This is a genomic window from Bradyrhizobium sp. SZCCHNS3016, assembly GCF_032484535.1.
Taxonomy (GTDB): domain Bacteria; phylum Pseudomonadota; class Alphaproteobacteria; order Rhizobiales; family Xanthobacteraceae; genus Bradyrhizobium.
This window is the reverse complement of the sequence record NZ_JAUETE010000001.1, coordinates 790421-848091: the sequence shown is the minus strand read 5'-3', so window position 1 is coordinate 848091 and position 57671 is coordinate 790421. Positions and strand designations below refer to the sequence as shown.

Here is a 57671-nt window from a genome sequence, read left to right as displayed (position 1 = left end):
CCGGTCATCCCTTCATCCGAAGGGCATGCATACAACGCTTGCTCGGTCTGCGCCTCTCCCGCTTGCGGGGGAGGTCGGATCGCATCGGAACGATGTGATCCGGGTGGGGGAAATCTCTCCACGACGCGTGTGCCGTGGGGTGCCCCCACCCCAGCCCTCCCCCGCAGGCGGGGGAGGGAGCGCACGGTCCGTGCGCGCTTGAGATGACGCCTATCGCGTCACTTCTTGGCCTTGCCCGGATCCTTGACGGCGTCGAAGGTCTGGAACTCGACGTTGTAGAGCTCGCCGTCGACCTTCTCGACCTTGCGGATGTAGACGTTCTGAACGATGTCGCGCGTCTCCGGATCGATCGAGATGGGACCGCGCGGGCTCTCCCAGGCCATGCCCTTCATCGCAGCAATCAGGGAATCGCCGTCGGTCTTGCCACCGGTCTTCTTCAGCGCCTCGTAGATCAGATGGATGCCGTCGTAGCCACCGACCGCCATGAAGCCTGGACGGCTGTTGAACGCCTTCTTGTAGGCCGCGACGAACTCCTTGTTCTTCGCCGACGGATGCGCCGCCGAATAGATGTGCGCGGTGACGGCGCCGAGCACGGCGTCGCCCATGTCGTTGAGCAGGTCGTCGTCGGTGACATCACCCGGTCCGATCACCTTGATGCCGCTCTTGTCGAGGCCGCGCTCGGCATATTGTTTCATGAAGTTGCCGCCCTGGCCGGCCGGCACGAACACGAACATGGCGTCCGGCTTGGCGTCCTTCATGCGCTGCAGGAAGGGAGCGAAGTCGGGGTTCGCCAGCGGAACCTTGATCTCCTCGACGATCTCGCCGCCGCCGGCGGTGAAATGCTCCTTGAACGAGGCAAGCGCGTCGTTGCCGGGCGCATAGTCCGAGGTCAGGGTGGCGACCTTCTTGATGCCGTTCTTGACCGCCCAGTCGCCGATGATGGTGGAGGACTGCGGCAGGGTGAAGCTGGTGCGGACGATGTACGGCGACTTCTCGGTGATGATGGAGGTGCCGGCGGCCATGACGACTTCCGGAATCTTGCCCTGGGTGGCAAGCGGCGCGGCGGCGAAGGCCGCCGGCGTCACGCCGAAGCCGGCGATCACGTTGACCTTGTCGTTGACGATCAGCTCCTGCGCCAGACGCTTGGTGTTGTCGGGCAGCGCGGCGTCGTCCTTGAGGATGACCTGGATCTTCTTGCCGGCGACGGTGTCGCCGTTCTGCTGCATGTAGAGCTTGATGGCATTGTCGATCTGCTTGCCGGTCGACGCCTGGCCGCCGGTCATCGGCACGATCAGGCCGATCTTGAACGCGTCTTCGGCCCGCGCCGCACCGGACGCGAGCGCAGCCGCGGCAAGAGCCGCACTGGCGAGCGTCAGTGTCTTGCTTCGCACGAACATTGAAACTACCTCCCTGGTCGGATCAGGACCGCAGCCCCCGGCCATTGTTGTCTTAACCGTGCGATCTCGTTCACGATATCGCGGGCGCATCGCTGCGGACTCGGGACCCCGTTGTCAATGGCGATCATGGGAGGCTTCGTGAACGGTAGGTTTCCGCAACGAACCACCAATCCGTGATTGGTATATTAATACCGACATCATCGAACGGCCAAATTTTACCAATTGATGGCAAATCGTTAGGGTCCGGGCCGCGGGTCGCCCGCAGCACGAAAGGTCCCACGTCAATGCCGGCCAGACGCCACCCCCGGACCAGGCTCTTTCCGGCCGCAACGATGCTTCTGGCCGTGGCCGGGCCGATCCTCGCCGGCTGCTCGTCGATCAATGAGAAGGTCGGCGCGGGGATGGGCGATCTGATGCCGCAATGGGCCGGCGGCCTGCCGGCCGGCGCGCCGCCCCGTCCAGGAACCCCGGAATACGACCGTTTCATGCAGGAGCGCGAGCGGCAGCGGCAGATGCCGGCCGCCGAACGCGACAAGGAGACGCAGTCGAACGCCAACGCGCAGGCGACCGTCCCCGGCCGCTGACGGGCGGTCGCGACATCAATCCATGAAGACGACGGTCTTGCGCCCGTTGAGGATGACGCGATCCTCGAGGTGATAGCGGATCGCCCGCGCCAGCACGCGCCGCTCGATGTCGCGGCCCTTGCGCACGAGGTCCTCCGGCGTGTCGCGATGGCTGATGCGCTCGACATCCTGGTCGATGATCGGACCCTCGTCGAGATCCCGGGTCACGTAATGAGCTGTGGCGCCGATCAGCTTGACGCCGCGCTCATAGGCCTGGTGATAGGGTTTTGCGCCCTTGAAGCCCGGCAGGAACGAATGATGGATGTTGATGCAGCGGCCCGACAGGCTCGCCGACATCTCGTCCGACAGGATCTGCATGTAGCGCGCCAGCACGACGAGATCGGTCTTCGTCTCATCGACCAGCTTCAGGATCGCCTGTTCCTGGTCGCGCTTGGTGTCCTTGGTCACCGGCATGTGGTGGAACGGGATGTCGCCGAAATCGAGCCCGGCATAGGTCTCGCGCGGATGGTTGGAGACGATGGCGGTCGGAATCATCGCGAGGTCGCGGGTGCGCCAGCGATAGAGGATGTCGACCAGACAATGGTCGAACTTCGACACCAGCAGCATCACCCGGCGCTGCCCGGCGCGGTCGCGCATCTGCCAGTCCATCGCAAAGCGCTCGGCGATCGCGGCGAAGCCGGTCTGCAGCGCCGGCAGGTTGACGGCGAGATCGGCGGCCGTGAACACCACCCGCATGAAGAAGTGACCCGTCTCGAAGTCGCCGAACTGCTGGGCATCGAGAATGTTCTGGCCATTGTGGGCGAGGAAGGTCGAAACGGCCGAGACGATCCCGGGACGATCCGGGCAGGACAGGGTCAGGACATATTGGTGGTCGGACATGGCGATGACGTACCGGGCGGATGATTATGAGGGGAATGATGCGGCAGGCTTGGCGCCCGTTCGGGCCCTGCTCTACCACCCTCCGCGCCCTTGCGCCAACGCTCGGCGCGGGGGCAGGATGAACAAAACATCAACTCTCAAACTTCGAGCATCGCCATGGCTGACAGGCTGACCGGCAACCGCATCCTGATCCTGGAAACCCGCGAGGAGGCGCAGTTCTCGCGGCTGCTCGCCGAGCAAGGCGCCGACGTGCTGCAATGTCCGATGTTCACGATCCAGGATGCGCCGGACCCCGCGCCGATCGAGGCCTGGATCCGCCGCTGCATCGAGCGGCCGTTGGATGATCTCGTGCTGATGACCGGCGAGGGTCTCAGGCGGCTGATGACCGTGGTGCGCCGGATCGGCGTCGAGGCCGAGTTCATCGCCGCGCTCGGCAAGGCCCGGAAGTTCACCCGCGGCCCCAAGCCAGGGCGTGCCTTGCGCGAGTTCGGCTTGGAGGCGCAGGTCACCACGGAGAAGCCGACCTCGGAAGGTGTTGCCGAACTACTGGCAAGCTACGACCTCAAGGGCCATCGGCTCGGCCTGCAGCTCTATCCCGACAAAGATCATTCCGCGCTGATCGGTGCAATCAAGGCTGGTGGCGCCGAGGTCGATCCGGTGCTGCCCTACGTCTACGACGCCAAGGCGGCGGATGCGAACATCCTCATCGCGATCGACGAGATGATCGCCGGCCATGTCGATGCGATCGCGCTGACGAGTTCGGGCCAGCCGCGGCGGCTGTTCGACGTCGCCAGGGCGCACGGCGTGGAGGATCGACTGCGGCAGGCCTTGGCGCGTACGCCGATCGCCTCGGTTGGGCCCGTGGTCACGGAGGAGCTGGCCGCCCACGGGCTTGCACCGTCGATCACGCCAGCAGGCGAGGCCTATTTCATGAAGCCGCTGATCTCGGCGATGGCGACCGCGCTGGGCGCGAAGGCGCAGCGGGTTTGATCGCGCTCCTGGAGAGCCGTCATTGCTTCGGCGCTTCGCGCCTCGCAATGACGGAGAACTAACCCTGCCCTGTCTCGCGCAGGAACGCCTGATAGGCCCGCATGATGCCGTCCTCCAGCGTCGTCGTCGCGCGCCAGCCGAGCGCGGCGAGGCGCGAGACGTCGAGCAGCTTGCGCGGCGTGCCGTCAGGCCGCGAGGTGTCGAAGCTGATCCGTCCCTGATAGCCGACGGTGGCCGCGACCACGCGCGCGAAATCGGCAATGGTGATGTCCTCACCGGTGCCGATGTTGACCAGCCCGGTGTCCGAATAGGTCTTCATCAGGTGCACGCAGGCATCCGCCATGTCGTCGACATAGAGGAATTCGCGCCGCGGCGTTCCCGTGCCCCAGACGACCACCTCGGGCGCATCGGCGAGCCTGGCCTCGTGGAAGCGGCGGATCAGCGCCGCGACCACGTGGCTGTATTCGGGATGATAGTTGTCGCCCGGACCATAGAGATTGGTCGGCATCACGTTGATGAAGTCGGCGCCGTACTGGCTGCGATAGGCCTCGACCATCTTGATGCCGGCGATCTTGGCGATCGCATAGGGCTCATTGGTCGGCTCCAGCGGCCCGGTCAGCATGGCGTCCTCGCGCAACGGCTGGGGGGCGAGCTTGGGATAGATGCAGGACGAGCCGAGAAACATCAGCTTCTCGGCGCCATTCACGTGCGCGGCGTGGATGACATTGGCAGCAATCGCGATGTTGTCGTAGATGAACTCGGCGCGCAGCGTGTTGTTGGCGACGATGCCGCCGACCTTCGCTGCAGCGAGGAACACGACCTGCGGCCTGGCGCGAGCAAACCAGGCGAACAGAGCCGCCTGGTCGCGCAGATCCACCTCGCTGCGCGGCACCGTCAGCAGCTCGACGCCTTCGCTCGCCAGCCGCCGCACCAGCGCGCTGCCGACCATGCCGCGATGGCCGGCGACGAAGACACGCTTGCCGCCGAGATCAAACGGCGTTGCCAATGCTCGCCTCCCGCCGTGCGGCGCACAGATCGCTGGCGACCATTTCCTTGACCAGCTCGGCGAAGCTCGTCCTCGGTTTCCAGCCGAGCTTGTCGCGCGCCTTGCTGCAATCGCCGATCAGGAGGTCGACCTCGGTCGGGCGGAAATAGGTCGGGTCGATCCGCACCACCGCCTTGCCGGACTTGGCGTCGATCCCGGTCTCCTCGACCCCCTCGCCGCGCCATTCGATGCGGCGATCGACCTCGGCGAAGGCGAGCTCGACCAGCTCGCGCACCGAATGGGCCTCACCGGTCGCCAGCACAAAATCGTCGGGCGTATCGGCCTGCAGGATGCGATGCATGCCCTCGACATAATCGCGGGCATGGCCCCAGTCGCGCTTGGCCTCGAGATTGCCGAGATAGATCGTCTCCTCCAGGCCGATCTCGATGCGGGCGACGCCGCGGGTGATCTTGCGGGTCACGAAGGTCTCGCCACGGATCGGGCTCTCATGGTTGAACAGGATGCCGTTGCAGGCGAACATCCCGTAGGCCTCGCGATAGTTCACGGTGATCCAGTAGCCATAGAGCTTGGCGCAGCCGTAGGGCGAGCGCGGATAGAACGGCGTGGTCTCCCGCTGCGGGATCTCCTGCACCAGACCGTAGAGCTCCGAGGTCGAGGCCTGGTAGAAGCGCGTCTGCTTCTCCATGCCGAGAATGCGAATGGCTTCCAACAAGCGCAGAACCCCGAGCGCATCGGCATTGGCCGTGTATTCCGGGCTCTCGAAGCTGACGCCGACATGGCTCTGGGCGGCGAGATTGTAGATCTCGTCGGGGCGTATCTGCTGCACCAGCCGGATCAGGTTGGTGGAATCGGTCATGTCGCCGTAATGCAGCAGGAAGGGCACGTTGCCTTCGTGCGGATCCTGGTAAAGATGATCGACCCGCGCGGTATTGAAGGACGATGACCGCCGCTTGATTCCGTGCACGGTGTAGCCGAGACCGAGCAGATATTCGGCCAGATACGCGCCGTCCTGGCCCGTGACGCCCGTGATCAGCGCCACGCGGCCGCTGCAGTCCTTCCCCGCCATGGTCACTCCAACACCGTCTCGGCCCTTCAAGGCCGGAGTTCCCGGTGAGCAGTCCACAGCCGAGGCCGCGGGTCAAGCTCAACGACGAACCAGCGCCGGATAGACCCTGAAGGGGCCTGCGAAAAGCGGAATCTAATCCCCGTAACAGCGCAGGCGGTCGAGATCGATGACCGTCACTCCGCCATATTCCACGCGCAGCAGGCCTTCGCGCTCAAGCGTCTTCAGGCATTGGTTTGCATTCTGCCGCGACAGGCCCGAGAGCGCTCCGATCTCCTCCTGGGTGATCTCCAGGTGACGGGTCGTATTCGGGTAGAGGATCGGGTTGAACAACGAAGCGATGCTGCGGGCGAGCCGCGCCGTCGCATCCAACGTGCGGCCGACCTCGACCAGGCCGATGAACTGGCCGAGCCGCTCGTTGAGCTGGGTGACGAGGAAGCGGTTGAAGCCGACGCTGTTCTCGAACAGCCACATGAAGGTCGGCCGCTCCATCAGCGCGACGCGCGTATCGCGCAGTGCCACGACGTCATAGCGGCGCGGCTCGTTCTTCAGCACGCTGCCCTCGCCGAACCAGGCGCCTGCCGACATGCCGGCGAAGGTCGTGGCCTTGCCACCGCGTGACACCGTGCTCATGCGTGCCAGACCGGTGACGATACCGGTCCAGTATTCGAACGGGTCGCCGCGAACGAAGATGTGCTCGTTGGCCGCATAGGAACGCTCGACGATGCCGGACGAGGCGGTGTCGATTTCCTCGGGCTTCAAATGGCGGGACCATGGCGCGATGCGCAGAAGGGTATCGGAAGAGATCAAGCCGTCATCTCGTCTCGTGGAAGCTCGCGGCGACCATATTGCATCGCAACAATCCTGCGGTGAAATTTGCCTGGGAAATGTCAGGCGCAAGACAGTTCCTCATAGCGCTTTCCCCTATCGAGGACCACCGCCTTCGACTCGCGCATCCCGGGACGGGATGACGCGCGCCTGAGATGCGGCAAAATGCACCCGCTCGGGTGGCCCGTCATTCGTCGGATGGCGCGGAACTCATGCCCGGGATAGGATTGCAACCGATGCGACGAGCCTAACGTCGCACGACACGATGCCTGAAGAGCGCGCCAAGCGCCGAAGACAGTTCGGGAGGACGACTTGGACTATACGTTGGAAGCGCGCGGAGTCTCGCTGCGTTTCGGTGGGGTGAGAGCCCTGACCGACGTTAGCTTCGGCGTGCGCGAAGGCGAGCTGTTCTCGATCATCGGCCCCAACGGCGCCGGCAAGACCTCGATCGTCAACTGCATCTCCGGCCGCTACAAGCCGACCGAAGGCCGCCTGCTCCATCGCGGCCGCGACATCACCGGCTTGCCGCCGAGCGCGCGCGCCAACATCGGCATCGGCCGCACCTTCCAGAACCTCGCGCTGTTCCACCACATGAGCGTGCTCGACAACATCATGGTCGGGCGGCATCACCTCTTGAAGAACAACTTCCTCACCGGCTCGCTCTATTGGCTCACCGGCGCACGGCGGGAGGAGCTGAAGCATCGGGAGAAGGTCGAGCAGATCATCGACTTCCTCGACCTGCAGTCGGTGCGCAAGGCGCCGGCCGGCACCCTCTCCTACGGTTTGCGCAAGCGCGTCGAGCTGGCGCGCGCGATGGCGCTCGAGCCGCATCTCATCCTTCTCGACGAGCCGATGGCCGGCATGAACTTCGAGGAGAAGGAGGACATGGCGCGCTACATCGTCGACCTCAACGAGGAATTCGGCATGACGGTCGTGATGATCGAGCACGACATGGGCGTGGTCATGGACATCTCCCATCGCGTCATGGTGCTCGATTTCGGCCGCAAGATCGCCGAAGGCGACCCCGCCGCCGTGCTCGCCGATCCCCACGTCAAGCGCGCCTATCTCGGCGAGGAGGACGAGCTGCTGGTCGATCCCGACGAGGCGCCGTCCATCGCGGAGGACGCGGCATGATGGACTATGCAGGGCGCGTCCGGCAGGCCGACACCTATCCGAAGCTGCTGCGCCTCAATGCAAGCGAGCACGGCAAGGAGATTGCGCTGCGCGAGAAGAATCTCGGGCTGTGGAGGACCTTCACCTGGGTCGACTACCAGGCGCGGGTGCGCGACTTCGCGCTCGGCATGGTCGAGCTCGGGCTCGGCAAGGACGATGTGATCGGAATCATCGGCGACAACCGGCCGGACTGGGTCGCGGCCGAAATCGCGACCCACGCGATCCGGGCCTTGAGCCTGGGCCTCTATCGCGACGTGCTCGATGACGAGGCGGCCTATCTCTTGAACTATGGCGAGGCGCGGCTGGTCTTCGCCGAGGACGAGGAGCAGGTCGACAAGCTCTTGAACCTCGCCGACCGCGTGCCGGCGCTCAAGCACATCGTCTATTCCGATCCGCGCGGCATGCGCAAACATGACGATCCCCGGCTGCTGCCGGCCGACAAGCTCGCCGAGCTCGGCCGCAACAGAGCGGCGCGCGAGCCCGGCCTCTACGACCACCTGGTCGATGCGACAAACGGCGATGACGTCGCGATCCTCTGCACCACCTCGGGCACGACATCGCATCCCAAGCTCGCGATGCTCTCGGCGGCGCGCGTGCTGAAACACTGCGCCACCTATCTCAGCTTCGATCCCAAGGGCCCCAACGATGAATACGTCTCGGTGCTGCCGCTGCCCTGGATCATGGAACAGGTCTATGTGCTCGGCAAAGGTCTGCTCTGCCGGATGAAGGTCAACTTCGTCGAAGAGCCCGATACGATGATGAACGACTTCCGCGAGATCGCGCCGACCTTCGTGCTGTTCGCACCAAGGGTGTGGGAGCAGATCGCGGCCGACGTTCGTGCCGCCGTCATGGACGCCTCGCCGCTGAAGCAGCGGCTCTATCATCTGGGCATGTCGACCGGCCTCGCCGCGCTGGAGAAGGGTCAGCATTCGAGCTTTGCCGATCTGCTGCTGTTCCGTGCGCTGCGCGACCGGCTCGGCTTCACCCGGCTGCGCTCGGCCGCCACCGGCGGCGCCGCGCTCGGGCCCGACACGTTCAAGTTCTTCCGCGCCATGGGCGTGCCCCTGCGCACGCTCTACGGCCAGACCGAGCTGCTGGGGGCCTACACGCTGCACCCCGACGACAAGGTCGATCCCGACACGACCGGCGTGCCGATGTCCGACGACATCGAGATCAAGATCGACCAGCCCGACAGCCAGGGCATCGGCGAGATCCTGGTGCGCCACCCGAACATGTTCTTGGGCTACTACAAGAACCCGGAGGCCTCGACCGCCGACGTCAAGGACGGTTGGATGCACTCGGGCGATGCCGGCTATTTCAACCGAGAGAAGCAGCTCGTCGTCATCGATCGCATCAAGGATCTCGCCGAGACCGCACGCGGCGAGCGCTTCTCGCCGCAATATATCGAGAACAAGCTGAAATTCTCGCCCTACATTGCGGAAGCCGTCGTGCTCGGCGCCGGCCGCGAGCATCTGGCGGCGATGATCTGCATCCGCTACTCGATCATCTCGAAATGGGCGGAGAAGAACCGCATCGCGTTCACCACCTACTCCGATCTCGCCTCGCGCAACGAGGTCTATGCGCTGCTGCGGCGGGAAGTGGAAACGGTCAACGCGACCTTGCCCCCGGCGCAGCGCATCGCCCGCTTCCTCCTGCTCTACAAGGAGCTCGACGCCGACGACGGCGAGCTGACCCGCACCCGCAAAGTCCGCCGCAGCGTCATCAACGAGAAATACGCCGGCATCATCGACGGGATCTATGGCGGCAAGCCGGACATCCCGGTGGACACCATCATCCGCTTCCAGGACGGCACCACTCAGCGCATCCGCACCACGCTGAAGGTCGTCGACCTCGGCGGCCATGGACCCATGGCGGAGGCCGCGGAGTGATGAGTCTTCCGTCACACGAGATCGTCATGCGCTGGCTCGACCCGCGCATCCATCGTCTTCCAACAACTTCTTTCGCGATGGATCGCCGGGTCAGGCCCGGCGATGACGAGTGAGAACGATCATGAACACCGCCTTCCTCCTCCAACTCATCGTCAACGGCCTCGTGGTCGGCACGCTCTACGGCGTGGTCGCAATGTCGTTTGTGCTAATCTACAAGGCGACGCAGGTCGTCAATTTCGCGCAAGGCGAGCTGCTCCTGATCGGCGCCTGGGTGTGCTGGGCATTGCTGACGAAATATCAAGTGCCGTTCTGGGTGGGCATGCCACTCACGCTGGTCTTCATGTTCGCGTTCGGCATCGCGATCCAGGTCGTGATCCTCCGGCCTATGATCGGCGAGCCCATCATCTCCGTCATCATGGTCACGATCGGTCTGTCGACCGTGTTCCAGGCGGCGCTGAAATGGATGTTCGGCGTTAACCCGCAGCCGTTCCCGCCGGTGTTCGCCAGCACGTCCGTCGACCTGTTCGGACTGCAAATCCAAACGGTCTACGTCATGAGCCTCGTGGTGTCGGTCCTGATGATGCTTGGCATGGCGTGGTTCTTCAAGGCTTCCAAATACGGCCTTGCGATGCGGGCCACCGCCTTCAACCAGCAGGTCGCGCAGTCGCTCGGCATCTCCGTGAAGAACGTGTTCGCGATGGCCTGGGCGATCTCGGCGACTGTCTCCGCCGTGGCCGGCGTCGTCGTCGCCGTGGTCAACGGCGTCTCCTCCGGCCTGTCGGCCTACGGCATCAAGGTGTTTCCGGCGGCAATCCTCGGCGGCCTCGACTCCGTCGGCGGCGCCGTGCTCGGCGGCATCATCATCGGCCTCTTGGAGAACATCGCGCAATATGTCGACAGCCAGTATCTGCACTGGGGCAATCTCTACGAGATCGCGCCGTTCTACGTCCTGATCATCATCCTGATGATCAAGCCCTACGGCCTGTTCGGCACCAAAGACATCGAGCGGATATGAGCATGATCGCCGAAAAGTGGAGGCCGGTCTTCGGTAACGATCATGCTCAAACAAAAAAGAAGGGCGAGCCCATGACTCAATTCAAGCCTCAGGCGAGATAGAGCCCGCCATGGTCGCACGTTCCACGATCCCCGCCGGTGACTTCCGCACCTCCTACGCGGCCGACACCACGATCTTCCCGACCAGAACCAGCCGCAACTTCGCGATTGCCGGCGTGATCCTCTTGTGCTTCGCGCCGCAGGTGTTCTCCGAATACTGGCTGTCGGTCTCGATCCAGATCGGCATCTTCGCGATCGCGGCGCTTGGCCTCAACATCCTGGTCGGCTTCACCGGCCAGATCTCGATCGGCCAGGCAGGCTTCTTCCTGCTCGGCGCCTTCACCTCGGCCTACATCAACAACACCTATGCCATCCCGGTGTTCTTCGCGATCCCGCTCGCGGGCGTGATCACGGCCCTCGTCGGGCTGATTTTCGGCCTGCCGGCGGCGCGGCTGAAGGGGCTCTATCTCGTCATCGCCACCCTCGCCGCGCAATACATCCTGCTCGACTTCTTCTCGCGCGCCGAATGGTTCTCCGGCGGCTCGGTGCCGGCCTCGGCCAATCCGTTCTCGATTCTAGGCTACACGCTGCGCGGCGACCGGCAATATTTCTATGTCGTGCTGGCCTATGTCGTGGTCTGCTACCTCCTGGTCACCAATCTGATGCGCACCCGCGACGGCCGCGCACTGATCGCGATCCGCGACCATTATCTCTCCGCCGAGATCATGGGTATCAACCTGACCAAATATCGCACGCTGTCGTTCGGGCTCGCCGCCTTCTTCGCCGGCATTGCCGGCGCGCTCTATGCGCATTACCAGCTCGTGATCTCGCAGGAGGGTTTCGGCATCGAGCGCTCGATCCTCTTCCTGGCCATGATCATCATCGGCGGCACCGGATCGGTCATGGGCACATTGATGGGGACCGCGTTCGTCGTGCTGCTGCCGGAATCGATGGAGTGGCTCAGCCACAACCTGAAGGGCAGTGCCATCGACAAGGCGCTCGCGCTCAACAACAACATCACTTTTTTGCGCGAGATCGCAATCGGCCTGATCATCATCGCCTTCCTGATGTTCGAGCCGGACGGGCTGGCGCATCGCTGGCGACAGATCAAGACATACTGGAAGCTTTATCCGTTCTCACATTGAACTCAACCAACAGGGACCGGCGACAATCCGGCCCGAACGCACCACAGGAGGAAGCACTATGACGATGAAATCATTGCTGGGCTCGGCGGCTCTCGCGCTGCTCGCAGGCGCCTTCGCTTCAACGGCGCAGGCGCAGCAGATCGCGATCGGCCATCTGCAGGATCTGTCGGGCGGCACGTCCGACGTCGGTACCCCCTATGGCCAGGCCGTCGTCGACAGCTTCGCCTGGGTCAACAAGAATGGCGGCATCGGCGGCAAGCAGCTCGCGGTCGACAGCAACGACTATGGCTACCAGGTGCCGCGCGCGATCGCGCTGTACAAGAAGTGGTCGGCGCCGGACAACAAGGTCGCGGCGATCATGGGCTGGGGCACGGCCGACACCGAGGCGCTGACCGGCTTCCTGGCCAACGACAAGATCCCGGACATGTCCGGCTCCTACGCCGCCGCGCTGACCGATCCCGAGGGCACCAGCGGCAAAGCGAAGCCGGCGCCGTACAATTTCTTCTACGGCCCGAGCTACTCGGATGCGCTGCGCGCCGAGCTGACCTGGGCGGCCGAGGACTGGAAGGCCAAGGGCAAGCCGGGCAAGCCGAAATTCGTCCACATGGGCGCCAACCACCCCTATCCCAACGCGCCGAAGGCCGCAGGCGAAGCGCTCGCCACCGAGCTCGGCTTCGAGGTGCTGCCGCCGCTGGTGTTCGCGCTCGCGCCCGGCGACTACAGCGCGCAGTGCCTGAGCCTGAAGAGCTCGGGCGCGAACTACGCCTATCTGGGCAACACCGCGGCGTCCAACATCTCGGTGATGAAGGCCTGCAAGAATGCCGGCGTCGAGGTGCAGTTCCTGTCCAACGTCTGGGGCATGGACGAGAACGCCGCCAAGACCGCGGGCGATGCCGCCAACGGCGTCGTCTTTCCGCTGCGCACCTCGGTGGCCTGGGGCGGCGATGCGCCGGGCATGAAGACGGTGCAGGAAATCTCGAAGATGTCCGACCCGACCGGCAAGGTCTACCGCCCGGTGCACTACGTCGCCGCAGTCTGCTCGTCGCTCTACATGAAGGAGGCGATCGAGTGGGCTGCGAAGAACGGCGGCGCCACCGGCGAGAACGTCGCCAAGGGCTTCTACCAGAAGAAGGACTGGGTGCCCGCAGGGATGGAAGGCGTCTGCAGCCCCTCGACCTGGACCGACAAGGATCATCGCGGCACGATGAAGGTCGACCTCTATCGCGCGCGCGTGACGGGTCCGACGGATGGCGACCTCAACGAGCTCATGGCCAAGGGCGTGATCAAGCTCGAGAAGGTCAAGACCATCGAGCTGCCGCGCAAAGCCGAATGGGCTGGGTGGTAGTTCCTTACACCAGCGTCATGGCCGGGCAGAAGCGCGTCTTTGCACAATCTCCCGGCCATCCACGTCTTGCTTCACACGCCGATAGGCGTGGATGCCCGGGTCAAGCCCGGGCATGACGACGGATAGAGTGTCGCCATGACCGATACACTGGAAAATCTGCGGACGGCCGCAACTGCTGGGGCACCCGCCCCCCTGCTCTCCGTCCGCAACATCGAGGTCGTCTATGACGACGTCATCCTGGTGCTGCGCGGGCTGAGCCTCGATGTGCCCAAGGGCGCGATCGTCGCGCTGCTCGGCGCCAACGGCGCCGGCAAGTCGACGACGTTGAAGGCGATCTCCGGCCTCTTGAAGACCGAGGACGGCGAGGTGACGCGCGGCGAGATCATGTTCGACGGCGCGCGCATCGACGGCATCGATCCGGAGAAGATCGTCCGTCGCGGCATCTTCCAGGTGATGGAAGGACGCCGCATCGTCTCCGACATGACCTCGCTGGAGAACCTCAAGCTCGGCGCGTTCACGCGCAGCGATCGCGAGGTCAACAGCGACATCGAGATGGTGTTCAACTATTTCCCGCGGCTAAAGGAACGCACCGGCCTTGCGGGTTATCTTTCCGGCGGCGAGCAGCAGATGCTGGCGATCGGACGGGCGCTGATGGCGCGGCCGAAGATGATCCTGATGGACGAACCGTCGATGGGCCTGTCGCCGCTGCTGGTCAAGGAGGTGTTCGCGATCATCAAGGAGATCAACCGCGATCTCGGCGTCACCATCCTGCTGGTCGAACAGAACGCGCGCGCGGCGCTGTCGGTCGCCAGCCACGGCTACATCATGGAACAGGGAAAGGTGGTGCTCGACGGCACCGCGGATGCCTTGCGCGACAATGAGGACGTCAAGGAGTTCTACCTCGGCGGCGCCGGCGACCAGCGCAAGAGCTTCAAGAACCTGAAGAGCTTCAAGCGGCGGAAGCGGTGGCTGTGAGCGTCACACTCCGTCATTCCGGGGCGCGCGGCACGCGCGAACCCGGAATCTCGAGATTCCGGGTCCGGTCCTCTGCGCGAAATGGCTTCGCCATTTCGTCGCAGCGGACCATCCCGGAATGACGTGCCAGGACCCGAGAGATGACCACCCACTACGACGCCCTCGAAACCCGTGACCCCGCCGTCCGCGAACAGGATCTGTTCGACCGACTGCCGGACGTGCTGCGTGCCGCAATGAAGGCGCCCGCTTATGCCGCCCTGCTGCAGGGCATCGATCCCCAGGACATCACGACGCGCGCCGCGCTGGCGCAACTGCCGGTGCTGCGCAAGTCGGAGCTGCCGGCGCTGCACAAGGCGGCGCCGCCATTCGGCGGCTTCGTCGCGCAGGCGCCCGGCGCGTTCTCGCGCCTGTTCACATCGCCCGGACCGATCTTCGAGCCGGAAGCAGCTCGCAACGATCCCTGGCGAGGCGCTCGCGCGCTGTTTGCCTCCGGCTTCCGTCCCGGCGACGTCGTGCTGAACACCTTCAGCTATCATTTGACGCCCGGCGGCTTCATCTTCGACGCCTCGGCGCGCGCGCTCGGCTGCGCGGTGATCCCGGCGGGACCAGGGAACACCGAGGCGCAGTTCGAGCTGATCGAGGCCTACCGGCCGATCGGCTACAGCGGCACGCCGGACTTCTTGAAGATCCTGCTCGACGGCGCCGCCAGCGCCGGTCGCGACGTCTCCTCGATCAAGCGCGCGCTGGTGTCGGGCGCGGCGTTCCCGCCATCGCTGCAGGCCGAGATCAAGGGCCGCGGGATCGACGCCTATCAGGCGTTCGGCACCGCCGATCTCGGCATCGTCGCCTACGAGACCGCCGCGCGCGAGGGCATGGTGGTTAACGAGGACCTGATCTTCGAGATCGTCCGGCCCGGCACCGGCGATCCGGTCCAGGAGGGCGATGTCGGCGAGATCGTCGTCACCTCGCTCGATCCCCACCATCCTTGGATTCGCCTGGCACTCGGCGATCTCACCGCCGCTCTCCCGGGTCTCTGTCCGTGTGGCCGCACCAACATGCGGATCAAGGGCTGGATGGGGCGCGCCGACCAGACCACCAAGATCAAGGGCATGTTCGTCCGCCCCGAGCAGGTCGCCGAGATCGGCAAGCGCCACCCAGCGCTCGGCCGCCTCCGCCTGGTCGTAACCCGTGCCGGCGAGACCGACGCGATGACCTTGAAGGCCGAGTGCGCGGCGCCCGCAGCCGACCTGCAAGAGGCGCTGGCCGCCAGCCTGCGCAGCGTCACCAAGCTCAGCGGCCAAGTCGAGCTGGTCGCGCCGGGCACATTGCCCAACGACGGCAAGGTGATCGCCGACGAGCGGTGAGCGCGCGCAAGTTCCGCTCAAGTAGAAGCCCTGCACCAGCGGCATGAGCAGCGCGGCACACACCGCTGTCCGCGCAATTGTCGCGCTGCGCGCGCTCTCCTATACAGCCATGTCCCCTCTCTCGGAGTTCGTCCGCATGGCCTTCCCGCGCGCGTCCAAAGCCCTGTCCCGCTTCACAGTGCTCGATTTGACGCGGGTGCGCGCCGGCCCGACCTGCGCGCGGCAGTTCGCCGATTGGGGCGCCAACGTCATCAAGATCGACGCCATGATGGAGGATGGCGGCGAAGCGCTTGGCGGCCCGCGCCGCGGCGCCGACTTCCAGAACCTGCATCGCAACAAGCGCGCGATGACGCTCAATCTGAAGGATCCGAAGGGCGTCGACGTGTTCATGCGGCTCGCCGAAAAAGCCGACGTCGTGATCGAGAACTACCGGCCCGACGTCAAGACCAAGCTCGGCATCGACTATGAGGCGGTGCGCAAGATCAATCCGCGCATCGTCTATGGCAGCATCTCCGGCTTCGGCCAGGATGGTCCCTATGCCAAGCGGCCCGGTTTCGACCAGATCGCGCAGGGCATGGGCGGGCTGATGTCGATCACCGGGGCACCTGGCGAGGGTCCGATGCGCGCGGGCATCCCGATCGCAGATCTCTCGGCAGGGCTCTCTTGCGCGATGGGTATCCTCACGGCGCTGCTCGAGCGCGAGGTCTCCGGCGAGGGCCAGTGGGTCCAGACCTCGCTGCTGCAGGCGCAGATCTTCATGCTCGACTTCCAGGCCGCCCGCTGGCTGATGGAGAAGGAGGTCGCGCCGCAGGCCGGCAACAACCATCCGACCAGCATCCCGACCGGCGTGTTCAAGACCTCCGACGGCTACATCAATATCGCCGCGACCGGCGGCCGAATCTGGGAGCGGCTGTGCCAGACGCTCGGCACGCCCGAATGGATCGACAATCCCGACTATGCGACGGCACCGGCGCGCTCGAAGAACCGGGACGCGCTCAACGCCGAGATCAACGCACGCACGCTCGCCAAGACGAGCGAGCAATGGGTCGCCGAGCTGAATGCCGCGGGCGTGCCGTGCGGGCCGATCTACGCGATCGATCAGATGTTCGAGGACCCGCAGGTCAAGCATCTCGGCATGGCGCAGCCGGTGCCGAACGACGACGGCCGCGACATCACGCTGGTGGCGCAGCCCTTCACCTTGTCGCGCACGCCCAGCCGGATGGCAGCGCGGCCGCCGGAATTCGGCGAGCAGACCGAGGAGATCCTGTCCGAATTCGGCTTCACCGACGGCGAGATCGCCGATCTCCGACTGCATCGCGTCGTGTGAGCAGGTGCAATATGTCCAAGCTGCGGCATCCCGCCGCTGTGGCCCAGATGTCACCACGTTGGAACTTCAGACTTGGCCGGATTGAGGCCAAGGCAAGATCGCGTTAATCTCTTCGCATCAGTTGATCGCGGACCCCCTCGGGGCCCGTGCGTGTGAGGAGTAGCGGGTCATGAGCGCATCCGAGTTGAACGAGTTTCTGACGGCGATGAACATCGTGCGCGACGTCAACGGAGCCGCTTTGAATCACCCCGGCGCTCTGCCGTTCGACGAGACGATGCTCGACAACGAGTCCGACTGGTACCACATGCCGGTGGCCGAGAAGGCCAATTGACCTTCCTCGGGTTCGCACGCTCTCTTTCCTACATCGCCTTTGCCCAAAGCCTCCTTCCGAGAAGCCGGACGGAGGCTTTTTCATTTCGGGGCGCAACCGGGATGAGCTGCGAACTCTGATCCACCGAACGCAAAAAAAAGCCCGACGCAAGCGCCGGGCTAGGGATCGTCTCGGGAGGAAACATCAGGGCGCGATGACCAGAGATCAGGCACCGCGCGTGAGCAATTCAGAACTGCCCATGAATGAAGCCTACCACTCTCCTGCCTAAAAAGCTGTCATCGCAAAGACACAACGACAGGAGAAGCGCAGGACGGCTTCGAACATCGGTCCGGCTCGGTCCCGCAGCCGCAAGCTCGGCTCGTTGCCCACCTGCGGTGGGCTCCTCAGGACGGGGGCGGATTTCGCGGTTAAATCTTCAACCCTCATGGTGACGAGCGCCGCGCGCGTCGCGTCTCCGGACGATGCTTCGCATCGCCGGGAGAACCATGAGGGCCCGGAGCGCTCGCCTCATCCAATAGAACCGCCGATCCTTAAGCCTCGGCCTTCGCCGCCGGCGCGCTCGATTTACCGAAGCTTGCAAACAACCGATCGATCAGCGGCCAGAACAAGAGCACGATCGCCAGCGTCGTTATGGTGCCCACCAGCCCGTTCGCCCAGAACACTTTCATGTTGCCGCCGGAGATGATCATCGACTGCCGGAACGCGTCCTCGGCACGGCTGCCGAGCACCAGCGCCAAGGTGAACGGCGCCAGCGGGATCTTGATCTTCTTGAAGACATAGCCGACGACGCCGAAGCCGAGCATCAGCCAGACGTCGAACATCGCGTTCTGGATCGCGTAGGCGCCGATCGCGCAGGACACCACGATCATCGGCGCCACGGCCGCGAACGGCACGCGCAGGATCGAGGCGAAGATCGGCACGGTGGAAAGCACGAGCACGAGGCCGACGACATTGCCGAGATACATCGAGGCGATCAGGCCCCAGACGAAATCCTTGTGCTCCACGAACAACAGCGGTCCGGGATTGAGACCCCAGACCATCAGGCCGCCGAGCAGGATCGCCGCGGTGCCGGAGCCGGGGATGCCGAGCGCCAGCATCGGCAGCAGCGCCGCGGTGCCCGAGGCATGCGCCGCCGTCTCAGGCGCGAACACGCCCTCGATGCGGCCCTTGCCAAAACTGTCCGGATCCTTCGAGAAGCGCTTGGCGAGGTTGTAGCCCATAAAGGAGGCGGCAATCGCGCCGCCCGGCGTGATGCCGAGCCAGCAGCCGATCACCGAGGAGCGCAGCAGGGTCATCCAATATTTCGGCAGGTCCTTCCACACCGCGAGTACGGTGCGCAGCGAGATCGAGGCGGCGTGGCCGCGCAGCGCCAGGCGCTCCTCCATCGTCAGCAGGATCTCGCTGATGCCGAACAGGCCGATGACCGCGACCAGGAAGTTGATGCCGCGCAACAGATCGGTCGAGCCGAAGGTCATCCGCAACTGACCGGACACGGTGTCCATGCCGACGCCGGCAAGCAGCAGACCGAGCGCCATCGCAATGACCGTCTTGTGCTTGTCCTCGCGTCCCAAGCCCACGAACGAGCAGAAGGTCAGGAGATACACGGCGAAGAACTCGGGCGGACCGAACCTCAGCGCGAAGGAAGAGATCCAGGGCGCCAGGAAGGTGATCAGCATCACCGCGACCAGCGAGCCGATGAACGACGAGGTGAAGGCGGCTGTCAGCGCCTCCGCCGCCTTGCCCTGCTGCGCCATGGGATAGCCGTCGAAAGTGGTCGCCACCGACCACGCCTCGCCGGGAATGTTGAACAGGATCGAGGTGATGGCGCCGCCGAACAGCGCGCCCCAGTAGATGCAGGACAGCATCACGATGGCCGAGGTCGGGTCCATCGAGAAGGTCAGCGGCAACAGGATGGCGACACCGTTGGGCCCGCCCAGCCCGGGCAGCACGCCGACGAAGACGCCGAGCACGAGCCCAACCATCATCAGCAGCAGCGTCTTCCAGGTCAGGAGGACCGCGAACCCGTGCAGCAGCAGACCCAAGGCTTCCATGATTTCATTCCAACTGTTTCCTCGTCATTGCGAGCGCAGCGAAGCAATCCAGAGTCGAGTGCGCAGCCCTGGATTGCGTCGTCGCGTTGCTCCTCGCAATGACGGGGGAGAGACCGGTGTCAGTACCCGAACGCCGCTTCGAGCGGGCCCTTCGGCATGATCACGTCGAACACGACGTCGAAAGTCACGAACATCACGGCGCTGAACAGCAACGCCGTGAGCAGCGATTTCCAGATCGCGATCTTGCCTACGAGGCGCATGAACCCGGCGATCAGCAGGAAGCTCGCGACGTAGATGCCGAGAAACTGCATCGCGATGCAGAACAGCAGCGTCGGCACGAATACCGCCATCACGCGCCGCAGTTGCGCGCGCGTCACGAAGGTCTCGACCGCTTCCTTTCTCGACACGAAGGCGGCGCCGATCCCGTAAAGGCTGGCGCCGCCGAGGATCACCGACAGATAGAACGGGAAGTAGCCGGGCTCCGGACCGGTCGAGTCCCAGGACGCGCCGGTCCGCCAATTGTCGCAGGCGAGCACGACCGCGAGCGCGAGCAGCAGCAGCGACACCGCGACGTCGACGGTCCGGGTGGAGGTGACGGCCGGAGAATCCTCCTCCGGCGCGGTCGGATCGTCGACGGCAATCTCGAGCTCAGCGTTGGACATCGATCCTCCTCATCCCCTCGCCCCGCCTCACTTGGCGACGAAGCCGGCTTCCGTCATCAGCTGCTTGTTGAGCGAGCCGTCCTCTTCGAGAAACTGCAGCATGTCCTTGCCGGTGAGGAAGATCGGCTTCAGCGCCTGCTTCTCCATGTAGTCCTTGTATTCCGGCGTCTGCACCAGCTTGCTGAACAGGTCGATGTAGAACTCCTGCTGTTCCTGCGTCACCTTGCCCGGCAGGAACATGCCGCGCAGCATCAGGTATTGCACGTCCAGCCCCTGCTCCTTGCAGGTCGGAATATCGTTCCAGGACTGCGTCTCCGTGACCTTGGTCGTGTAGGAGATGCGCTCCTTGTCGAACACGCAGAGCGGACGCACCTGGCCGGCGCGCCAGACTTCGAGATTCTCGGAAGGATTGTTGACGTTCGCTTCGGTGTGCCCGCCAACCAGTTGGGTCGCGGCCTCGCCCCCCGACTTGTAGGGCAGATAGGAGAACTTGGCGCCGGTCTTCTTCTCCATGAAGACCGTGAGCACGTGATCCTCCCGCTTGGAACCGGTGCCGCCCAACTTGAACGGAGAACTCGACGCCTTGGCGGCTTCGATGAACTCCTTCACCGTCTTCGGGCCGTTGACGTTGTCCCACAGCACGAACTGATCGAGTGCGATCACCGCGACCGGCGACAGTTCGCGCCAGTCGAACGGCAGCTTGGCCGACAGCGGCAGCATATAGATCAGCGAATAGGCGATCAGGACCTTGTTCGGATCGCCGTCGCTGGACTTCATGTACATCAGCGCCTCGGCCCCGGACGCGCCGCCCTTCAGCGACACGACCACCGGCTGCTTCAGCAGATTGTTCTTCTGAATGGCAGCTTGCATCATCCGCGCCATCTGGTCGGATGCACCGCCGGCGCCCGCGGCGACGACGATCTCGACCGGCTTGGTCGGCTCCCAGCCGGCAAAGGCCGGCGCAGTTGCGAAAAAGGCCGCCGTCGCGGCCGCGATCTTGATGAGTTTGCGCACGTGCTTTCTTCCCCGTTCGAAGCCCCAGCTTGCATCCTACCAGGATACTGCTGGCTTATTGTGGTCAGTTCAAGAACACAAGCATGATGCGGCCTCATGTTCATCGGCATAAGGTCGCAAGCACGGCATCGGACTATTTGCCTTTCCAGTTCGGCGTCCGCTTGTTGAGGAACGCCTCCATGCCTTCGCGGAAATCCTCGCTCATATAGGCGCGCAGGATCAAATCCTCGCCCTCGTCCCGCGACAGAGTCCGGCGGATGCGGCGCACGGCCTCCTTGGTGACCTCGAGGGTGATCGGCGCGTGCGAGGCGACGAGCCTCGCGGTCTCCAGCGCGCGTGTCTGCAGCGTCTCGACGTCAGGCACGATCTCGTTGAGCAGACCGAGCGCGAGCGCCTCCGGCGCCTCGACCAGCCGGGCCTTGAAGATCAGGTCCTTGGTGCGCGCCGGTCCGATCAGGGAGACCACGCGCGAGATGTTCGACATCGACAGGCAGTTGCCGAGCGTGCGCGCGATCGGAAAACCGATACGTGTCGTCTCGGTGCCGATGCGAATGTCGCAGCAGGCGGCAATGCCGGCACCGCCGCCGGTGCAGGCGCCCGCGATCGCCGCAATCACCGGCACACGGCACAGTTCGAGCGCGCCGAGCACGCGGTCGATCCGCGCCTCGTAGTCGAGCGCATCCTGCGCGGTCTTGAAGGCACGAAACTGGGAGATGTCGGTGCCGGAGGCGAAGGCCTTGTCGCCCGCGCCAGTCAGGATCAGCGCCTTGATCGACCGATCGGCGTTGATGGCCTCGCAGATCGAGGCCATCCGGTCGTACATCGCGAATGTCATCGCGTTGCGCGCCTGCGGCCGGTTGAAGGTGATCTTGGCGATGCCGTCGTCGACGGTATAGATCAGATCGTCGGAGCCGGTCACAGGTGCGTTCATCAGGCCACCTTCGGAATCGGCGCCGCCTCGCGCGCCTTCAGGACATCCATCGCCGCGAGCACGCCACCGGCACGATGCGGCACGCCAGCGAGCGCAAGGCCCATCTCGACGCCTGCGAGCGTGCCCATCAGCATCAAGTCGTTGAAGTGACCGATATGACCGATGCGGAAGACCTTGCCCTTGATCTTGTTGAGGCCGGTGCCGAGCGACATGTCGAAGTTTTCCAGCACCGTCTTGCGGAACTGATCGGCGTCATGGCCCTCGGGCATGACCACGCCGGTCAGCGCCGGCGAATGCGCCTGCGGATCCTGACACTGCGTATCCAGGCCCCAGGCCTTGACGGCAGCCCGCGTCGCAAGGCTGTGGCGGCGATGGCGCGCAAACACGTTCTCGTGCCCCTCCTCCTCCAGCATCTTCAGCGCCTCGTTGAGGCCCATCAGCAGATTGCACGCCGGCGTATAGGGGAAGGTACCAAGCTTGTTGAAGGTGATGATCTCCTGCCAGTCCCAATAGGAGCGCATGCCGGGATTGGCCTTGGCGGCGGCGAGCGCCTTCTCCGAGACGGCGTTGAAGCCGAGGCCCGGCGGCAGCATCAGGCCCTTCTGCGAGCCCGCGACGGAGACGTCGATGCCCCACGCGTCGTGCTCATACTCCATCGAGCCGAGGCCAGAGATGGTGTCGACCATCAGGAGCGCCGGGTGGCCGGCCCGGTCGAGCGCCTTGCGCACCTCGAGCGGCGGCGTCAGGCAGCCGGTCGAGGTCTCGTTGTGCACGACGCAGACGGCCTTGATCTTGTGCGCCTTGTCATCGACCAGACGCTGCTCGATCGCCGCGATGTCGGCGCCATGACGCCAGTCGCCGGGGATGAAGTCGACGTCGAGCTTGAACTTGTCGGCGATGCCACGCCACAGCACCGCGAACTGGCCGGTCTCGGCCATCAGCACCTTGTCGCCAGGCGCGAGCGTGTTGACGATCGCAGCTTCCCACGCGCCGGTGCCCGACGACGGATAGATGATCACCGGCTGCTTGGTGCGGAAGATTCGCTGCGATGCAGTCAGCACGGCGAAGCCGAGCTCGGCGAACTCGGGACCGCGATGGTCCAGCGTCGGCATATCCATCGCGCGCAGCACGCGGTCGGGCACGTTGGTCGGCCCCGGAATCTGAAGAAAATGCCGTCCTGTGTGCACAGTCATTGGCGTCCATCCCCGGTCATTTGGTTGGTGCGCGGGCGTGGCATCCCACGCGCTGGCCGCGCTTTTCTCCCGCCAGACCGCTGGCGTCAACAAAGAAGACGCAAGCACCGATCGCTTCGGGCTGACATCCCTCAGATGCACACGAATCCCCTTCTCCTGTGCAGTGCGGCATAGCGGGACGTCCCAGCTTGCTGCACGCGATTTGGCCTCATTTCACCGCAGCCAGATGGCGCGGCGCATTGCCCTCCAATGGCTCTTCAAGCAGCGCCATCGCGGCATCGACGCCGCCGGCACGATGCGGCACGCCGGCCGCACGCAGCCCCATCTCGACACCGCTCAGCGCAGCCATCAGGGTCAGCGCGTTGCACTCGCCGAGATGGCCGATGCGGAACACCTTGCCCGCGACCTTGGACAGGCCCGAACCGAGTGACATGTTGTAGTTGTCGAGCACGACCTGACGGAACTGATCTGCGTCATGGCCCGGCGGCATCAGCACGGCGGTCAGCACCGGAGAGAAATCCTTCGGCTCCTGGCACAGCACCTCCAGGCCCCAATGCTCGACGGCGGCGCGGGTCGCGGCCGCAAGCCTGAGGTGGCGCGCGAACACCTGATCGAGACCCTCCTCGAGCAGCATCGCAATCGCTTCACGCAGACCGTAGAGCAGGTTCGTCGCCGGCGTGTAGGGGAAGAAGCCGTTCGCGTTCAGCTTCAGCATGTCCTCCCAATCCCAGAACGAGCGCGGCATCTTGTTGGCCTTGGCAACAAGGCGCGCCTTGTCCGAGATGGCGTTGAAGCCGAGCCCCGGCGGCAGCATGAAGCCCTTCTGCGAGCACGACACGGCGACATCGACCTTCCACTCGTCGAATCGGAAGTCGGCCGAGGCGAGACCAGAAATCGTGTCGACCATCAGCAGCGCCGGATGCTTGGCGCGGTCGATCGCGGCGCGCACCTCGCCGATCCGGCTGGTCGCGCCGGTCGAGGTTTCGTTGTGCACGACCATCACCGCCTTGAGCCGATGACCGGCGTCGGCAACCAGCTTCTCCTCGATGACGGCAGGATCGACGCCACGGCGCCAGTCGCCGGGAATGAAATCGACCTCGATTCCCCACCGCGCCGCCATCTGCCGCCACAGCGTGGCGAAGTGACCGGTCTCGACCATCAGCACCTTGTCGCCCGGCGACAGCGTGTTGACGATGGCGGCCTCCCAGGCGCCGGTGCCCGAGGACGGATAGATGACTACCGGGCTCGTGGCCTTGAAGATCGCCTGCGAGCCGCCGAGCACGGCCTTGCCGAGTTCGGCGAACTCGGCGCTGCGGTGATCGATCACCGGCATGTCCATCGCCCGCAGCACCCGCTCGGGCACCGGACTTGGGCCCGGAATATGCAAGAAATGACGGCCTTGGGGACGGGTCACGACAGAGCTCCAGGCGACGACGGCATTCTGGCACCCATGATTGCATTCAATCATTAAGCATGCAAGGGATTAAACGTATTCACAAACAAGGTCGACCACATCTGTAACTATCGCTACAATGGGGTGAGATGAATTCCACGATTCCCGATATCGAGACGCCACCATTGGCAGATCCAAGTGGTCGACCTGCGCCTGCGCGGGACGAGACCTCGCTGCATGACGAGATCCTGGCACGGCTGCGCGACTACATCGTCGAGGGCCACGTCGCCGACGGCGGACGCCTGTCCGAGCGCCAGCTTTGCGAAATGCTGGGGGTGTCCCGCACTCCCTTGCGCGAAGCGCTCAAGGTGCTCGCGGCCGAAGGCCTGGTCGAGCTGCTGCCCAATCGCGGCGCTCGGGTGCGCCCGCTCAGCGCCGCCGACATCCACGAATTGTTCGACCTGATGGGAGGCCTGGAAGGGCTCGCCGGCCGCCTCGCCTGCGAGAAGATTTCGGATGAAGCGATCGAAAAAATCGAGCAGTTTCATCATGATATGTACGGGTTTTACATGCGGCAGGACATGCAGGGCTATTTCCGCATGAACCAGCTCATCCACCGAGCGATCGTGGATGCCGCCGCCAACGCCACCCTTCACGCGACCTATGAGAGCCTGGCGGGCCGCATCCGGCGGGTGCGCTTCTCGGCCAATTTCGCCCGCAAGCGCGAACGCTGGAGCGAGGCCATGCGCGAGCATGAGCTGATCCTCGACGCCCTGCGCCGGCGCGCCGGAAGCGAGCTGTCCGACATTCTGTTTCAACATCTGCGCAACAAGGGCGCCGCCGCGATCGCCTACTTCGGCGAGAGTCAGCCGCCAACGGCGGGAAGTAAGCCGGACAAGGTCGAATGACGACCGAGATTGCGCAATTTGCATGCAATCAGATTGACGCAATTGTAGAAATGAATGACACGGGGCTCAAGAGCGCCCGCCAGACGACAGCCGGGTCCGACCAGGGATCACCATGCCGAACGCCAAAGCCGGTCCGTCCAGGCTCGAACAGAAGCTCCGCGCCGAGATTGCAGGCGGCGTCTTCTTCGACCGCTTCAGCCGTGGCCGCTACGCCACCGACGCCTCGTTCTACCAGGTCATCCCGGCCGGCGTGGTCGTGCCGCGCACGATGGACGAGGCACTGCGTACGCTCGCCCTCGCCCGCGACGACGGCCGCATCGTCACCCCGCGCGGCGGCGGCACCTCGCAATGCGGCCAGACCGTCAACGAGGGGATCGTCGTCGACTTCTCCAAGCACCTGAACCGCATCGTCTCTCTCGACGTCGAGGCTCGGACCTGCGTGGTCGAGCCGGGCATCGTGCTCGACGACCTCAATCGCCAGCTCAAGCAACACGGCCTGTGGTTTCCCGTCGACGTCTCGACGGCGTCGCGTGCCACGATCGGCGGCATGGCCGGCAACAATTCCTGCGGCGGCCGCTCGCTGCGCTACGGCACGATGCGCGACAACACCATCGCGATCGAGGCGGCGCTCGCCGACGGCACGCTGGCGCATTTTGGCGAGGTGCCGCGAGACCTTCGTGACGTCAGCGCGCCGGACAGCGCTCACGCGCTGTTTCGCGACATGCTTGCGCTGGGCGAGCGCGAGGCCGCGGAGATCGCCGACAAGTTTCCCAAGGTGCAGCGCCGCGTCGGCGGCTACAATCTGGATGCGCTGACGCCGCGCAACGCCGCCAACAACCTGGCCCATCTGCTCGTCGGCTCCGAAGGCACTCTCGCCTTCTCCACCCGCATCGAGCTCAAGCTGTGGCCCCTGATCCGCACCAAGGTGCTCGGCGTCTGCCATTTCGGCAGCTTCTACGCGGCCATGGACGCGGCTCAGCACCTTGTGAAGCTGAAGCCGATCGCGGTCGAACTGGTGGACCGCACCATGATCGGACTTGGACGCGACATCGCGATGTTCCAGCCGGTGATCGCCGCCGCCGTGCGCGGCGACCCCGACGCCATCCTGGTGGTGGAGTTCGCCGAGGAGACAACGGACGAGAACCTCGCCAAGCTGAAGCAGCTCTCCGAGCTGATGGGCGACCTCGGCTTCGCCTGGAGCAACGAGCCGCGCAAATGGGGCGGCGTGGTCGAGATCACCGACCCTGCCCTGCAGACCGCGGTCGCCGACTTCCGCGCCGCCGGCCTCAACGTGATGATGTCGATGAAGGAGGCCGGCAAGCCGGTGTCGTTCGTCGAGGACTGCGCCGTGCCGCTGCCGCATCTCGCCGACTACACCGCACGGCTCAACGATGTGTTCGCGAAGCACGGCACGCGCGGCACCATGTATGCGCACGCCTCCGAAGGCTGTCTGCACGTTCGCCCGGTGCTGAACCTGAAGCTCGAGAAGGACGTCAAGGCGATGCGCGCCATCGCCGAGGAAGCCTTCGCCATGGTGCGCGAATACAAGGGCTCGCATTCCGGCGAGCACGGCGACGGCATCGTGCGCTCGGAGTTCCACGAACAGATGTTCGGCAGCCGAATCGTCGCCGACTTCAAGGAGGTCAAGCAGCGCTTCGACCCCGGCAATGTGCTCAATCCCGGCCGCATCGTCGATCCGCCCAAGATGGACGACCGCTCGCTGTTCCGCTATCCGCCGGACTATCGCATCGATGATCTCAAGACCGTGCTCGACTGGTCGGCCTATCCCGGCGCCGCCGGCGGTTTCCAGGGCGCGGTCGAGATGTGCAACAACAACGGCGCCTGCCGCAAGCTCGACGGCGGCGTGATGTGCCCGTCCTATCGCGCCACCCGCGACGAGAAGGATGTCACGCGCGGCCGTGCCAATACGCTGCGGCTGGCGATCTCCGGCCAGCTCGGTCCCGGCGCGCTGTCATCCGACGAGATGATGGAGACGCTGAAGCTGTGCGTGTCCTGCAAGGCCTGCCGCCGCGAGTGTCCGACCGGCGTCGACATGGCCAAGATGAAGATCGAGGTGCTGGCAGCGCGGGCAACGACGCATGGTCTCACGCTGCGTGACCGGCTCGTCGCCTACCTGCCGCGCTACGCCGATCTCGTCGCCCGCGTCGCGCCGCTGGTGAACCTGCGCAATCACAGCGCGCCGCTGCGCGCGCTGATGGAGCGCGTGACCGGCATCAGCGCCAAGCGCAAGCTGCCGGCGTTCCGCGGCGACACCTTCCGCGTCGACGCCGAGGCATTCGGCCCGGAGAACGGCCGCGAGGTCGTGCTGTTCGGCGACACCTTCAACCGCGTCTATGAGCGCGAAAATCTCGACGCCGCGCTGCGCGTGCTGATCGCTGGCGGCTATCGCGTCTACGTTCCCAGACCAGCCGATGGCGGGCGGGCGCTGTGCTGCGGCCGCACGTTCCTGTCCGCCGGTCTGGTCGACGAAGCCAAGTCCGAGCTGCAGCGCCTGGTCGAGACCTACGCGCCGTTCGCAGCGCGCGGCGTGCCGATCATCGGCCTCGAGCCGAGCTGCCTGCTGACGCTGCGCGACGAGCTGCTGTCGCTACGCGACGACGCCACCGCGAAAACAATCAGCGCACACGCGCTGCTGCTGGAGGAATTCCTTGCGCGCGAGGCAGAAGCCGGCCGGCTCGCGCTGCCGCTCGCCCCCCTGCCCGGCAAGGCGCTGCTGCACGGCCATTGCCATCAAAAGTCCTTTACCGCCTTCAAGCCGGTCGAGCAGGTGTTGCGGCTCATTCCCGAACTCGAGGTTGAGACGATCGAATCCTCCTGCTGCGGCATGGCCGGCGCCTTCGGCTACGGCGCCGAGACCTACGCGGTCTCGCTACAGATGGCGGAGGCGTCGTTGCTGCCTGCGGTACGCAAGGCAGAAGCTTCGACCTTCATCGTCGCCGACGGCACCTCCTGCCGCCACCAGATCCAGGACGGCGCCGCCCGCGGTGCCGTTCACGCCGCGCAGCTCCTGGCGATGAGCCTGGAGCGGACGCAGATGTGTTCTTGATTCACGAGGTCGGAACGCCGCGGAGCATGATCTCAATGTTCGTCATTGCGAGGAGCGAAGCGACGAAGCAATCCAGACCTTTTCTTTCACCCTGGATTGCTTCGCTTCGCTCGCAATGACGGATGACCTAGCCAACTTGGCATCACAAAGCACAAGGACACCGACATGGCCGATCTCTCGCTCGACACCGCCCGCAAGATTCTCGATGCCACGCTCGCGAAGGGCATCGAGAAGAAGCTCAAGCCGCTCGCCGTGATGGTGCTCGACGCCCGCGGCTGCCTGAAGGCCGCCGCCGCCCAGGACGGCACCAGCCTGATGCGGGCCGAGGTCGCGCATGGCAAGGCTTATGGCGCGCTGGCGCTCGGCCTCGGCTCCCGCGCCCTGTTCCAGCGCGCCCAGGAGCAGGCCTATTTCATCGACGCCGTGAACACGCTGGCCCAGGGCCGCATGGTCCCGGTGCCCGGCGGCGTGCTGATCATGGACGGCACGACGCTCGTCGGCGCCGTCGGCGTCTCCGGCGACAGCTCCGACAATGACGAGATCTGCGCCGTCGCCGGTATCGAGGCCGCCGGCCTCAAGGCCAATCCGGGCTGAGCTTCGGTCGCACCTGCAAAGCTCAGCGAGCTTTTCCGTCCCACAATCTCCAGGGGGCTGGCCGCCCTCTCGGGCCTGATCGATCGCGCGTCGAATTCCACGGCTCAGATCGCGGCTGACGGAGAATTCATTCGGCCGGCCTGACCGGCCCGAAACATTGCCGGCCGCCGCACGTTTGTATGACGGGGCGCGTGGAGAACCGGACATGCCTCGCAGACGAACTCGCACCATCATCATCACTGGCGCCTCCGCCGGCGTCGGCCGTGCCATCGCGAACCGCTTCGGCGAGGCCGGCGATCGCATCGGCCTGATCGCGCGCGATGAGCATGCGCTGCGCGACGTCCAGCGCGAGCTGCAGGCGCGGTTTGCCCATGCCGAATACGAGGCGGTGGATGTCGCCGACGCGCAGGCGCTGTTCGAGGCCGCCGAACGGCTCGAGCAGCGCCTGGGTCCGGTCGACATCTGGATCAATGACGCCATGGAGACGGTGTTCTCGACCGTGGCCGACATCACGCCGGAGGAGTTCCGCCGCGTCACCGAGGTCACCTATCTCGGCTTCGTGCACGGCACGATGGCGGCGCTGCGCTCGATGCGCCGGCACGGCGAAGGCCGCATCATTCAGATCGGCTCGGCGCTCGCCTATCGCGGCATTCCGCTGCAGGCGGCCTATTGCGGCGCCAAACATGCGATCCGGGGCTTCACCGACTCGCTGCGTGCCGAGCTGATGCACGAGCGCTCAGGCATCACGCTCAGCATCGTCGACCTGCCCGCGGTGAACACACCGCAATTCGACTGGGCTCGCGCGCACCTTGCGCATACGCCACGACCGATGGGTCGGCCGGTGGAGCCCGAGGTGATCGCGGACGCCGTCTATCGCGTCGCCGACGGCGGCTTCCGCGAATATTGGATCGGCTGGCCGACACTGCTCACGATCCTCGGTAACGCCGTCGCGCCCGCTTTGCTCGACCGCTACCTCGCTGCCAAGGCGATCGCCGGGCAACAGACCGACGTGCCGCTGGTGCCCGACCGCACCGACAATCTCGATCACCCGGTGACACGCCTGCACCGCACCCGCGGCTCCTTCAGCCAGGGCGCGGCGCAGCGGGCGATGCTCGTGCCGGGGGATGTCGCGCGCGCGGCGACCATTGCGCTCGGCGCGGCGGTGTTCTTCGCGCTGGGCGCCGTGATGAGCCGGCGGCGCTGGCGCTGAATTCGTCACGACCCGGCCGCCCTTGCATGCCAACTGTGATCTGAGCTTCTCTATGGCGCGGCTTCCACACGGCGAGGAGCGCCTCCATGACCATCGAGAGCATCAGCGCGATTACGATTGCCACCCACGACATGACGCGCGCGGTCGCGTTCTATCGCGCGCTCGGCTTCGACGACATCGCCCATGGCGGCGCCCACACGTCGTTCACGAGCTTCCGTGTGGGCTCGGGCTTCCTCAACCTGATCGCCATGTCCAGGGAGAAGCAGTGGAGCTGGTGGGGCCGCATCATCTTCCACGTCGCCGATGTCGACGCCGTCTACGCCAAGGCGCTGGCTGCTGGCTTTGCCCCCTCGACCACGCCCTGCAATGCCGAATGGGGCGAGCGCTATTTCCACCTCACCGATCCCGACGGCCACGAACTGAGCTTCGCGCGGCCGCTCGGACGGTGAGTTAGCCGAGTTCGAAGGTGGTGACACCGAACACCCGGTCGATCCGAAGCGGTTGGATCAGCCCGGTGTACATGCGCGCGGTCTCGAACACCGGCTTCAGGCCGAGGCTCTCGGCGAGCGCCACCGCCTCCGGATTGATCGCGGGCACGTCGAGGAACACCTCGGAGTCGCCGGCTGCGCTCAGCAGCGCCGACACCACGGCCTCGGCATCAGCACGCTTTTCCGCAATCAGCGGACCGATTTTGTAGCCGGCATGGCACGGACGGATCACACCCCAGGCGGCTAGCGTACCGTCGCGGATCAGCGCCCGGCCGACATGAACGGGCGTGTCGATCCAGGCCCGCAGGAATGCCCGGCGCGGGGCGGGAAATACGGTCGCATCTGACGCTTCGATGTCGGAAAGCGGCACATCGGCAAGAGCGACGATACCTGATCGATCCGCCGATTGCAGCAAGGCGGCGGATCGCCCCCCGTAGCGGATATTGGCATACGCGTAGCTGAAGCCGGATTTCCGATAGTTGTCCTGCTGCGCGACCACGCCATCGAGTCCGACAATACGCGATCCCGCATGCGCCATCGCCGCCTGCCAGAGCCGCAAGCCGTAGCCGCGCCCGCGCAGCTCGGGACGCACCATGTAGAATCCGAGAAAGGCGAACCGGTCGTCATAGTTCACGCAGGACACGGTCGCGACCGGCACGCCGTCGCGCTCGGCGACGATGAAGCCGTCGGGGTCGACCTCTGCGAAGCACGTCGCATCGGACAACCCGGGATTCCACCCCTCGGCTGCCGCCCAGTCGATCGCGAGCCCGATCTCGTCCGGCCGCATCGGCCGGATGTACAGGCCATCAGCGTCGGGATGTCCGGCGGATCGTGTCATGTTCCCCTCGATCCGAATGCCGCACCATCCGTCAATCATGACGCCGCGCGAACCTCAGGGCAACCTGCGTGGCCAATACTGCTGTGAGGTTTCAGTCTCGAATGATGATCGCCCAAGCACGCTGTTCATCTGCTGCAAGGACAAGCCAGGCGGCACTCAAATGTGCGCTGCGCATTCGCAGCCAAATGATAGGCAGGTCTCGATAAGACGCTGATCGCCTCGCGCATCCGCTGTCCGGATATCTTTCCCCAGATAGAGCTAGAATTGAACTTTGATGTGCCCCTCGATCGAGTGATCCTGGCTGCTCCTCGAAAGATTGCCGCGATAGGACACTCCCATGACAGTATTGGCGCTTGTGCGCAGATCCAGGGCGGTCTGCACCAGGGCGGCATCCCGAGCGAGCGGCAGCCCTGCAATGTCAAATGCAGCGCCGGTGCTTCTGAAAAGCAGGTGGTCTTCCGGCTTGAGCTGGCCGAAACCGTGTTGCCAAGCGAGCGATGCTGACGGCTTGAGCGCCATTCCGTCCGATAATGCAATCAGCGCCGACGCGCGCGCTCCGATCGTCGTATAACCTACGTCCTCCTCGCGCGATGAGCCGGAAAGTGCGGCGACGTCACCGGCCTCATCGAAGCCATTGGTATGGAGATGGATCCAGGACCAACCTGCAAATGGCTCCACAACAGCATCCGCGAGGTTCAGATCATACCCAATCTCACCAAATAGTTGTGAGCTGAACGCGCCATAACGCCCGGTCGCCCGTTCGAGAAAACCCGGATAGCTGATCGAGCGAGCGCTCCCAATCGTGCTGAAGCTCAGAAGTGCCCCCGAGCGGACGTTCCAGGCACCCACCTCAAAGCCAGTATAGACGGCTAGATATGCGCTATCGATATCGGCCGAGCTCGCACGGGCATCGATGCTCGTCCTCGAATTGGTGTAGCCGACCGCGACGCCTGCCCGCCAGTTGTCGCCCAGCCGCCCATCTACTCCGCTGAAGAAACCGCTCAGGCGTCGGCTCATACCAGCAGCATTGCCGTCACCATGAGCCATGCCCCAAGCCCCCACTCCCTGAGCCCACCAGCCAATACCCCGCGATGTGGACGCGTTGGCCGACGACGGAATGATGCCGGTGCGGAGAATGCGCCTGTCCGTATCGGCGGCGTAGGCCAGATGCTTCGGCGAGGATAGATCGACATCGCCGTAGATCACGGCTGGACCACCGGAGCCGAAACTCGCAAACGGCCCAAAACGGTCCTCAAAGGAAGTTTGACGCAAGCGTCCGAGGACGGCGTCCCGGGCGTAATAACCGTCTTCGACGAGGGACGTCCGTGCGCTGGCATGAAGTTCGCCCGACAGCGCGTCGAACGCCTGTTGCGCGCCGGGCGCCGTCTGGAAGATCACGCTGCCAAAGAGCCGGCTATCCGGCGAGCTTTCCTGGAGAGCGGTGGCTACGGCCAGCTGGTTTTCCGTCCGCGCGACGCTCGGAAAGAACGTCGACTGGGTCAACGAGAGGAACACGTTGTTGGCATCATAACTCAGGCTGGGAAACAGGAACGCAGAGTTACTGCTCACCCCAGAGAAGGCACCACTGATGCCATCGGCGGCATTGAGGATATTGTAGGTGGTACGGAAGGCATAGGCACCGTTCTGCGGCAGGACGACGACATTGCCATTGAGTCTTGCCGTGCCGGTCGCCACGATCCGGTCTGCCGCCCCGGTCGCGTTGGTCTCGACTTCGTAGGTGGAGCCAGAGGCAAAGGATACGTCGCCAGAGACATTAAGCGTCCCGATCGCATTGCCTGGAGAAACGACTCCCCTGCTCGCGACAGCGAGGCCGCCGATCGTGCCATTGCCCATGAGCCGGGCCCCGGAGTTGACGAACACGGTCGATGCGAGCTCCCCTGTGACGTCCAGTATCCCGCTGTTGATGAACGTCGAGCCTGTGTAGCTATTGTGCCCGCTCAGGACGAGCGTGCCACTGCCGTTTTGCTCGAGGGCACCAGAGCCTGAGATCGTTCCACCGAAGGTGTAACCGTCGGAATGATTGAAGGCCAAGATTCCGTTGTCGATCACGTCGCCGACGATCGAGCCGCTGGTACCGCCATTGCCGAGTTGCAGTGTGCCCGCGCTGACGATGGTGCCGCCGGTATAAGTGTTCGCACCGGAGAAGATGGTGGTGCCGGAGCCAAGCTGTTGGAATGTCCCGGTGCCCGAAATGATGCCACCGAACGTGTAGCTGTCGGAACGATTGATCGCGAAGATGCCATTGTCGTTGACGTTGCCGCCGATCGAACCGGCGCTGCCGCCATTCCCGAGTTGCAGTGCGCCGCTATTCACTGTGACTGAGGTGTTTGGCATGTTTCCGTCGACCTCAAGCAGGCCGTCATTCACGGTAAAGCTGGAGATGAGCGGAGTGGTGCCGGTAAGCGTCCAGTGGCTGCTGCCCTCCTTGAGAAACGTCCCGAAGCCCTGGTATTGCAGGCCGGCACCGATCGTTGCGACGTTGAAGCTCGCTGTACCAGTGCCGCCCAGTGCAAGGGTGTCGCTGCCGCCGCCGAAAACGTTGCCGTTGATCGCAGCGGTTGGATAAAGCTCAAGCCGGTTCGCCGAACCATGAAACCGAACGGCGCCGCCCGCACCGCCATTTAGCGTACCGGCCACAGTGAGAGTGGTAGGGCTGACGACGAAGCTCGATGTATCGATGGCGAAGCCATCCGCTCCCGTACCATTCGAGGTCACGTGGCTTCCGGCGCCGATCGCAATCGCAATTGATCCGCTCGTTCCGCTTCTCGCATATATGCCCGTCGTATTGGTTCCTGTGACGTCGCCAGCGACGGCGATCTTTACCGCGCCATTGCCATCGCTCCGCGCGAAGATGCCGCTCTCCTGGCCGCTCACGGTAGTTCCGGCGGCTGTGGTCACCGTGACATCTGCGTTCCCTCTCGCGAGAAGAGCGAAATCGCTGCCGGTCGTGCCGGCGGCCGTGACGTCACCGTTGACCGTCACGGTCGTCGATCCAGTGCCATAGTTGCGGCTCAGAATTCCGTAGCGCGCGCCGCGGACGTTGGAACCTGCGCCGGTTGTCACGGTCAGATCAGTGCCGAAATTGATCGCCACGATTCCCCGCGATACCGCGGTTGTCCCCGTGCTTACGACATCGCCGTTGGTCGTGATGCTGAGCGCGCCGGTGCCCTGGTTGCGGCCCCGAATGCCGTAGTTGAGGGCGGTGATATCACCGTTGGTATTCACTGTGATGCTGCCCGGAACGCCGGCTGTCGTCGTCATATTGAGTCCGTTACCGGCGGTCGCGGTAAACGGAGAGAAGTTCGTATCGGTGTATGAAAGGTTGCCGGCGCCGGTGATCGTCAGAGCATTCGAGGAGACGGTCGTAATGCGGAATCCCGATAGCGCAGTCACGTGAGCGTTGGCGCCCGAAATCGTCTGGGCGATGCTGGCACCCGAGCATTCCCAATTGGAACCGCCCACATTGGCGCAAGCCGCGTAGACCCGGCGGCTATAGCCGAAAACTGCGCCCACCAGCATCGAAGACGACAGCACCAACTGCCGGCATGGAAACCTGTCGGACAAGCGCCGCCCTCCTCCTTTGGGCTGGGAAACTCAACCTTTATATGTCAAAAATTGCTAGACAACCAGAAGATGATGGCACATCGACCAAAAAGTCTTAAGCCGTTCCCGTCTTTCGAGGCACTCTCCTAGGCCGCGCTGAAGAGGCCTGCCTCTTGTCGGGTTCACCGCCGTTTGGAGAAGCATCCATGGGCCGTCGTGACGACGTACCGACATTCGAATCAAACGAGATTCTGCCAGCCGATCGAACTTGCGTACGCCTTCCCGCGGAACAGGTTGGCCAGGCCGGCAGTGAGGCGGTTCGGTATTCCATGTCACCCGGACTACCTGACTTTCTTGGTTTTCAGCGCATCGCCATCGCGGGTTCGTCCTATCAATCCGGCAAATTCTATTTCCTCGGTCAGAATGCCGACGGCGGGCTCTTGGTCCACGAGCGCCTCTTTCACAAGGCCATGGGAATCTGCGTCGTGGACAGCGACACGATCCTGCTCGCCACGATGTTCCAGATCTTGAGATTCAGGAACGTACTTGCGCCCGGGCAGCGGATCAACGATCTGCACGATGCCTGTTATGTCCCGCGCCAGATCTTCACCACTGGCGAGCTCGATGTTCATGACGTGGGGATGCTGAGCGACGGCCGCATCGTCTTCGTCAACACGCTTTACAATTGTCTTGCCTCTACATCGGAACGGCACAGCTTCACGCCGCTGTGGAAGCCTTCCTTCATTTCGAAGATCGTCAAGGAGGACCGATGTCATCTGAACGGACTTGCCATCGAAGACGGCGCCCCGCGCTACGTTACGGCGATCAGCAGATCGGACACCGTCGACGGCTGGCGCGACCGTCGTTCCGATGGCGGCATCGTCATCGACGTGCATTCCAATGAGATAGTGATCGATGGTCTCTCGATGCCTCATTCCCCCCGGCTCTATCGCGGGAGATTGTGGGTGCTCAACTCGGGCACGGGGGAGATCGGATGGATCGAGCGTTCAGCAGCCGGCGCGACGTTCCACGTTCTGGCATTCTGTCCCGGCTTCGTGCGCGGGCTCGCGTTTTTCGGCAACTATGCCTTCGTTGGCTTGTCGAAACCTCGCTATGAGCGTTTCGAGGGTCTCGCACTGGATCGCAGGTTAGCCGAAACAGATTCCGAACCGTGGTGCGGAATCCAATTGATCAATCTCGACACCGGTGCCTGCGAAAACTGGTTTCGGATTGATGGGGCGGTAGCCGAATTCTACGATCTGGGCGTGGTGCCAGACGTGATACGACCAATGGCGATCGGCTTCGCCAACAACGAGATCCTTGATCTCGTCACCCACGATCCGATGGATCCCGCTCAGAGCGCTTGGCCGGTGCATGAACGAGCGCCGGGAATTGGGTCCCCGAGGCGCGCGTAAAGCTGCGCGCTAACCGAGGAACGAGCGATGCTCCGCCTTGGCGGAGCATGACAGCTGGAACAACAGAGCCGCCGTCAAGCGATCCACCTGCCGCGCGCTACTTCCCGGGCCACACCGGCTTGCGCTTCTCGGCAAACGCCTTCAGCCCTTCCTTGGCGTCCTCGGTCATCGCCAAGAGCGCGATCTGGCTTTCGAGATAGGCGATCGCCTCGTCGAACGACATCGACGCGATGGCGCGCATGGCGTATTTGCCGCGGCGGATGGCGGTCGGCGACTTGTCGACGATACGGCCGATCAGCCACTCGATCTTGGCATCGAGCTCGGTGGCGGGAACGACATGGTTGAGCAACCCCGCAGCCTGTGCAGCCTTGGCGTCGAACGGCTCGCCCGTCAGCGCCCATTCGTTGACGAGACGCGGCGGCGCGATGCTCTGCAAGAGGCTCAGCACCTGCATCGGGAACACGCCGACCTTGACCTCCGGCAGGCCGAAGATGACGTGATCGGCCGCGACCGCCATGTCGGTCATACACAACAGCCCCATGCCACCGGCCATGCAGACGCCGCCGACGCGCGCGATCGCGGGCTTGGTGGCATTCTGCGACAGCCTGAGCAGATCGGCGTAGTCGGCATTGGGGCGGGAGAAATCCATCGCAAAGGCCGCGCCCGAGTTCTGCAGGTCAGCGCCGGCGCAGAACGCCTTGTCCCCCGCGCCGGTCAGCACGATCACGCGCACCTGCGGATCGTCATGCGCCTGGCGATAGCCGCGCGAGATCCCCGCGATGACGTCGCCATTGAGGGCGTTGCGCTTCTCTGGACGATTGATGGTGATCCAGAGGGCCTGGCCGCGCTTGTCGAGAATCACGCTGTCGTCGGTCATCGCCTTGCCCGTTGCTTGATGTTGGATGCGAGATTGTCGCGGGATAGCCGCCGCGGGCAAGGAAAACTTGCGTCAGCTGGCCGCGCGGCGGCCGATCTCGGCGATGACACCGTGCAGCCGCGGACGCGCTGGATCGAACTGTCCGGTGTGCAGGAAGGCGATGGTCTGCCGGAACGACGTCGGATGCACCAGGAGGCCCATATGCGACGCCTTGACCGTTGTGTAGTCCGTCATCCCGGCGAGCTTGCAGCTCTCGACCGAGACGCGGCCGTCATTCGGCCACGGCAGCAGGAACAGGCCGGCGATCGGATCGAGAAAACGGTTGCCGGCGATCACGCCGATCTCGTAATCGGCGGGCGGCAGAGAGGCGAGCGTGACGTCTTTCGTCGTCACCAGCTGCAGGCCGGCTGGGCCGAAATAGGCGCGATAGAGCCCGACGTTCTGCAGCCGGTCGGCGAGCTCGCTGCCGCCATTGGGCGTTCCCAGCATGACGACACGGCCGAGCCGTGCCGGACGATGCTTCGCGATCGCGACCCGTGCCAGCAGCCCGCCCATCGAATGGGTGACGAAGTGGATCGGCCCGCCGATCCCCGCGGCAAAATCGGCGATGGCCGGGCGGATGTCTTCGGCAAGAAACTCGAGCGGCTTCTTGCGGCTTTCATAGTCGAGGTTCAACGTCGCAAAACCAGCTCGCTGCAGCCGCTTTTCCAGCGGACGCAGCATCAATGATCGGCCGGCGATACCATGCAGCAGGACGACCCCCGCGTCGCGGGGGCCACTGTGCTGAGAACGCCGGCGCAGCGATGCAATCACGCGACTTCCCGCTCTTCCGGCTCACGCTCGACCGTGGCTGTTGCCGCACTCGCCTCGGCCAGCGCCTTGGCGCCGACATAGTCGGTCTTGCCGGAACCGAGCAGCGGGATCTTGTCGACTACCATCACGACGGCCGGCACCGCCAGCTCCGGCACACCTTGCGCCTTGGCCTGGCGCTGCATCGCGGAGCGCTCGGCATCCTTCTGCGTCGTGATCAGCACGATGCGCTCGCCCTTGCGCTGGTCCGGGATCGACACCGCGACCGAGCCCGCCTGCGGCCACAACATCGCGGCGATCTGCTCGACCACCGTCAGCGACACCATCTCGCCGGCGATCTTGGCAAAGCGCTTGGCGCGGCCCTTGATCGTGATGAAGCCCTGCGCGTCGATGGTGACGATGTCGCCGGTGTCGTGCCACCCCTCCGGCAGTGCCTCGAGCACGCCGGGATTTTCGGCCCTGACATAGCCGAGCATGACGTTGGGGCCGCGGACCGAGAGGCGTCCGCCCTCCTCGATGCCCGGCACCTTGTCGAGCCGGTACTCCATCAGCGGCGACAGGCGGCCGACGGTGCCGACACGGTTGGCCATCGGCGTGTTCATCGCCAGCACCGGCGCGGTCTCCGTGACGCCATAGCCTTCGAGAACGCGGATGCCATAACGCTCCATGTAGATCTGCCGTGTCCGGTCCTTGACCGGCTCGGCGCCGGCGATGACCAGCCGCAGGGTGCGGAAATCATACGCATGGGCGGAGCGCGCGTAACCAGTCAGGAAGGTGTCGGTGCCGAACAGGATGGTGGCACCGGTCTGGTAGATCAGTTCGGGCACGATCCGGTAGTGCAGCGGCGACGGGTACATATAGATGGGGATGCCCGCCAACATGGGCATCATCATGCCGCCGGTGAGGCCGAAGGAGTGGAACACCGGCAAAACATTGAACACAAGATCGTTAGCGTTGGCGTCGACCCTCGCCAATGCCTGCGCGGCATTCGCCAGAATGTTGCGATGGGACAGGACAACGCCCTTCGGCGTGCCTTCCGAGCCGGACGTGAAAAGAAGCACGGCCGGGTGGTCGGCATTGCGAGCGACGCGCGGCTTGGTGCCGTCGATCATCCCCTTGATCTTGTCGGCCAGGCTGATGGAGGCCTTGACGTCCTCGAGATAGACCAGACGGGCTTGTCCTTCGATCGCGGCGATCAGCTTGTCGAGCTTGCCCTTCTCGATGAAGGCCCGCGACGTCAGAACGGTCGTCACCTGCGCCGCCTTCATCGCCGCCAGCACGTTCACCGGGCCGGCGGAGAAATTCAGCATTGCCGGCACGCGGCCGATCGACTGCAGTGCCATGAAGACCACGGCGACGCCGGCGGAGTTCGGCAGCAACAGGCCGATGTTCTCGCCCACCATCGTCCCCTGCTCGAGCTTACGGCTGAGCACCTGCGAGCCAAGCAGCAGCTTGCGATAGGTCAGCTTGGTGCCGAGTGGATCCTCGATCATCACCTTGCCGGTGTCGTGGTCGCGATGGGCATGGGCGAGCGCCTCGAACAGTGTCCGATCCAGCATGGCGTTCTTGACCATGGCTTCGATCATCACGTCCTGCAGCGCAGCGCCAGCCGCGTTGCGGCGGGTCTTGCCCTTGAGAGCTGCATCGATGGTGAGCTTCACCGGCGGCAGGATCGTCACCGTCACCTTGGGAAACCACGAGCGCTTGATCTGGCCATCCTTGAGATAGCTGAGATGCGAGCGCTGCGCGCCCTCGATGCGGACGGGCACCACGACGGCATCGGCCTTGTCGGCGATCATCGCGGTGCCGTCATAGACCTTCATCAGCGATCCGGACACCGTGATGCGGCCCTCCGGGAAGATCACCACCGGTTCCTGGCTGGCGACCAGCTTGATCAGATCGCGCGCACCGAGCGGCTTGGTCGGGTCGATCGTGATGTGGCTCACCAGTTTCAGGAAGACCTTCGCCCACCAGGCCTTGGAGATCCCGGTGTCGACGGCAAAGGTGGCATCGATCGGCAGCACCGCGTGGAGCAGCGGACCGTCGATCAGGCTGACATGGTTCGGCGCGATCAGCATGCGGGTGCCGGCCGGCGGCAGGTTCTCCAGCCCACGCACCTCAGTGCGGAACAGCGCGCGGAACAGCATCGCGCCGAAGTCGCGCACGCCCTCCCTGCCCCATTTGGTGAGCACGAACCAGACGGCGCCGAAGCTCGCCAAGGCCAGACCGAAGAAGATCCAGGCGATCGAGACGCCTGCAGCCTGCAGGCCAGCCACGCCCAGCGAGCCGACCACCATGAAAGCGGCCTGCAGCACGTTGCCGGCGGCGATGACCCGGGCGCGCTCGGTCGGCTCCGACCACGCCTGCACAGCGGCGAACGCAGGAACCACGAAGAGGCCGCCGCCGAAGGCGAACAAGGCGAAATCGAACAGCATGCGCGAGCCTGACCAGGAGCCGATGAATCCCAGCGGCGTGATTCCCTTCGCGATCTCCGTCGTGCCGATCGCCCAGGACAAGTCGAGGCCGAGCACGCCCATGATGATGGCGCCGATCGGCACCAGCGCGAGGTTCGGCCTGACGTGGCTAAGATGCGCGGCGAACAGCGAGCCGATCGCGATGCCGACCGCAAAGATGGCGAGACACAGGGTGACGACGCCCTCGGTACCGCCGACGACGTCCTTGACCAGGGCCGGCAGCAGCGACAGCACGACGGCACCCACCAGCCAGAACCAGGACACGATCACCATGCCGTCCCACAGTCGGGGCGCGGCATGTAACGACTTCAGAAGGTGCAAGGTCGAGGTCCAGGGGTTGGCTGTGATCCGCAGATCCGGCGCGGACGGCACCGTGTGCGGGATGCGCGAGGCGGAGGCCCAGGAGATGACGGCAAGGCCGATCACCGCGAGAGCGACCCAGCCCATGTGCGAGGAGCCGGAGACAAGCTGGCCGCCGGCGATGGTGCCAATCAGGATGGCCATGAAGGTCGCACCTTCCACTAGCGCATTGCCGGTGGCGAGCTCGCCGACCGTCAGCTGGTCCGGCAGCATGGCGTATTTCACCGGGCCGAACAGCGCGGCGATGACACCGAACATGCCGAGGGCGACGAACAGCAGCGGGATCGAATGCATGAAGAAACCCAGCGCCGCGAAGCCGGCAGCGAATATCTCGGCGAACTTCAGCCTGCGCGCGACGATGCCCTTGACGTACCTGTCGGCCAACTCGCCGCCGAGTCCCGAAAGAATGAAGAATGGGAAGATGAACACCGCACCGGCCACGGTCACCAGCGCATCGCCATGCACGGCCATGGCGCCATAGAGCAGCATGATGACGAGCGCATTCTTCAGGACGTTGTCGTTCAGCGCCGAGGAGAATTGCGCCCAGAACAGCGGGGCAAAACGGCGCGACGACATCAACTGCTTGATCATGGTCGTTTCCTGGTGTGCTGCGGCGGCTCGGCCGCAAGGATGGCAAGAGTCTTGAAGGTTGGTGATGAAATGAGGTGGTGCCGGTGATGCACCCTGTTAGACGCGGTCATGCGGTCTGCCGTTCTGTTGTCGGCCGCCGACCAGCACGAAGAGTAGCCCGAAGGTCGTGTGCAAAAGGCTTATCCAGACCGAGGGCAGCTGGACGGAGGTTATGGGACGCGAGGGCATGGTGACCGCTTCCTTGCGTATGAGCCGGGGATTTGAGCCGTGATCAACTCAGCTCACTCAGGTAGTGGAAGCAGCCGAACAGGCCACCGCGGCGAGGCCGGCGTCCCTCGCGAGCAGCTGCGCGAAAAAGCCGGTCTCCGGGCACCCGCCTTGCGCGCCGCGCGGCCAGCAGGCCGGCAACGTCACAGGCGTTGGCGATGCGCTCAACGCGTGCCGCCACAAGGTGAGACGCAGCCCGAGCCAAACCGTTCAGCAACGGCTGGAGATCGACGACGGGAAAAAGCTGCGGACCGCGAAAGCTGAGAACCTGCATGGGATTACTCCTTCAATTTTGAGCAACGCTCACAATTCATATCTCAAAAATGAGCGCCGCTCAAGAAAATTCGATAAGGCGGAGCGATTGGGTAAACGAAGTCTTCCCGGCCGCGGCCAGTACACCAAGGCAGGGCATCAAGCCATTGATTATAAAAAAATATTTCCGATGACCCGCCTAGGTCGGCGTCACCCGGCCGATTTGCGCAGCCAGACCTTGTTGTCGTGAAAGGCCGCGCCCCCGATCGGCGCGACGGTGTCGGCAGCGGTGAGCACGTTGATGCCCCGCCCCCCGACATGGGCGCGATTGGGATGGATGGATTCGGCGATCAGCACCCCGCGCCGGACTCCGTCGAACAGCCGGGCCGCAAGCGAGGTCTGGCCACGCTCGTTGCCGAGCGTGACGATATCGCCGTCGACAATGCCGAGCGGGGCTGCATCGAGCGGATGGATCATGACGGAGGGTCCCCCTTCCCGCGCCTGCGACGATGGCGTCTCGTTGAAGGAGGTGTTGAGGAACGAGCGCGCGGGGCTGGTCGCAAGCCGAAACGGATGCTGCTGATCGACCTCTTCGGTCACCGCCCAATGGTCGGGCAACGACGGCATGCGTTCAGGATTGCCCATGACGCGGCCGAATGGTGGATGCGCCCAGTCGGCCTTGAAGTGAAATTTCCCGTCGCTGTGCGCGAAGCCGTCGAGATAGTGCGAGGTGCGGAAGTCCGGCTGAAGGTCGCGCCAGACATCGGCCTCGAGCCCGGCGATATCGCCATGGCCGCTCTTCTTCAACGTCGCATCGATCAGCTCGCGCGGCGACATCTCGAAGCCCGGATGCACCGCCCGCAGCCGGCGCGCCAGGCCCTGCAGCACCTCATGATTGGACCGGCACTCGCCGGGCGGGTCGATCAGCTTCGGTCCGATCGAAATGTGCTGATGGCCGCCGCCGTAATAGAGATCGTCATGCTCCATGAACATCGTGGCGGGCAGCACGATATCCGCCATCTGCGCCGTCTCGGTCATGAACTGCTCGTGGACCGCGACGAAAAGATCCTCGCGCGCAAATCCGTTGCGAACCAGCTCCTGCTCGGGCGCCACCGTCATCGGATTGGTGTTCTGGATCAGCATCGCCTTGACCGGCGGACCGCCGCACAACGCTGCTCGATCCCCGGTGAGGATACGCCCGATCTGCGACTGATCGAGAAAGCGGGTGGAATGATCGACAGCATCATGGCCCTCGATGATCGCTTCATCGAAATGCCACAGCGCCGCGTTGTTGAAGAAGGCTCCGCCTCCCTCATACTGCCAGGCGCCGGTCACCGCGGGAATGCACGATGCCGCATGCATCTGCGCCGCGCCGTTCCTGCTGCGGGTGAAACCATAACCCAGTCGGAAGAAGGTCCGCTTCGTCTCTCCGACCAGACGGGCGAACGCCTCGATTTCGGCCACGGGAACGCCAGAGATTTGCGATGCCCATTGCGGCGTCCGGGTCTCCAGATGCGCTTCGAGTTCGGCAGGACAATCCGTGTACTTCTCCATATAGGCGCGGTCGGCATAGCCATCGCGAAACAGCACGTGCATCACGCCGCAGGCAAATGCGCCGTCGGTCCCAGGTCGCAGGATGACCTTGATGTCGGCCTGCTTCATGGTCTCATTGTCGTAGACATCGATCGCCGCGATCTTGGCGCCTCGTTCCTTCCGGGCGCGCGCCGCATGAGTCATGACATTGACCTGCGTGTTCACCGGGTTCGTGCCCCAGATCACGACCAGATCCGAGAGCGCCATCTCCCGCGGATCGACGCCGGCAATCTTCCCGGTGCCGATGGCAAAGCCGATGCGCGCGACATTGGCGCAGATCGTCGAGTAGAACCGCGAGTACTTCTTCACATGGGTGAGACGGTTGAGGCCATCGCGCATCACGAGACCCATCGTGCCCGCGTAATAATACGGCCAGACCGACTGAGCGCCAAAGTCGCGCTCCACCTGGAGAAACCGCTCGGCGATCACGTCCAACGCCTCGTCCCAGGAGATGCGTGCAAATTGCCCTGAGCCTTTCGGGCCGACGCGACGCATCGGATGCATCAGCCTCTCAGGATGATGAATCCGCTCGGCATATCTCGCGACCTTGGCGCAAACCACGCCAGCCGTATAGGTCTGCCGTTTCGAGCCGCGAACGCGGCCGATCGTCTTTCGATCGAGCACCTCGACGTCGAGCGCGCAGGCCGACGGACAATCGTGCGGGCAGGTGGAATGGCGGATGTCGACCCGAGTCTGCTGGTTCATGCCCGATTCGTAGCACCAAAGAATGCGTCCGCCGAGAGCATTCGCGAGGCATTCGCATGAACAAGATTCGTGCGTGTCTGCTCCACCGCAAACGTTGGGCCTGTTTCTGGACGCGGCAAGTCACCATCGACAACGACCGATCCGCCCCCAGGGGCAAGGTGAAGACTGCATCAAAAGACGATAGGCTTCTGTTGCGCGCTCGGGGTCGCTCTCCTGCGAACGATCTACGTCGCAGCGCACCATGCCCAGCCCTCAGCTGACCGGCAATTTCGATTGCAAAGCCAGCTTCATATATTAATATATCAGTTGAGGAAACGCACATGTCCAGTCGAGCCCCGAGGAAAATGGCCCCAGCGCCACGGCCTGTGGTTGCCCGCATGCGCCGCAATGGTCGGCCCCGCGGCGCGACAGCAGCGTCACGCATCTACACCGATCTCAGGTCCGAACTGGTGTCGCTCGTGCGCCTGCCGGGGGAGCCGATCTCGGAAGCGCAGATTGCGACGACCTATGGTGTCAGCAGGACACCGGTCCGCGAGGCCATTCTGAAACTTTCGGATGAAGGGTTGGTCGAGATCTTTCCGCAGTCCGGCATCTTCGTCTCGCGCATTCCGGTCGCAGCACTCCCCGAGACCATCATCATCCGAAAGTCTCTAGAAGAGACCACCGCTCGGATGGCCGCCGAGCATGCGACATCGAGCCAGTTGCTCAACCTGCATGCGACCCTCGAACGTCAGCGCGAGGCGTGCGCAGCAAAGGATCGCGAAGCCTTCCACCAGGCGGACGAGATGTTTCACGCTGGCATCGCCGAGGTCGCGGGCTATCCCGGGATCTGGAAACTGATCGTTCAGGTCAAGGTTCACGTCGACCGCTATCGTCGACTGACCCTGCCGCAGATCGGACGGATGGCCGAAGTGATCGCAGAGCACGAACCAATCCTTCAGGCCATCGAGCGGCGCGATCCGGATCGTGCCCGGGCTGCCATGGCGAGTCATCTGGAACGCCTGCTCGACGACATCTCTGAAATTCAGACCAAGAATCCAGAGTATTTCGATCAACCAAGCTAACGAGATGATCGCATCGAACCTTGCGGCGACACGATCATTCCGTCGGAGAGACGCCATGAAAAGACGCGATTTCATCAGACTGAGCGTGGGCTTTGCGGGCGTTGCAACGCTGCCGCCGAGCTCGGCCGCCCTTGGGCAATCGAAGGCGGTGTTCAAGGCATCCGACGTTCAGCCGCCGGGTTATCCGACGGTTGCAGCAACAGAAAACATCGGCAAAAAGCTTGCAGCGGCAACCAACGGCAGGCTGTCGATCCAGATGTATCCCTCCGCTCAGCTCGGCGGCGAGAAAGAGACCATCGAGCAGACCCAGATCGGGGCGATCCAGATGCTGCGGGTCAGCGCCGGCGCGCTCGGCCCGATCGTCGACGACGTCAACGTCGTCAACATGCCCTTCCTGTTCAAGAGCATCGAACATTCTGAAAAGATGATGGACGGTCCGATCGGTCAGGACCTTCTGGACCGCGTCAGCGCCAATGCCAGCGCAAATCTCGTCGCACTCTGCTGGATGAATTCGGGCGCGCGCAGCATCTACAACACCAAGAAGCCCATCAGGACGGTCGAGGACGTCAAGGGGCTGAAGATCCGTGTGATCGGCAATCCCATCTTCATCGACATGATGAACGCGCTTGGCGGCAACGGCGTCGCGATGGGCTACGATCAGGTCTTCAGCGCGCTGCAGACCGGCGTGATCGACGGGGCCGAAAACAATCCGCCGAGCTACGTCTTCAGCAATCATTACACGGCCGCGAAGTACTATTCGCTCACCCAGCATCTCGTCATTCCGGAAATCCTCGTGTTCTCGAAGCGGTCCTGGGCAAACCTGTCGACCGACGACCAGACCTTGATCAAGAAGTTCGCGCGCGAAGCGCAGATGGAGGAGCGCGAACTCTGGAAGGCCTACGAGCGGGAAGCGATCGAGAGGGCCAAGGCCGGTGGCTCCGAGATCGTCGAAATCGCCAACAAGGCGCCGTTCCAGAAGGCCGTGAAGCCGGTCTGGGACAAATACGGTCCGAAGTACCAAGAAATGATCAAGCGCATTCAGGACATCGCATAGACCGCACGCTCGGTTCGGATGATCAAGAGGCTTACGATGGCCGAACTCTATCGCCGGGCGATGGATGCACTGTATCCCGCTTGCGTCATCGTGGGCGTAACGGCGCTCTTGCTGATCTCAGCCGTCATTCCTTGGGCGGTCTTCACCCGCTACGTCCTGAACAGCGCGGCTTCCAGGCCCGAACCGATGGCCGTCCTGTTGTGCTGGTGCCACCAAGCCATAACGCCGTCCTTCACGCGCTCGCGAGCGGCGGGACGATCTCGATCAGCGCACTGTTCATGTCCGCCCCCCGGAAAATCCAGCTCGCCGCCGGCGGGCTGCGGCCATCACCGGCGCAGCAGGATGTCGGAAAATGCCTCGCCGCCCCTACTCGTCTTCGTCTTGACCGGCCTCCGCCAATCCGCGTAACGGCTCGGGATTCAGAAGCACGATCGCCCCGTGCTCGAGGCGGACCCAGTCCCGCGCGGCCCATGCACGCAACTGCTTGTTGATGCTCTCCCGCGTCATGCCGACCATTTCGCTGATCTCCTGCTGAGTGATGGCGATGGTGCGGCTTGCGGTATCCAGCTTGCGCTTGTCGGTCAGGCCGAGCAGCGCACTGGCAAGGCGGCGGGGGAGATCCTGAAGGATGACCTGCTCAACCTGGTCGCTGGTCCAGCGCAGCCGATCGCAAAGCAGCTCGATGAATTTCATTGCCAGCACCGGCTGGCTCTTCACGAACGGCAGGAATTCGCGCCGATCGATGACCAGGATCTCGCAGTTCGTATTGGCCGTTGCGTCGGCTGTGCGTTCTCGGCCGTCGAGCACGGCGACTTCGCCGAATATCTCACCCGCGCTGATCAGGTTCAGGATGGCATTGCGGCCGTCGGGCGACGAGACACTGATTTTGACGGTGCCACTGATCACGGCATACAAGCTCGAGCCAGGATCGCCTTTTGAGAAGATGGTTGAACCGCGCTTGAGCGATGTCGGCTTGGCGTAGCGGCAGAGCTGATCGACCGCATCGGCCTCGAGTTCACGAAAAATCGGATGCTGACGCAGCACCGACAGTTTGCCGTTGTTGGTAGGTCGGACGCTCGCCCGCTTTTCCTCAGTCACACCGCATCTCCCAGGCGTCCGAATACCGCCGCCCAAGGGAGCTGTCCAAAGCCGGTGGCCAAGGCCCCCGCGGATGTCAGGGGACTATGGACACGCCTACAGCCACCAGCAAAGACGATCCCTCGGACTTGCGACCACCGATCCTCGATTTCATTGCACTTCGGAATACGGCAGATCGGCGGATTGTCCAGGAAAATGCGGCGAACGCTCAAGGCGAAGCCATCTGCCAATCGACGCCGGAGGCGTTTCGCCCCCGAGAGGCGGGCCCGGCATACATTGTGCAGCGCGTGAGAGTCGTCTAGCCGCCCGTCGGACCAGCAGCGCTACTCTTCTGAGCGCAAGATGCCGCTGCCCAAGGGCAGCCTGTACCTCACACCCGATGTCTTGTCTGTGAATCGGCCCAAAGCAGGACCGCAGCGAACCCGACAAAAACCCCCACAACTGCAAAGCTGACCATCATAGCGTCGAGCGGCATGTCTCTCTCCCCTGTTCGAGTTTGAGACACAGTTCCCTATCGGCTGCGCGGCAGTCCTTGATCCAGATCAATGCAATGCGGGTTTCGCCAGCGACGTCAGGCAGCAGCCATAGCTTCAGCTCGCGCCGAATCTCGAAGCGAGACGCCCCCGGGCAGGATCGCGATGATGCCCTCCCGTTCGAGCTTCGTGAACGTTCGACTGACGGTCTCGATGGTGAGCCCGAGATAGTCGGCGATATCCTGCCGACTCATCGGCAACGGTACCATGTTAGAGGGCCCCCGAAGCTCCACCAGCCGGTCCCTCCAGCCAACGAGGAATGTCGCGACCTTCTCCTCGGCTGATCGGCGCCCGAGAAGTACCATGTGATCACGCGCCTGATTCAGCTCCTGCACGGCCAGTTCGTTCATCCGCCGCAGCAGGTTCGGCTTGTCCTCGGCAAAGCGTCCGAACGGTCCCTTTGCGAACTGGCAGACGGTGACGGGACCGATTGCGTCGGCCGAAAATCCATGCCGTTCCTCCGTCGTCATGCCGACGAAGTCGCCAGGCAGCGCAAATCCGACGATCTGCCTGCGTCCGTCGGGGAGAAGCTTGTAGAGCCTCATGACCCCATCCAATAAATTGTAGAAACAGGATGACGTATCTTCTTGCGCGAAAACCGTCTCGCAGGTCGCAAAATGGGCCCGGCGGCTGAGCTGCTCGAATTCACGCATTTCGAACTGGTCGAGCGACGCACAGACACTGAATCCCCGCACGGCACAATCGGCACAGGCCTGCCCATGGAAATCGACTGCAACAAGAGACGTCTTCATACGGGGCTCCGCTGGGCCAAGCGCAAGGATATAGTGATTGCATTCTAACGGACGCTCGAAGTTCCGATTGATTCAAATCAAACGAACCAACAATCCGGGCCCTATCGTGGCCGCCATTGCCAGCGCCAACGGACATTGTGAATGCAGCGGCTTGTTCTGTGCCACCTTCTCGCCGCGATAGCGTTGGTGACACCCTCCTACGCGGCGTCGACGTCGCAGCAACGTGGGCAGGCCTTCGCGAAGGCCCACTGCGCACGATGTCATGCCATCGGTCGAACGGGAGAGAGTCCCTTCGAACCAGCCCCCCCGTTCCGAAACCTGCATCTCCGCTACCCGATCGAATCATTGGGCGAAGCGCTCGCGGAGGGGATCGTGACTGGTCACCCGGCCATGCCCCAATTCCAGCTTGCGCCGCCGCAGATCCACGATCTGCTCTCGTATTTGAAGAGCTTGGAATAGCCCGATCGATTCAGAGCGCCTGTATCGTCCAGGTCAGAATCGACTTGGCAACCCGGCCGAAGGCCTCGTTGAAGGCGGACACGGCACCAGCAGGATCAAGCCGCGCAACGGGCTGGTTTTCGTCAAACAGCCGTGACGCGATGACCTTGCCGTTCTTGTCGACGAGGCGTGCCGACAGACCAATCTCCGCAGCGGCGGTATCGCCATTGATCCGGAAACGGCGGACATCGACCAGCAGCTGAAAATCCGGCTGGCCGAGATCGGATGTCCGCAGCGGAGCGTGGGCCACATCGTAATTCTCGAAGGCATCGATCAGACGTGACTGCAATAACTTGGGGATGCTGTCAGCCCAGAGGAAATCACCGAACCCCGGGTAGTCCTTTGTCGGCGCGAACAACATGCGCTGAGTCTGCAGCATCGCCACGGCCGTGGGCTCAGGAATCGCGAGCTGACCCTTGATGGTCTTGTTGACCGGCCCCAGTTCTCGCGGCGCGCTCAGATCATAGGTGACCTTCTGTGCTGGAGCGCCGCCTCCCGTCATTTTTTCCAGACCCGAGACGATTCCATCGAGCTTGCCGGTATTCCGCGCAAGGCCGTCCGAGAATGTCTTGAGGTTGGCGATCGTGTCTTTGAGCGGCCCGGCATTCTCCGCAAGCACTGCGTCGACGCGCCGCAGGGCGTCCCGGGCGGCCTGCGTCATGCTTTGTCCGGCGCCCGGTTCTGCAATCAGTGTCGATATGGCACTCGCCGCTCCTGCCGACGAGCCGCCCTCCAGCGCGATCACCGGCACTCCTGTCAGCCCCTGGAATTCCAGACCCACCTTGGTGTCGGCGCGCACGGGAGTCGTCGACGCCACGGAAATCGTTGCGTTGACCCGACGCGGATCGTTCGGCGCCAGGCCCAGCTCAGTCACCTCGCCGACCCGAATTCCGTTGAACAGAACGGCAGCCCCGACCAGCAGGCCGGGCACTGAGCCCTCGAACTGCACGTGATAGGTCGTGCGAGGCCCGAGTCCTCCGGTGTTGTTGAGCCAGTAAACGAAGCCAAAGATCGCGACGATGGCCGCCAGCACGAAGCCGCCGATGACAGCGAAAGGCGCACGGGTTTCCATCTTTCAACTCGCTTTTGGTTGCAGCATCTGGGATCGCTTGCCGTGAAAATAGGCTCTGACCCAAGGGTGTTCTGATCGAAGGAGATCGCTCATAGGGCCAATTGCCACGATCTTGCCGTCGGCCAAAGCAGCGACCCGGTCGCAGACCGTGTTCAGACTGGCGAGATCGTGCGTCACCATGAACACCGTCAATCCCAACGTCAGTTGGAGCGTCTTGATCAGGGCGTCGAAATCGCCGGCGGAAATCGGATCGAGGCCGGAGGTCGGCTCGTCAAGAAATACGATCGCCGGATCGAGAGCGAGCGCCCGCGCCAGCGCGGCGCGCTTCGTCATGCCGCCGGATAGTTCGGCTGGGAATTTATCACCGTCCTCTGCGCGAAGGCCGACCATTTCGAGCTTGGCTATCGCGATCTCATCCATCAAGCCCTGCGACATCTGCAGGCTCTCGCGCAGCGGAAATTGAACGTTCTGTTTGACCGTCAGTGACGAGAACAGAGCTCCCTGCTGGAACAGAATTCCCCAACGCCTCGCCGCAGCCTGTGTCGTCCGCTCTTCGGCGCCACCAAGGGGTGTCCCCATGACCTCGATGGTCCCGCTGCGCCGAGGAATGAGGCCGATGATCGTCCGCATCAGGACGGATTTCCCGCCGCCTGACGCGCCAACCAAACCGAGAATCTCACCGCGACGAACGTCGAGCGAAAGATCGTTCAGAACGAGCTGCCGGCCGAACCCGACGACGAGATCGGTCACGCGGATCGCGCTGGACACTCCAAGATCATCCATTGCTACATTCCAATGGACGCAAAAAACACGGCGAACAGACCATCGAGCACGATGACCAGGAAAATGGATTTCACCACGGATGTCGTGGTCTGTTGCCCCAGCGATTCGGCACTACCTTTCACACGAAGTCCTTCACTGCAGGCAACAATGCCGATCACCAAGGCCATGAACGGGGCCTTCAATATTCCCACTTCGAAATGGGTGACCGAGATCGCATCGTGTAGCCGGGCGATGAAGATTGCCGGTCCCATGCCGCCATAGAGCTGGGCCACCAGCCCTCCCCCATATAGGCCAGCCATCGAGCCGATGAAGGCGAGAATTGGCAAGGTCAAGATCAACGCAACGATGCGGGGCAGGATCAGCACCTCGACGGGATCCAGCCCCATCGTCACCAGCGCATCGATCTCCTCGCGCATCTTCATCGATCCAAGTTCCGCCGTGTAGGCGCTTCCCGATCGCCCTGCCACCATGATCGCGACGATCAGAACGCCAAGCTCGCGCAGGACCAGAATTCCCACCATATCGACCACGTAGGATTCGGCACCAAAACGTCGAAAATGGAAAATCCCCTGCTGGGCGATGATGGCGCCGATCAGGAAAGTGATCAACGCCACGATCGGAATAGCCTGCCATCCGATGCGGTACATCTGATAGACGAGGGAGGTCACGCGCAGAGATCGCGGCCGACGTAGCGTCCGCAGCAGAGCAAAGGACAGCGCGGCCAACATGTCCAGGAACACTTTGACGTCCTGGGCTGCCCCCAGACTCGAACGACCGAGGTCCGTGAGTTTGGCGAAGACCGGATTCAGTCTCGGTGCCGGCTCCACCGCTCGTCGATTGACCTGCCGGACCTCCTCGACCAGGCCGATGTAGTTTTCTGCCACCCCCGTCATCTCGACCTGACGACCGCCAGCGGCGGCACGGCGGCTGAGCTTCTCGAGCAACCAGGCACCGACGGTATCAATCTCGCTCACGGCACCGAGATCAAGCTTCACGGCTTTCGCGCTGTTGACCCTGGTGCCGGCAGAGCTGGTCAAACTCTCGAGCTCCGCCACGTTGAGGGACACCCATGATCCGCTCGGACGAAGCTCAAGCACATCCTCCGTCGTCGCGGCCGTCAGTCCCGGATGAGCACGCAATTGGATGTCTCCCTCAGTCGGCGTGCCGAGGCACACCCGTTCCTAAATCCGGCCGATCTGCCTCGCTTGATCTGCGTCAATGCCGTCAGCGCAACGGGTTGAGCGAAATCAAGCATCACGCCGGACTGCGTTCTACAGTGATTTTGGCGCGAGGACAAAACATGGCTATCGACCCGACGACGCTCAGGACCGAGTTGGACAGCCTGACGCGTGAGCTAAGCCAGCTGTTGCGGGGCGCGGGGGCGCCGCGCGACAACCCGGACGCGCAACCAGCCGCCGGAATGCTCGCTGCAGCGATCGAGGCGCTGGGCATGCGTCTAAGTGAGACAGACGTTCAGGTAGAGCGGATGATCAGGGACCGTCCGATCGTGGCGACAGCTTCGGCGTTCGCCCTCGGTCTTGCCGTTGGCCTCCTACTGCGGAGAACTTAAGTGGATACCGAGAATGTCGTTAAACATTTGCGCCTTCTCTGGCGGACGGACCGGGTCATTGCCGACATCAGGCTCCGGCACCTGCTCGTCGGGCTCGGCCTCCGGGCCTTTGCGGCGCTGATTGCCGTCTTTGGCCTCCTGATGTTCGAGCTGGCGGCCTATCTTGCATTGGTCCAGATCACCTCCGCGGTGGTGGCAGCCGCAGCACTCGGAGCCTGCAATGTCGCGATTGCGGCGATCCTGCTGATCATCGCATCCCGTGCACCGTCCGGCAGGGAACTCGAACTAGCCAACGAGATTCACTCCTCGTCCATGGACTCGCTGCAGTTGGAAGCACGAGCTTTGCAAGCCCAGATCTCGAGCGTGGTCAACCATCCGCTCAACAGCCTCATTCCACTGCTCATCGTTCCCATTGCGACGATGATCATCAGAACTCTCCGCTCGCATGGCGGCTCCGAAGGCGAGGCAGCGAGCCCGCCGCCCAACGACCGCCGTGCGACTTGAACCCATCCTGCTGAATCAGGTGAGAGGCAATCGAAGCCTGAGCTCAAAGCCTGAGCTTGACGTTGCAGAGGTCGCGTTCGGTCGGATCGGTTTTGACCTCGAAACCGAGGTTCCTGCACATCTCCAGCATGACGACATTCTCCTGCAGCACGTCGCCGGAAATCATCTTCAGGCCTTCGGCCTTGGCGTATTCGATGATCAGCTGCATCAACGCCCAGCCGAGTCCGCGTCCCTTGAGATCCGACCGCAACAGGATCGCGTACTCCCCGCTCTCGTAAACCGAGTCGGAGTGAATCCTCACGACGCCGACCAGTTCGTTGGTCGCTTCATCGAGAGCCACAAAAGCCATCGCGCGCGCATAGTCGAGCTGCGTCAGGCGCGCGATGAACTCGTGCGTGAACTCCTTCATGGGGGCAAAGAATCGAAGACGCAGGTCTTCCGCGGTGACATGCTTGAGGAACTCATGAATAGTTGGCTCATCCTCGGGTCGGATCGGTCGCGCAAGGATTCGCCAGCCGTCCTTGACCTGGAGATGCCGTTCCCATTGGCTCGGATACGGCCGAACGGCGAAATTCGACGGACCAGAGCCTTTGAATTTCGGCGGAACCCTGCCGATGGCGACGCGCGCATCGACGGCCATGACGCCGCTCTCGTCCGCGAGCAGCGGATTGATATCGAGCTCGCGAATCTCGGGAACGTCTGCTGCAAGCTGCGCAAGCTTGACCAGCACCAGTGCGACTGCATCGGGCTTGACCGCCGGGACATCACGATAGGCGTGCAGCAATCGTGAGACGCGCGTCCGCTCGATGAGATTGCGCGCCAGATGGAGATCGAGCGGAGGCAGACCGAGCGCTTTGTCGTTGATGATCTCGACGGCGGTACCGCCCCTGCCGAACACGATCACGGTTCCGAAGGTTGGATCGTCGGCAATGCCCATGATCAGCTCCCGCGCCTTGGCGCGGACGATCATGGCTTGCACGATCACGCCGGAAATCCGTGCGTCGGGCCGAACGGCCCTCGCGCGGGCCATGATCTCGTTCGCCGCGTTACGCACGGCCTCGGCCGTGGTCAGATTGAGCACGACACCGCCGACGTCGGACTTGTGAATGATGTCTCTCGACAAAATCTTGAGCACGACAGTTGTGCCTTGAGCGAACAACTGCTCCGCATACCCGACCGCCTCGTCGACCGAAGACGCCGCGAACGTCGGCACCATCGCAATATCGTAGGCCTCCAGCAGGCGACTGATCTCGACCGGATCGAGCCAAGTCCTCCCGTCGGCGAGGGCCGTCGCTACAATTTTGCGGGCTGCCTCGACGTCGGGCGCAAAAGAGCTCGGCATGGCCGGCGGGACAGCGGCAAGCGATTCGACCACCTCCCGATGACGAACGAGATGCATGAAGCCACGAACGGCATCATCCTCGGTTGGGTAGTTCGGAATTCCTGCCCCGCTCAAGGTTTCGATGACCGGCTGCTCCGCACCGACCCATGCCGCCAGAACCGGCTTTGCCCAGCGCTGGTGCTGCTTTCGATAGGTACTGACGAACTCGGTGACAGCCGTGGCAATGGCGCTCGCGGATGCAATCGCGGTCTGAACGTTCATGACGAGAACTGCATCGTTGGCTTGATCGGCGAGCAGCGCCCCGAGCGCGAGCGTGTAGCGTGCTGCATCGGCATCGCCGACGATGTCGACCGGGTTGGATCCGGACCAGGTCGGCGGCAGGATGGCATCGAGTTTGTCGTGGACGACCGGCGAAAGTGCGGCAGGCACGCCTCCGAGCTCGACCAGTCGATCCACGGCGAGCACGCCGATCCCGCCGCCATTCGTGAGAATGGCGAGCCTCTTGCCCATGGGCGACTCCACCCGCCCCAGCGTTTCGGCGCAGTCGAACAGCTCGCGCAGATCGGAGACCCGCAGAACGCCGGCCCGGCGAAAAGCCGCATCGTAGACGGCATCCGCTCCCGCCAGCGCGCCCGTATGCGTCGCCGCAGCTCGCGCACCGACGGCACCGCGGCCCGATTTCACGACCACAACCGGCTTGACCCTTGCCGCCGCTCGCGCCGCGGACATGAACTTTCGAGCGTCCTTGACGGCTTCGATGTAGAGCAGGATCGCGCGGGTCCCACCGTCCAACGCGAAATGGTCCAGAAGATCTGCGAGATCGACGTCCAACTGGTCGCCGATCGAGACGATTCCGGAAAACCCAACACCGCGCTGAGCAGCCCAATCTACCATCCCCGCCGCGATAGCGCCGGACTGTGAAATGAGCGCCAGGCTGCCTACAACCGGCATGTGCGCCGAAAAGCTCGCATTGAGCTTGATGGTCGGCATCATGATGCCGAGACAGTTCGGTCCAATGAGACGCATGCCGTATTTCTGCGCTGCCTTCTCGGTCTGGTCGGCAAGCGACCCCTCTCCGTGTCCCAGACCCGAGGTAATGATCAGAGCTCCTGCCGTCCCCAACGCGCCTGCGCGATCGATGAGATCCGGGATCGAAGGGGGTGGCGTCGTGATCACCACCAGTTCCGGCACGAACGCCAGGTCGGCGAGACTGCCAACGGCTGCGATATCGGATATCTCCCGATAGCGAGAATTGACCAGGCCAAGCTTGCCCTCGAACCGCGCCTTGACGATATTGTCGAGAATGGCCTTCCCTACCGAGTTCGGTCGCGGACTCCCTCCGATCAGAGCGATTGAGCGTGGCAAAAGCAGGTTCCGCAATCGGTAGGTCGACATTTGCACGTCCAACATCAGTTGGTGAAAGGCGGGTGAATCCCGAGGATTGATCTTAGTTTCAATCCGCAGCGGGTCTAGCGCGACTTATCATCCCAGCATAGTCACGGAGGTGATACCGCTCCGCTCCCTGACTGCACCTGCCGGCTCTGCTCGGTAGGCCGCAGTATTCGTACCAAGTCCTTGATGAGCATCAAACGATTGCCGGGCTGATTATCTTATTACCCTGCAACTTCGTCCGGGAGGCTCTCCGATGCGAGCGATGGTTCTGCGAAAGCCTGGAGCGCCTCTGCAGCCCGAGACGCTCGCGGACCCCGATCCTGGTCCCGGCGAGATCCGCGTCAAGGTCAGGGCATGCGGCGTGTGTCGCACTGACCTGCATGTGTACGACGGTGAGCTTCCCGACATTCGGTATCCGATCGTCCCCGGACACGAGATCGTCGGTCATGTCGACCAGATTGGTCCTGGTGTGACGACGCACAAGCTCGGCGCGCGCGTCGGAATTCCATGGCTGGGGCATACGTGCGGCCATTGCATGTTCTGCGCACGAGGTATGGAAAATCTCTGCGACCAGCCCACGTTTACCGGCTACACACGCAACGGCGGCTATGCAACCCACGCCGTCGTGGACGCAAATTTCGCATTCCCACTCGACGGTTTGGAGGATGACATTGCCATCGCGCCGTTGCTGTGCGCCGGCCTGATCGGCTGGCGGTCTCTGGTCATGGCAGGGAAAGCCGAGAAGCTTGGCATCTACGGATTCGGCGCGGCCGGTCACATCGTTGCCCAGGTGGCCCGCTGGCAGGGGCGCCAGATCTACGCGTTCACCCGCGAGCACGACCAAGCTGCGCAGGATTTCGCGCGCCAACTTGGCGCCACATGGGCCGGAGCGGCAGGCCAGCGTCCCGATGTTGCTCTGGACGCGGCCATCATCTACGCGCCGGCTGGCGAGCTTGTTCCGGCCGCTCTGCGGGCTGTTCGGAAGGGTGGCCGGGTGGTCTGCGCAGGTATCCATATGAGCGACATTCCGACGTTCCCGTATTCCCTCCTCTGGGGAGAACGCCAGGTGGTGTCCGTCGCCAACCTGACGCGACAAGACGGTCTCGATTTCCTGCGGGTCGCGCAGCAGGCTCAAATACGGACCCATACGACGCCCTATCCGCTGTCCGACGCAAATGACGTTCTGGCCCGCCTGAGGCGGGGTGACGTCGTCGGCGCGGCGGTGCTTATCCCGGACTTTTGAAGTGAACGTGGCAACACCGCCCATGGCATCACCATCCGATCAGGAACTGGTCTTCTCCTTCTTGGGCAATACAACCCGACATCCAGGTGTCCGCCGGATCGACACGCACGCGGCTTCCGTGTTTCTGATCGGTGACCGCGCCCTGAAGATCAAGCGCGCG

At 63.7% G+C, this 57671-nt stretch carries 47 protein-coding genes (1 of these 47 cut by a window edge); 24 read left to right on the top strand and 23 right to left on the bottom strand.

Annotated elements, in window-relative coordinates:
• Positions 1-218: 218 nt before the first annotated feature.
• Positions 219-1397 (bottom strand): ABC transporter substrate-binding protein, encoded by a 1179-nt coding sequence (locus QW881_RS04065; protein WP_315712906.1) that lies wholly within the window; start codon positions 1395-1397, stop codon positions 219-221.
• Positions 1398-1729: 332 nt separating this feature from the next.
• Here QW881_RS04065 and QW881_RS04060 point away from each other — a divergent pair, with 332 nt between their 5' ends.
• Complete coding sequence (locus QW881_RS04060; RefSeq protein ID WP_315738989.1) at positions 1730-1981, top strand: hypothetical protein; 252 nt, start codon at positions 1730-1732, stop codon at positions 1979-1981.
• Between the two features lie 15 nt (positions 1982-1996).
• On the opposite strand, the gene purU is transcribed toward QW881_RS04060, so the two are convergent.
• On the bottom strand, positions 1997-2860 hold the full coding sequence (purU, locus tag QW881_RS04055) for a formyltetrahydrofolate deformylase (RefSeq protein WP_315738990.1): 864 nt from the start codon (positions 2858-2860) through the stop codon (positions 1997-1999).
• A 156-nt stretch (positions 2861-3016) separates the two neighbouring features.
• On the opposite strand from purU, the gene QW881_RS04050 reads away from it, so the two are divergent.
• A complete protein-coding gene (locus tag QW881_RS04050; protein ID WP_315759156.1) occupies positions 3017-3850 on the top strand; it encodes a uroporphyrinogen-III synthase in 834 nt (277 codons plus the stop codon).
• Between the two features lie 58 nt (positions 3851-3908).
• Here the strand turns inward: QW881_RS04050 and QW881_RS04045 are convergent, their stop codons facing one another.
• The 3 genes from QW881_RS04045 to QW881_RS04035 form a co-directional block, all read right to left on the bottom strand.
• The gene (locus QW881_RS04045) at positions 3909-4856 is read right to left on the bottom strand and encodes a GDP-L-fucose synthase (protein WP_315759157.1); all 948 of its coding nucleotides are present in this window, start codon (positions 4854-4856) and stop codon (positions 3909-3911) included.
• The gene (gmd, locus tag QW881_RS04040; RefSeq protein WP_315759158.1) at positions 4840-5922 is read right to left on the bottom strand and encodes a GDP-mannose 4,6-dehydratase; all 1083 of its coding nucleotides are present in this window, start codon (positions 5920-5922) and stop codon (positions 4840-4842) included. The genes QW881_RS04045 and gmd overlap by 17 nt, the downstream gene beginning before the upstream one ends.
• 132 nt (positions 5923-6054) lie before the next feature.
• Entirely contained in the window at positions 6055-6729 is a 675-nt protein-coding gene (locus QW881_RS04035) for a Crp/Fnr family transcriptional regulator (RefSeq protein ID WP_315759159.1), read from the bottom strand.
• Positions 6730-7059: 330 nt separating this feature from the next.
• Between QW881_RS04035 and QW881_RS04030 the strand changes: the two genes are divergently transcribed.
• The 9 genes from QW881_RS04030 to QW881_RS03990 all read left to right on the top strand — a co-directional run bounded on the left by QW881_RS04030 (position 7060) and on the right by QW881_RS03990 (position 17349).
• On the top strand, positions 7060-7881 hold the full coding sequence (locus QW881_RS04030) for an ABC transporter ATP-binding protein (RefSeq protein WP_315759160.1): 822 nt from the start codon (positions 7060-7062) through the stop codon (positions 7879-7881).
• Positions 7878-9809, top strand: coding sequence for a long-chain fatty acid--CoA ligase (locus tag QW881_RS04025; protein WP_315759161.1), 1932 nt, complete (start codon positions 7878-7880; stop codon positions 9807-9809). Before QW881_RS04030 ends, QW881_RS04025 begins: the two co-directional genes overlap by 4 nt.
• Positions 9810-9930: 121 nt before the next feature.
• A complete protein-coding gene (locus QW881_RS04020; RefSeq protein WP_315759162.1) occupies positions 9931-10824 on the top strand; it encodes a branched-chain amino acid ABC transporter permease in 894 nt (297 codons plus the stop codon).
• A 109-nt stretch (positions 10825-10933) separates the two neighbouring features.
• Entirely contained in the window at positions 10934-12007 is a 1074-nt protein-coding gene (locus QW881_RS04015; RefSeq protein WP_315759163.1) for a branched-chain amino acid ABC transporter permease, read from the top strand.
• Positions 12008-12065: 58 nt separating this feature from the next.
• Entirely contained in the window at positions 12066-13352 is a 1287-nt protein-coding gene (locus tag QW881_RS04010; RefSeq protein ID WP_315759164.1) for an ABC transporter substrate-binding protein, read from the top strand.
• Positions 13353-13487: 135 nt separating this feature from the next.
• Complete coding sequence (locus QW881_RS04005; protein WP_315759165.1) at positions 13488-14327, top strand: ABC transporter ATP-binding protein; 840 nt, start codon at positions 13488-13490, stop codon at positions 14325-14327.
• A 140-nt stretch (positions 14328-14467) separates the two neighbouring features.
• Positions 14468-15691: a phenylacetate--CoA ligase family protein gene (locus QW881_RS04000; protein ID WP_315759166.1), complete on the top strand. Its 1224-nt coding sequence runs from the start codon at positions 14468-14470 to the stop codon at positions 15689-15691.
• Positions 15692-15827: 136 nt separating this feature from the next.
• The gene (locus tag QW881_RS03995) at positions 15828-17018 is read left to right on the top strand and encodes a CoA transferase (protein ID WP_315759167.1); all 1191 of its coding nucleotides are present in this window, start codon (positions 15828-15830) and stop codon (positions 17016-17018) included.
• A gap of 169 nt (positions 17019-17187) precedes the next feature.
• A complete protein-coding gene (locus QW881_RS03990) occupies positions 17188-17349 on the top strand; it encodes a hypothetical protein (RefSeq protein WP_315739007.1) in 162 nt (53 codons plus the stop codon).
• Between the two features lie 530 nt (positions 17350-17879).
• Here the strand turns inward: QW881_RS03990 and QW881_RS03985 are convergent.
• The 6 genes from QW881_RS03985 to QW881_RS03960 form a co-directional block, all read right to left on the bottom strand.
• On the bottom strand, positions 17880-19400 hold the full coding sequence (locus QW881_RS03985; protein WP_316158008.1) for a tripartite tricarboxylate transporter permease: 1521 nt from the start codon (positions 19398-19400) through the stop codon (positions 17880-17882).
• A gap of 119 nt (positions 19401-19519) precedes the next feature.
• The gene (locus QW881_RS03980; protein ID WP_315756108.1) at positions 19520-20062 is read right to left on the bottom strand and encodes a tripartite tricarboxylate transporter TctB family protein; all 543 of its coding nucleotides are present in this window, start codon (positions 20060-20062) and stop codon (positions 19520-19522) included.
• Between the two features lie 27 nt (positions 20063-20089).
• Complete coding sequence (locus QW881_RS03975) at positions 20090-21076, bottom strand: tripartite tricarboxylate transporter substrate binding protein (protein WP_315739011.1); 987 nt, start codon at positions 21074-21076, stop codon at positions 20090-20092.
• A 133-nt stretch (positions 21077-21209) separates the two neighbouring features.
• Positions 21210-22007 carry an enoyl-CoA hydratase/isomerase family protein gene (locus QW881_RS03970; RefSeq protein ID WP_315756109.1) on the bottom strand — a complete coding sequence of 266 codons (798 nt, stop codon included), beginning with the start codon at positions 22005-22007 and terminating at the stop codon, positions 21210-21212.
• Positions 22007-23200 (bottom strand): pyridoxal-phosphate-dependent aminotransferase family protein, encoded by a 1194-nt coding sequence (locus QW881_RS03965; RefSeq protein ID WP_315756110.1) that lies wholly within the window; start codon positions 23198-23200, stop codon positions 22007-22009. The genes QW881_RS03970 and QW881_RS03965 overlap by 1 nt, the downstream gene beginning before the upstream one ends.
• A gap of 208 nt (positions 23201-23408) precedes the next feature.
• Complete coding sequence (locus QW881_RS03960) at positions 23409-24614, bottom strand: alanine--glyoxylate aminotransferase family protein (protein WP_315756111.1); 1206 nt, start codon at positions 24612-24614, stop codon at positions 23409-23411.
• Between the two features lie 128 nt (positions 24615-24742).
• On the opposite strand from QW881_RS03960, the gene QW881_RS03955 reads away from it, so the two are divergent.
• The 5 genes from QW881_RS03955 (at position 24743) to QW881_RS03935 (ending at position 30821) form a co-directional block, all read left to right on the top strand.
• Complete coding sequence (locus QW881_RS03955; RefSeq protein ID WP_315756112.1) at positions 24743-25501, top strand: GntR family transcriptional regulator; 759 nt, start codon at positions 24743-24745, stop codon at positions 25499-25501.
• A 112-nt stretch (positions 25502-25613) separates the two neighbouring features.
• A complete protein-coding gene (locus QW881_RS03950) occupies positions 25614-28568 on the top strand; it encodes an FAD-binding and (Fe-S)-binding domain-containing protein (protein ID WP_315756113.1) in 2955 nt (984 codons plus the stop codon).
• 165 nt (positions 28569-28733) lie between these two features.
• Positions 28734-29162: a GlcG/HbpS family heme-binding protein gene (locus QW881_RS03945; RefSeq protein ID WP_315756114.1), complete on the top strand. Its 429-nt coding sequence runs from the start codon at positions 28734-28736 to the stop codon at positions 29160-29162.
• A 205-nt stretch (positions 29163-29367) separates the two neighbouring features.
• Positions 29368-30372, top strand: a complete 1005-nt coding sequence (locus QW881_RS03940; RefSeq protein WP_315756115.1) for an SDR family oxidoreductase — start codon at positions 29368-29370, stop codon at positions 30370-30372.
• An 86-nt stretch (positions 30373-30458) separates the two neighbouring features.
• The gene (locus tag QW881_RS03935) at positions 30459-30821 is read left to right on the top strand and encodes a VOC family protein (protein WP_315756116.1); all 363 of its coding nucleotides are present in this window, start codon (positions 30459-30461) and stop codon (positions 30819-30821) included.
• A gap of 1 nt (position 30822) precedes the next feature.
• Here the strand turns inward: QW881_RS03935 and QW881_RS03930 are convergent, their stop codons facing one another.
• On the bottom strand, positions 30823-31698 hold the full coding sequence (locus tag QW881_RS03930) for a GNAT family N-acetyltransferase (protein WP_315756117.1): 876 nt from the start codon (positions 31696-31698) through the stop codon (positions 30823-30825).
• A 258-nt stretch (positions 31699-31956) separates the two neighbouring features.
• A complete protein-coding gene (locus tag QW881_RS03925) occupies positions 31957-35283 on the bottom strand; it encodes an autotransporter domain-containing protein (RefSeq protein WP_315756118.1) in 3327 nt (1108 codons plus the stop codon).
• A 185-nt stretch (positions 35284-35468) separates the two neighbouring features.
• On the opposite strand from QW881_RS03925, the gene QW881_RS03920 reads away from it, so the two are divergent.
• Positions 35469-36677 (top strand): TIGR03032 family protein, encoded by a 1209-nt coding sequence (locus QW881_RS03920; RefSeq protein WP_315756119.1) that lies wholly within the window; start codon positions 35469-35471, stop codon positions 36675-36677.
• A 97-nt stretch (positions 36678-36774) separates the two neighbouring features.
• On the opposite strand, the gene QW881_RS03915 is transcribed toward QW881_RS03920, so the two are convergent.
• From QW881_RS03915 to QW881_RS03905, 3 genes are all read right to left on the bottom strand, one after another.
• The gene (locus QW881_RS03915) at positions 36775-37554 is read right to left on the bottom strand and encodes an enoyl-CoA hydratase/isomerase family protein (RefSeq protein ID WP_315756120.1); all 780 of its coding nucleotides are present in this window, start codon (positions 37552-37554) and stop codon (positions 36775-36777) included.
• Between the two features lie 72 nt (positions 37555-37626).
• Entirely contained in the window at positions 37627-38364 is a 738-nt protein-coding gene (locus tag QW881_RS03910) for an esterase/lipase family protein (protein WP_315756371.1), read from the bottom strand.
• Positions 38364-41789 carry an acyl-[ACP]--phospholipid O-acyltransferase gene (locus tag QW881_RS03905; protein WP_315756121.1) on the bottom strand — a complete coding sequence of 1142 codons (3426 nt, stop codon included), beginning with the start codon at positions 41787-41789 and terminating at the stop codon, positions 38364-38366. Before QW881_RS03905 ends, QW881_RS03910 begins: the two co-directional genes overlap by 1 nt.
• A gap of 292 nt (positions 41790-42081) precedes the next feature.
• Here QW881_RS03905 and QW881_RS03900 point away from each other — a divergent pair, with 292 nt between their 5' ends.
• Positions 42082-42558, top strand: a complete 477-nt coding sequence (locus QW881_RS03900) for a hypothetical protein (protein WP_315756122.1) — start codon at positions 42082-42084, stop codon at positions 42556-42558.
• On the opposite strand, the gene QW881_RS03895 is transcribed toward QW881_RS03900, so the two are convergent.
• On the bottom strand, positions 42519-44606 hold the full coding sequence (locus QW881_RS03895) for a molybdopterin oxidoreductase family protein (protein WP_315756123.1): 2088 nt from the start codon (positions 44604-44606) through the stop codon (positions 42519-42521). The genes QW881_RS03900 and QW881_RS03895 overlap by 40 nt on opposite strands.
• Positions 44607-44983: 377 nt before the next feature.
• On the opposite strand from QW881_RS03895, the gene QW881_RS03890 reads away from it, so the two are divergent.
• Together QW881_RS03890 and QW881_RS03885 are read left to right on the top strand one after the other, a co-directional pair.
• Positions 44984-45670, top strand: a complete 687-nt coding sequence (locus QW881_RS03890) for a GntR family transcriptional regulator (protein WP_315756124.1) — start codon at positions 44984-44986, stop codon at positions 45668-45670.
• Positions 45671-45725: 55 nt separating this feature from the next.
• The gene (locus QW881_RS03885; protein ID WP_315756125.1) at positions 45726-46724 is read left to right on the top strand and encodes a TRAP transporter substrate-binding protein; all 999 of its coding nucleotides are present in this window, start codon (positions 45726-45728) and stop codon (positions 46722-46724) included.
• Positions 46725-47090: 366 nt separating this feature from the next.
• On the opposite strand, the gene QW881_RS03880 is transcribed toward QW881_RS03885, so the two are convergent.
• A complete protein-coding gene (locus tag QW881_RS03880) occupies positions 47091-47822 on the bottom strand; it encodes a Crp/Fnr family transcriptional regulator (RefSeq protein ID WP_315739031.1) in 732 nt (243 codons plus the stop codon).
• A 571-nt stretch (positions 47823-48393) separates the two neighbouring features.
• Complete coding sequence (locus QW881_RS03875; protein ID WP_315756126.1) at positions 48394-49107, bottom strand: helix-turn-helix domain-containing protein; 714 nt, start codon at positions 49105-49107, stop codon at positions 48394-48396.
• A gap of 141 nt (positions 49108-49248) precedes the next feature.
• On the opposite strand from QW881_RS03875, the gene QW881_RS03870 reads away from it, so the two are divergent.
• On the top strand, positions 49249-49566 hold the full coding sequence (locus QW881_RS03870; RefSeq protein WP_315756127.1) for a cytochrome c: 318 nt from the start codon (positions 49249-49251) through the stop codon (positions 49564-49566).
• A gap of 10 nt (positions 49567-49576) precedes the next feature.
• Here QW881_RS03870 and QW881_RS03865 read toward each other — a convergent pair whose 3' ends face one another.
• From QW881_RS03865 to QW881_RS03855, 3 genes are read right to left on the bottom strand one after another with little or no spacing between them, the layout of a single operon-like run.
• Positions 49577-50677 carry an ABC-type transport auxiliary lipoprotein family protein gene (locus QW881_RS03865; protein ID WP_315756128.1) on the bottom strand — a complete coding sequence of 367 codons (1101 nt, stop codon included), beginning with the start codon at positions 50675-50677 and terminating at the stop codon, positions 49577-49579.
• 3 nt (positions 50678-50680) lie between these two features.
• Entirely contained in the window at positions 50681-51460 is a 780-nt protein-coding gene (locus tag QW881_RS03860; RefSeq protein WP_315739035.1) for an ABC transporter ATP-binding protein, read from the bottom strand.
• Positions 51461-51462: 2 nt separating this feature from the next.
• Positions 51463-52599 (bottom strand): ABC transporter permease, encoded by a 1137-nt coding sequence (locus QW881_RS03855; protein WP_315756129.1) that lies wholly within the window; start codon positions 52597-52599, stop codon positions 51463-51465.
• 431 nt (positions 52600-53030) lie between these two features.
• Between QW881_RS03855 and QW881_RS03850 the strand changes: the two genes are divergently transcribed.
• Entirely contained in the window at positions 53031-53534 is a 504-nt protein-coding gene (locus tag QW881_RS03850; RefSeq protein ID WP_315739039.1) for a phage holin family protein, read from the top strand.
• A 43-nt stretch (positions 53535-53577) separates the two neighbouring features.
• Here QW881_RS03850 and QW881_RS03845 read toward each other — a convergent pair whose 3' ends face one another.
• Complete coding sequence (locus tag QW881_RS03845) at positions 53578-56271, bottom strand: bifunctional acetate--CoA ligase family protein/GNAT family N-acetyltransferase (protein WP_315756130.1); 2694 nt, start codon at positions 56269-56271, stop codon at positions 53578-53580.
• Positions 56272-56521: 250 nt separating this feature from the next.
• Between QW881_RS03845 and QW881_RS03840 the strand changes: the two genes are divergently transcribed.
• Positions 56522-57511: a zinc-dependent alcohol dehydrogenase family protein gene (locus QW881_RS03840; protein WP_315756131.1), complete on the top strand. Its 990-nt coding sequence runs from the start codon at positions 56522-56524 to the stop codon at positions 57509-57511.
• Between the two features lie 22 nt (positions 57512-57533).
• Positions 57534-57671: the beginning of an AAA family ATPase gene (locus QW881_RS03835; RefSeq protein WP_315756132.1), read on the top strand. 1407 nt of this gene lie beyond the right edge of the window; the window shows 138 of its 1545 coding nt (coding positions 1-138); its start codon is at positions 57534-57536; the stop codon falls past the right edge of the window.

Excerpts from the sequence above, each read along its gene's own strand:
- QW881_RS03895 (WP_315756123.1), bottom strand. The coding sequence starts at position 44,606 with ATGAACCAGCAGACTCGGGTCGACATCCGCCATTCCACCTGCCCGCAC.
- QW881_RS03845 (WP_315756130.1), bottom strand. The coding sequence starts at position 56,271 with ATGTCGACCTACCGATTGCGGAACCTGCTTTTGCCACGCTCAATCGCT.
- QW881_RS03860 (WP_315739035.1), bottom strand. The coding sequence starts at position 51,460 with ATGGATGATCTTGGAGTGTCCAGCGCGATCCGCGTGACCGATCTCGTC.
- QW881_RS03950 (WP_315756113.1), top strand. The coding sequence starts at position 25,614 with ATGCCGAACGCCAAAGCCGGTCCGTCCAGGCTCGAACAGAAGCTCCGC.
- QW881_RS03945 (WP_315756114.1), top strand. The coding sequence starts at position 28,734 with ATGGCCGATCTCTCGCTCGACACCGCCCGCAAGATTCTCGATGCCACG.
- QW881_RS03980 (WP_315756108.1), bottom strand. The coding sequence starts at position 20,062 with ATGTCCAACGCTGAGCTCGAGATTGCCGTCGACGATCCGACCGCGCCG.
- QW881_RS03840 (WP_315756131.1), top strand. The coding sequence starts at position 56,522 with ATGCGAGCGATGGTTCTGCGAAAGCCTGGAGCGCCTCTGCAGCCCGAG.
- QW881_RS04065 (WP_315712906.1), bottom strand. The coding sequence starts at position 1,397 with ATGTTCGTGCGAAGCAAGACACTGACGCTCGCCAGTGCGGCTCTTGCC.
- QW881_RS04015 (WP_315759163.1), top strand. The coding sequence starts at position 10,934 with ATGGTCGCACGTTCCACGATCCCCGCCGGTGACTTCCGCACCTCCTAC.
- QW881_RS03915 (WP_315756120.1), bottom strand. The coding sequence starts at position 37,554 with ATGACCGACGACAGCGTGATTCTCGACAAGCGCGGCCAGGCCCTCTGG.
- QW881_RS03940 (WP_315756115.1), top strand. The coding sequence starts at position 29,368 with ATGCCTCGCAGACGAACTCGCACCATCATCATCACTGGCGCCTCCGCC.
- QW881_RS03905 (WP_315756121.1), bottom strand. The coding sequence starts at position 41,789 with ATGATCAAGCAGTTGATGTCGTCGCGCCGTTTTGCCCCGCTGTTCTGG.
- purU (WP_315738990.1), bottom strand. The coding sequence starts at position 2,860 with ATGTCCGACCACCAATATGTCCTGACCCTGTCCTGCCCGGATCGTCCC.
- QW881_RS03920 (WP_315756119.1), top strand. The coding sequence starts at position 35,469 with ATGGGCCGTCGTGACGACGTACCGACATTCGAATCAAACGAGATTCTG.
- QW881_RS03870 (WP_315756127.1), top strand. The coding sequence starts at position 49,249 with ATGCAGCGGCTTGTTCTGTGCCACCTTCTCGCCGCGATAGCGTTGGTG.
- QW881_RS03985 (WP_316158008.1), bottom strand. The coding sequence starts at position 19,400 with ATGGAAGCCTTGGGTCTGCTGCTGCACGGGTTCGCGGTCCTCCTGACC.
- QW881_RS03890 (WP_315756124.1), top strand. The coding sequence starts at position 44,984 with ATGCGCCGCAATGGTCGGCCCCGCGGCGCGACAGCAGCGTCACGCATC.
- QW881_RS03935 (WP_315756116.1), top strand. The coding sequence starts at position 30,459 with ATGACCATCGAGAGCATCAGCGCGATTACGATTGCCACCCACGACATG.
- QW881_RS03875 (WP_315756126.1), bottom strand. The coding sequence starts at position 49,107 with ATGAAGACGTCTCTTGTTGCAGTCGATTTCCATGGGCAGGCCTGTGCC.
- QW881_RS04010 (WP_315759164.1), top strand. The coding sequence starts at position 12,066 with ATGACGATGAAATCATTGCTGGGCTCGGCGGCTCTCGCGCTGCTCGCA.
- QW881_RS03865 (WP_315756128.1), bottom strand. The coding sequence starts at position 50,677 with ATGGAAACCCGTGCGCCTTTCGCTGTCATCGGCGGCTTCGTGCTGGCG.
- QW881_RS04025 (WP_315759161.1), top strand. The coding sequence starts at position 7,878 with ATGATGGACTATGCAGGGCGCGTCCGGCAGGCCGACACCTATCCGAAG.
- QW881_RS04020 (WP_315759162.1), top strand. The coding sequence starts at position 9,931 with ATGAACACCGCCTTCCTCCTCCAACTCATCGTCAACGGCCTCGTGGTC.
- QW881_RS04050 (WP_315759156.1), top strand. The coding sequence starts at position 3,017 with ATGGCTGACAGGCTGACCGGCAACCGCATCCTGATCCTGGAAACCCGC.
- QW881_RS04005 (WP_315759165.1), top strand. The coding sequence starts at position 13,488 with ATGACCGATACACTGGAAAATCTGCGGACGGCCGCAACTGCTGGGGCA.
- QW881_RS03965 (WP_315756110.1), bottom strand. The coding sequence starts at position 23,200 with ATGACTGTGCACACAGGACGGCATTTTCTTCAGATTCCGGGGCCGACC.
- gmd (WP_315759158.1), bottom strand. The coding sequence starts at position 5,922 with ATGGCGGGGAAGGACTGCAGCGGCCGCGTGGCGCTGATCACGGGCGTC.
- QW881_RS03885 (WP_315756125.1), top strand. The coding sequence starts at position 45,726 with ATGAAAAGACGCGATTTCATCAGACTGAGCGTGGGCTTTGCGGGCGTT.
- QW881_RS03955 (WP_315756112.1), top strand. The coding sequence starts at position 24,743 with ATGAATTCCACGATTCCCGATATCGAGACGCCACCATTGGCAGATCCA.
- QW881_RS03995 (WP_315759167.1), top strand. The coding sequence starts at position 15,828 with ATGGCCTTCCCGCGCGCGTCCAAAGCCCTGTCCCGCTTCACAGTGCTC.
- QW881_RS03970 (WP_315756109.1), bottom strand. The coding sequence starts at position 22,007 with ATGAACGCACCTGTGACCGGCTCCGACGATCTGATCTATACCGTCGAC.
- QW881_RS03930 (WP_315756117.1), bottom strand. The coding sequence starts at position 31,698 with ATGACACGATCCGCCGGACATCCCGACGCTGATGGCCTGTACATCCGG.
- QW881_RS04060 (WP_315738989.1), top strand. The coding sequence starts at position 1,730 with ATGCTTCTGGCCGTGGCCGGGCCGATCCTCGCCGGCTGCTCGTCGATC.
- QW881_RS03990 (WP_315739007.1), top strand. The coding sequence starts at position 17,188 with ATGAGCGCATCCGAGTTGAACGAGTTTCTGACGGCGATGAACATCGTG.
- QW881_RS04000 (WP_315759166.1), top strand. The coding sequence starts at position 14,468 with ATGACCACCCACTACGACGCCCTCGAAACCCGTGACCCCGCCGTCCGC.